The following is a 57671-nucleotide window of genomic DNA, read 5'->3' as shown; positions in this document are numbered from 1 at the left end:
GAAAATAAAGTGGAGTTGACCTCCGGTATTTAGCATCTGGTAGGAAACAAGATGATCGGATTCATCATTGAACTGCTCTTTGGTGATGACATTATTCCATTCAAGGTTACCAGTTTTGTCAAATGAGAAAATAACAATATTTTCTGCCTGGTAACGCTCAGACTGGGTATTACTACTATTCCAAGCTGAACGTGACCAATAATTACCATTATAAGGTGAATTGATAGAATAATAATCAACCTGGGAAGTGTTCCAGGGCGAACGGTAGAGATAATCATACCTGTTCCAGGAATTATACCTGCTGGTGGTGTAGTAGCATTCCGTTCCAATAATAAAACCACCGTCCTTTCTGATCACAGTATTCCTTACAAAATAATCATTGAATGCCGCCCGCCAGTTACTGTTTTTATTAGCCTCCCGTCTTAACTCTTCGCTAAATTCAATTTTATTAAACATTACCTTCTCCCGGGAAGATTTATCCCACACCACGAAACAAAGTCCGTCAATATTTGATCGTTTCTGTGTATAAAAAAATGAAGTAAACAGGTAGCGCTTACTATAATTATCCACCTTTACCTGTATATCATCCAGGAGGATCTTATCAACAGGGATGGTATAATTAGTTAAACTGTCAACATCGCTGTATTTAACGATAAAACTTGCCTCGCTTATATTGTCACTATACTCCCTGTGTATTTTGGTAAATACCACGTCACCATCATTATCTACGTAAAACTCGCCAAGATGATCATTCCGCTCTTCCATTTTCAGCGTCATCCTGTCTTTCCGTTGCAATCCAAGCTGAAGATTAAAAAGTAAAGTAGTGATGGTGTAAAGCTTCCTGTTTCTTGAGTTGATCTTAAAAATAGCGATCTTGGTTTTATCCTCGCTTACAATAGCAGTATATATTTTATTATCGACGGTAAAATTGATGTGTGTTGTATCCAGTTGGATCAGTTCGGAAATTTTTTTTCCCATGCCATCTACTTTTACCGCCATACAATAAACAATATTTTTTTTCTGGTACTGGTAAAGCACATAACAGAAATCAGGGTATGGGAATAGATCCACATTGATCAACTTGTCATTTTCCGGGAGGTAATCCTGTTCAACGTTGGCTATTTCATTCATGTCGTTATCATAAATGGAGATGCTGTTGCTGTTCCGGATATTTTTATAGATCAAAAAATTACCGCCTACCTTACCTGCAATTTCAAAATTCATCCGGCGGGTATCATCTTTTCCCGGGGCGGAATAAATGATCCGTTGTGAGTATCCACAAAGGGCACAGAACAGAAAAAAAATAAATGGAGCAATCGTTTTCATCAAGGACATAGTTTTCATTTTTTTCACTTTCTAAAATTACAATATACGGGCCAAAACTGTTTCAAAAATTTATTGCCGTATGTCAAATAAAAGACAATTGTACAAGAGAGATGCTGTCTTCATTTTTATTACACACAAAAAAAGAATTGAAAAACAACCTTTCCCAATTTTTTTTCCATATAACTTTGTAAGATTGTTACCTGAGAAAATCTGTACCGGTCAACCCCCGGCCCGGAACTTCCTGGAAAATACAAGCTCACAAAGTGAAACACCCGAATAATAAAGCTACACTAGCCGGCCTACTGATTGCACTTGGAATTATTTATGGAGATATCGGTACTTCCCCGCTCTATGTGTTTAATGCCATTATTGACGATAAAATGGTAAGTGAAGAATTAATTCTTGGTACCCTTTCCTGTATCATTTGGACACTTACATTACAAACCACTATTAAATATGTTTTCCTCGTATTGCGTGCAGATAACCGCGGTGAAGGCGGAACATTCGCTTTGTACGCACTGGTGAGGCGAAGAAAAAAATGGCTCGTACTACCAGCTATGATCGGCGGCGCTGCCCTGCTTGCCGATGGTATTATTACACCACCCATTTCAATTACTTCTGCGGTGGAAGGATTAAAAGAACTACCGGCTCTGAATATTCACCAGGGTAGTAATTCAGTGGTTGTAATTGTAATCACAATCCTTGTTTTCTTTTTCTTCATGCAGCAATTTGGTACTGCATCCATTGGTAAAATGTTTGGACCGGTGATGCTTGTCTGGTTTACTATGCTGATGGTATTGGGACTGGTACATGTGTTTGACGATTTAGCAATATTTAAAGCCCTTAGTCCGTATTATGCGATCAATTTTTTAAGAAATTACCCGCAGGGTTATTGGTTACTCGGTGCAGTATTTCTTTGTACAACAGGCGCCGAGGCGCTTTATAGTGACCTTGGACATTGCGGAAAGCAGAATATCCGTACGTCGTGGGTCTATGTAAAAACATGTTTGCTGTTAAATTATTTCGGGCAAGGCGCTTATCTCCTGAAAGAACATGCCGGGGATATAATCACAGATGATTTTAAAGCAAAAAACGGCATCAATGCATTTTATGATCTGATGCCGCAATGGTTTATCATACCCGGTGTCATCATCGCCACATCCGCAGCTATTATCGCCAGCCAGGCTATGGTTTCCGGTGCATTTACTTTAATTAGTGAAGCAATGCGGTTAAACCTCTGGCCCAAACTCAGAATTAAATATCCATCTGAAGCAAAAGGACAATTATTTGTTCCAGCCATTAACATAATTATGTTTCTCGGATGTGCCGGTGTAGTACTTTATTTCCGCGAATCATCCAATATGGAAGCAGCCTATGGTCTCGCCATTATCGTTACCATGCTGATGACGACTTTACTGTTTGCCAATTATCTTGTTTTGCAGCGTGTCAAATCTATCTGGATCTATTTATTTCTTACCGTATATATTGTATTAGAGATCGGTTACCTCATTGCATTGATGGTAAAATTCATGCATGGCGGTTATATTACTTTGATCATTGGGTTTATAATGTTTGGTGTAATGTATGTCTGGTTCCGTGCAAGAAAGATCAAGAACCGCTATGTGGAGTTTGTGAGGCTTGAACATTACATACCAAAGATCCAGGAGTTAAGTAATGACAGATCGGTTCCTAAATACTCAACACACCTTGTTTATCTTACCAGCGCCAATAATCCTAAAGAGATCGAGCATAAGATCATTTATTCTATTTTGAACAAAAAACCTAAACGTGCCGACATTTATTGGCTAGTGCATGTCGATACACTTGATGATCCCTATACATCTGAATATAGAGTTGAACATATTATACCAAATGATATCATCCGCATTGATTTCAGGCTTGGTTTTAGAATAGAGCCAAAGATCAACCTGATGTTCCGTAAAGTGGTGGAAGACCTTGTGGCTAATAAAGAAGTGAATATTACAAGCCGTTATGAAAGTCTTGCCAGCAGTCATACGGTCGGCGACTTCCAGTTTGTAGTAATGGAAAAATATCTGAGCCAGGATAATGAACTGCCATTTTTGGAACGTGTTATCATGAAATTCCATTTCTGGTTGAAGGAGATCAGTTTGTCAGAAGAAAAAGGTTTTGGTCTCGATGTTTCAAATGTTACGGTTGAAAAATTCCCCATGATCGTGGCACCGGTTACAAATCTGAAATTAAAAAGAGTGGAAGATTAGATAATAGTCCATTATACGGGTTATTATTTTGAGTTTTGTATCTTCATCGGGATAGCTTCAATTCTAATTGCCAACTTTCATCTACTATATTGCCGGCAGCATTGTATTGCTTTCTGTGCTTGCCTATTTCCTGCAGGAGAAGTTTATTTTCAAACCTGAAAAACTCAAACAGGATTTTGAATTCAAATATGATATCCCCTTTGAAGAATATTTTTTTGATATTGAACCGGGTGTCCGGATAAACGGACTTCATTTCTCCCGGGAAAAACCCAGCGGACTCATTCTTTATTTTCATGGCAATACAAGAAGTATAAAAGGTTGGGCCAAATATGCCCGTGATTTTTACCGTTATAATTACGATGTGGTACTCGTTGACTATCGTGGTTTTGGCAAAAGCACTGGCAAGCGTAGTGAAAGGGAAATGCTGAATGATATGCAGTTTGTATATGATGAACTCAGAAAAAAATATGCAGAAGACCATTTGATTGTTTATGGTCGTAGCATGGGCAGTGGTTTTGCAACTAAACTTGCGTCGGATAATAATCCGAGATATTTAATTCTTGATGCACCTTATTTCAGTTTCAGAAAAGTAGTTGAGCGATTTTTACCGATACTTCCAGTTCGGATCGTTTTACGGTTTCAATTGCGTACCGACTTGTGGATAGAAAAAGTAAAATGCCACACTTATATACTTCACGGTACAAAAGATTGGTTGATTCCACTTAAACATAGCGAAAGGTTACAAAAGAAGAACTCACGTAAAATAACCCTGATAAGAATACCGGGCGGGCATCATAATGATTTACCCAATTTTCCGGAGTATCATAGTTTTATAAGGGATATTTTAAAATATTAGCAACCCGCCTGATCACAGGGACGATATGAAAATAGAGATTAGAAAAGCTGATCGTATGCTTAGTTACATTACCCGGATATTGACCCCCGTTATCTGCATTATATTTTTGCAATGCAGTTCTCAAAAAAATATTCAACAACCCGAGGACAATAGTTTTGAAAAACAAATAAATAAGCTGCAGAAAAATCCGAGAGATGAAAAAACCATTTCATCTGTTTCAAAGCAATACAAAAGCTTACAACAATCACACCTCGTACGACTAAATGAGGTGCCCCCTGCAACATTGACTAATAAAAATGAAATTATTTATGAGGAATACAAAGCCCTTCAGCAACTATACATAAGTATTCAATCTATACCGGGGCTTGCAATAACAGTCAAACCGGTTGATTATTCGGAGGAATTAAATACAGCTAAAGAAAATCTTGCAAAAACATTGATATCTGAATCAGAAAATCTTTTAAACAATGGAGATAAAGCTTCATGCAGGAAATCCTATTACAACCTGCTTAAACTACAGGAACTCCGACCGGGCGTGCCCTATCTCACTGATAAGTTAAAAGAAAGTCTACAGTGTGCTTTGATCAACATCATCATTCATGAACCTGTTACGGATGCAAAGCATAGCCATTATAATACTGATATACGTGAGTTTTACAAGGCAATACTTCAAAACATGCAGAATCAAAACACTCCAGTTTTTATTAGTATTGGAAGTGAAAGCCCTGATCCGGATGAATCAATAAAACTTGAACTTACACAATTTGATATTGGCATCATCACCAAAGACAATAATAGCCGGGATGCAGTAAATAATCAGCCCTATACGTCCGGTGGAAGAAGAAGTACGACCAGTGGTACCGGCACAACACCTGCATCTGCCACCATTACCACCACCCGTACGCTATCTAATTCGACAGGCACTCTTAAAATGGAAATTATCGGCAGAAATCAAAATGTAATTGACAAACAGGAATTCGCCGCTACTTACGAATGGAATAGTGAAATAAATACTTATACCGGCGACCGGCGGGCTTTAACTGCCAATGACCGATCACAACTTAGAAATCCAGTAAAAAACCCTCCCACTGATAATGAAATCGCATCAATACTCCTAAAACAGTTGAAGGAAAAAATTCTCTCCTATCTCCAAAGCCGCTATGCCGGTTTTTAGTTTTCTTTAAGCCGTTGTTAAGTATTCTCTAAAAGGAAAACCAATGTTGCGACTGGTTTGCTTTTTGAATTATACTTCAAAAGCGGAGGTTATATGAAAACAAAATTTTACACTTTATTTACTTTACTTGCTGTAACATTTTTCGTTAGTTGTAAAACTGCTACCAAGCTTTACAACAAGGGTAATTACGATGAAGCCGTTGAACTGGCGGCAAAGAAACTTCAGAAAAAACCGGATGATGCTGAGTTACAGGGTCTCATTCGTTCAGCTTACCAGTATGCGGTTAATGATCATGAAAGCAATATCCGCTCCCACTCAAATTCCACAAACGAATTGAGATGGGAATGGATGTACAATGAGTATTCAGCTTTACAACGACTCTACGATCTTACAAAAGGGAATGTTACGGTTGCAAGTGTTGTAGATCCCGTTGACTATTCTTCTTATGTTGAAACATATCGTGACAAAGCTGCTGATACAAGAATTGAAAGAGGCAATAATTGGTTTAGCCAGGATAACAGGCAGGCGTATAAAAACGCCTATTATGAATATCGTGTGGCTGATGGCTTCAAACATGGCAGCGATATTTCATTAAAAAACAAATTGACCGATGCCTATGAAATGGCCGTGATAAATGTGGTAGTCCTACAAATGACTGACAACAGATACAGGTATGGTTCTTACAACAGCAATAATTCCATCCGCAATCTTGATGATGAAATTCTGAGACAATTAAGATATAACACTGGAAATGATTTTGTAAGATTTTATTCCGAAGGAGAAGCAAGAAGTAATAATGTAAGACCCGACCAGTTTATTGATATGCGTTTCAGCAACTTCAATATTGGTCGTACAAGAGATGAAAACTCCTACCGGGATGTTACAAAAAGGATCGTTGTGAAAGAAACTGTATATCGTCCTGATTCCATCGTGTATGAATATAAAGATGTGAAAGCAAGAATCACCACGACAAAAAGAACAATGCTATCAGAAGGATTTTTGCAGGTAAATGTAAAAGATCAGGATGGCCGTTGGTTATGGAGTGATGAGCTAAGAGGTGACCATAATTGGTGCAGTGAATTTGCAACTTACACTGGTGACGAAAGAGCACTGAGTGATGCAGATAAACAATTGATAAACCGCCAACGTGAAAATCCTCCTTATGAAAATGATATTATCCGGACTATCGTAAACAATATCGATAACGGTATTGCCGGAAGATTAAGAAACTACTACAGTCGGTTTTAGGTTTCATATTGGTTCGTTTTTTAGAGACAAGCTTTGCTTGTCTTTTTTTATTCCTCCAATGAAACCTCGAACGTATCAACCCTCAGGTCATATTTCACACCAACTTTCAATGCATAATTCTCTTTTTCATGACTAACAGGAAAACCAAAGCAAACAGGATATTTATATTCACTTACTGTGTCACGGATAATTTCATATGCAGATCGACCGAATGGTCTATCTGTATCTTTGTTATCAGTAAAGCCGCCAACGATCAGCCCTGCGAGTTTGGCTAATTTACCGGCACGTTTGAGTTGATACATCATCCTGTCAATATTATACAGGTACTCTCCTATATCTTCCAGGAATAATATCCTGTTCTTGGTCTTAATATCCGATTCAGAACCGACAAGATGGGCAAGCAAAGCAAGATTACCACCAACCAATTCACCGGTTGCTTCCCCCAGCCGGTTAAATTCATGACTGGCGCAATTATAACTTATCGCTTTTCCCTTCAGCACCTTTCTCAAAGATTGAACATATTCGTTTACAGCACCCCCATCATTGAATGCTGCAGACATTGGTGCATGTAATGTTGCAATGTCATAATTGGCGTAAATATGTGAATGCAGAACAGTGATATCACTAAACCCGATCACCCATTTAGGATTTTTTCGGAATTTTTTAAAATTGATCCTATCTATGATCCTTGTCATACCATAACCTCCGCGGCCACATAATACTGCACTCACTTCTTCATCATCCAGCATTTCCTGGAAATCTTTCAGCCGCTCCTCATCAGTACCGGAAAAATAATTTTGCGAAGTACTGCCAAGCGTTTTACCTGTTTTTACTTTATAACCCCATTGTAGTAAAGTATCAATGCATGTCTGCGCATTTTCAAATTGCATATAACCTGCGGGACAAACGATGCCGATCGTGTCGCCGGGTTGCAGGTATGGAGGGATCTGACTCATAGTTAATTCTTATTCCGGCAATTTACTAATATGAACTGATTAAATTTCACGAAGTGTAGCAAATTCAGGGTTAACTATCAACCGGTGATTTGCCCCATGTTTCAATGCAAAATTATTCCGTTGATGGCCAACCGGAAAATCAAAACAAACGGGGTAAGAATAGTTTTTTACTTTCTCCAAAACGATTTCTTCCAGTGTTTTTCCAAAATCCTCGGTGTCTTCGTCTTTTTTTACTTTAAATCCACCAATGATCAATCCCTTTAGTTTTGAAAGTTTTCCGGTTCGCTTCAGGTTCCAGAACATACGGTCAATGCTATACATATACTCGCCGGTATCTTCCACAAACAATATCTTTCCTTCCGTTTTTAAATCGGAAGGAGTACCAGCAAGAGTTTCGATCAGTTTTAAGTTTCCTCCAACCAATACACCTTCTCCTTTTCCGGTTTTATTATTTGTATTCGGAATGGCTTTGTACTCCTGGTGTATTCCCTTTAGCATTTGCTGTATTGATTCAATTGTTTCAATCTGTATTGGTTCTGCTTTACTCCAATCTTCCGGGAAACTGTTAGTCATTTTTGAATGAATGGAAGCAATACCAAAATTTCTGTTGAGGTGTGTATGAAAAACGGTGATATCACTAAAGCCAATGATCCATTTTGGTTTTACTTTGAATTTTGTCCAGTTTAATCCGTCAATGATCCGCACAGCGCCATAGCCACCTCTTGCACACATAATGGCTTTTATTTTCGGATCATCCAGCATCTGTTGAAAATCCTTTCTTCTTTCTTCATCTGTTCCGCCGAATGTAAAATCTTTTTTACCGATCGTATCTCCAATTTTGATTTGAAATCCCCAGCTTTCCATTTGTTTAACTGCAGGCTGCATTTCTTCCAGGGTAATATAACCTGCAGGCGAAGTAATACCGATCGTATCTCCCTCCTTCAGGTATTTCGGTAATATGGGTGAAGTTGCTTCGTCTTCAAAAGAAATTTCAGTTTTGCCAAAAGAAGGGATGGCGAATGCTGACACCAGTGCAGAGCCAAGGAAATTTTTGCGATTCATTTAAATTGATTTTCGATAAAAAGATACGAAGGATTGCTTTTAAATAAGTTTGAATATATTTAAATCTGTAAACTGCAACATATGAAAAAGTTCTTCCTGCCATTAGTTATCTCTTTTTTTCTTTTCTCGTTTATTAATGCCCAACAAAAAGTAATTCAGTTATATGACGGCCCTGCTCCCGGTTCGGAAACATGGAATTGGGAAGAAAAAGAAAATGATAAAAATTCCTGGGGAACAAAGGTTGTGTATAATGTATCGAAACCAACATTAATAGTATTCGCACCCGATGCTGATAAAGCTAACGGAACAGCAATGATCATAGCACCCGGTGGTGGTTTTCATGCCTTATCCATCAACAGCGAGGGATATGATGTGGCAAAATGGCTGGTGCAAAAAGGAGTTACCTGTTTTGTTTTGAAATACCGGCTAATACATTGCTTAACTAATGACCCTACTGAAGAATTCACGAAAAAACTGGGAACGAAAGAATTAGAAGATCAAACAGGCAAACTTATTCCGCTGGCAATAGCCGACGCAAGAAATGCAATTGCTTATGTACGTAAACATGCCACGGAATTTAATATCGCAACGGACAGGATCGGCTTTATCGGCTTTTCTGCCGGAGGCACATTAGCCGGGTCAGTTGCATTTGGTTATTCAAAAGAAAATAAGCCTGATTTTTTTGCACCTATTTATCCTTTCTTTCCTTCTTCGATGCATGGCACTGTTGCTAATGATGCACCACCCTTGTTTACTGTAACAGCTACTGATGATCATTTTGGTTTTGCTCCACACAGTATAGATCTCTATAGTAAATGGATCGCCAATAAAAAGGATGCTGAAATGCATCTGTATGCAAAAGGCAATCACGGGTTTGGTATGCGCAAACAAAATTTACCGACTGATAACTGGATCGAACGTTTCTATGAATGGATGGGAGTGATGGGATTGCTTGCAAAGAAAGCACCAGCACCAGCTAATACGGCTTTCGATATTTACCAGAAAAAAGAATATGTCTATGCGGATGGAAAAACACTTCCTTACCGGGTTTTATATCCCGAGAATTATGATAAAACAAAAAAATATCCTTTGATCTTATTTCTGCATGGCTCAGGAGAAAGAGGGAACGATAATGAAAAACAACTGACACATGGTGCTAAACTTTTTCTGAAGGATGAAAACAGGAAGAACTTCCCTGCTATCGTTGTATTTCCCCAATGCCCGCAGGAATCAGCCTGGGCTGTAATAAAAATTGACAGGAATGTTCAACCTGTTAAAATGGATTTTGATTATACAATGGAAGGCAACTGGCCATTGCTTGCAGCAAACGACCTTGTAAGAAAGCTTTCAAATGAAGAAGGAGTTGACAAATCGAAAATTTATATCTCTGGTTTATCACTTGGTGGTATGGGAACATTTGAATCGGTATATAGAAATCCCGATCTGTATGCTGCTGCATTGCCTATTTGCGGTGGTGGTGATGTGAACCATTATGATAAAAGAATTACAAAAACTGCGTTTTGGATTTTTCATGGTGATGCTGATGCCTCAGTAGATGTAAAACTCTCTAGGGAAATGGTGGACAAACTAAAATCTTTAAAGGCAGAGGTAAAATATTCAGAATATCCCGGCGTAAAACATAATAGCTGGGATAATGCTTTTGCAGAAGCAGAATATTTAAGCTGGATGTTTGGCCACAAAAAGAAAAAGTAAATTTTATGCAGCAACCTTTTCATAACCATGTTGCAGTAGTTACAGGCGCAGGCCAGGGCATTGGTTTTGAAATTGCACACCAGCTTGCATTGCATGGAGCATCAGTTCTATTAAACGACATTGATGAAAGTCTTACCACATCAGCCGTAAATAAAATAACAAAAGAAGGATGCATATGTGATGGCCTTGCCGGCGATGCTTCAAATATTTCATTTATCAACCAAATGGTGGAATCTGCTGTAAGACGTTTTGGGAAACTTACCATTGCAATAGCAAATGCTGGTATTACTTTATATGCAGATTTTTTTGATTATACATCCGATTCATTTGAGAAAGTAATGAAATTGAATCTTGGTGGAAGTTTTTTTCTTGCACAGTCAGCGGCTAAGCAAATGAAAAAACAGGAATCGGGTGGAAGTATTTTATTTATGTCATCAGTTGTAGGACACCAGGCTCATAAAAACCTGGCTGCCTATGCAATTACTAAAGCCGGATTGGAAATGCTGGCAAAAAATTTAGTGATTGAACTATCGCCTTATAAGATTACTGTGAATACTATTGCACCCGGTGCTACATTAACTGAAAGAACAACAGATGATAAGGAATATGAAAAAACGTGGAGTCGAATTACTCCAATTGGAAAACCCGCAACTACAACAGATATTGCAAATGCCGCTTTGTTCCTGGTATCACCCAACGCAGCACATATTACAGGACAGAGTTTGATAATTGATGGAGGATGGACATCAGTGAGTCCATCTCCTTACTAACTCAGTATTATTATTCTTTCTTATCAGGTTCTTTCAACCGCATCGACTGAAATTTTAAATAAGTAAGCGAACGCCATAACCATTCTGCCGGGCCGTAAAGGAAATATTTCATCCAGAAAACACTGAAAATGACTTGTAAGATGAAAATTGAAACGGCAATCAAAACTAAATATTGTGTGTAAAGCTTCCCATCCAACCCAAGTCCATACGGAAACATGAGCAGAGCCATTGCAATGCATTGAGTAAAATAATTGGTAAGGGGTATTCGTCCTGTATCTTTTAGTGCATCAAGTAAAATATTTTTCCGGCCTTTTAATTTTTGATAACCTAATACGAATAAAGAAATGTAAAAAAAGCTTAAAGCAGGGTCGGCTATCTTAATTAAGTAACTGATAGTCTCCCAATCAGGGGTAATTATTTTTTTTAAAGCCAGACCCCAAACGATGAAATGCAAAAGATTGCCCCCAACTCCAATAATGAGCCCTCCCCAAAATATTCTTTTCCAGAAAACAGCATGTTTCTCAATAGAAGTGAACAAACCTTTTCTCCAACTGTATACACCCAATAAAAAAATGCAGAATATAATTGGTAATGACTGGTGCTTAAATGTATATACTGATTCTAATTGACCTGGTAAACTAGCCAATCTTGCTTTTGAAAAACTCAAGAAATCTTTCTTTCTTTCAGCTAACGCCCATGCAGAATCAATAGGCGCTCTTGCCTTTTTAATCAACGCTATTTCCTGAGGGCTCTTCTTTTTGTCTATCAGCAAGCGAAAGGGACGATAAAAAACTGCAAGTATTAAAAATATTAATGCAGCTGTTAATAATGTTTTAGGGCCGGCTTTATAAAATAACAATAAGGGAATACTTAAAATGGAATACCGTATTAAAATATTTCTTTCTTCAATAAATATATAAAAAAAGCAAGCCAACAAAAGTAAAATCAAAGATCTCCATACAAACCTCATCGGCCCTCCATTTTTTTTCATGGATTTATCCATCCAGATTGCAAAGCCAATTCCAAATAAAAAAGCGAATATGGGATAAAAATTTCCTTCGGCAATATCAATAACTATTTGCCTTATCCAACTATTTACTTCATTAAAGTCGGGTGAGGTTTTGGGAACTGAAAAACTATAATCATCCACAATATTTACTAATAAAATTCCGAAAAGAGCAAACCCTCGAAGAATGTCAAGTATATGAATACGTTGTTTCAAAGTTACCGGGCCAACGGTTGCTTGTATCATGGTGTAGTTTTAAATATTTAGAGTTTGTTTTATTTCTGATTCATCTGCACCCTTTAACCGCATCGGCTGAAATTTTAAATAAGTAAGCGAACGCCAGAGCCATTCTGCCGGACCAATGCGGAAATGTTTAAACCACCAATGGCTAAAAATAAGAATCAACACAAACGCAGCGAGTGCAAATAACAATCTCAAAAAAAGGCCTATTTGTCCGGCAAGTGCAAAACCCTGATCTCCTAATATGAAACGGTCTGCTATCATTAACGATAATAAATAACTGGTGAGTCCCATCCGGCCAACAGGTATAAAAAATGAAAGCCGTTTTTTCCATTCTGGCTTTTCAAGTAATAATGTCAGCCATGCTATAATCCCCAATGCCATGAGAATTGCGCCAATATCCCAGCATAAGCGGTACCAGAGAAATAACCTGTAATAGGATTCATAAGGGCTGCCATTTATATACTGAAAAGCATCATACCCGAGTGGAATTATTATTCCCGTCGTTCCAAAAATCAGGCACCACTTTATTGTGTTTTGGAAAAACGATCGGTTTGCAGGAATATCTGAAAATACTTTCCGTCGGCCTGCATAAGTGCCTAAGAAAAACAGAGGCAGTATTCCGCCAAGAAATCCAAGAACAAAATCTTTCCAGGTTATATTTTTCACCCAACCCCAGAAATTTTTTGCATTCCGGGTTATAAACTTCTTATAAGTTATTTTTTGCTGGTCAAATTTCATTGCCTTTCTTTTCTTTAATTGCTCTTTCAACGCAAGCTGCAGGTCCGTGTTTATTTTTTTCCAGGTGGTTTTTCTGCCATCTGCATTAACGTTAACAAACCTATCTACATTTCCTGCGGAGTCTTTCATGAATTTTATTCTGCCATTTGCATCAACCCGGAAGAACTCTGAATCAGAAAAGGGAGCTAATCGGTAATGAATTGTCGGCCCCTCCTCAATTAATTTATTTCCTTTTCTTATTAAAATCACGTTTAATACGGGTGATAACTGGTAAACTCCAACATAGCTATCCAGTTTGGCAGTATCTATTGTAATGTTTTTATTGACTGACGGCATCTTGGGCTGACGGTTAATTGTATCCCGGGTCCAATAAAAAAAGATACAAGCTACCGCAAGCCATGGCAAAAATTTCTTCGGTAGCTTATATAGAATTAAAAGCACCAGGCCTGCCATTGCATATTCATCAAGTACACCACGGCCAGTAATAAATATTTTTATAAATGCACCAAACAGGAAAAGAACTATCAGGCGGCGCATGTAAATAAAAATAAAATTGCTGTCCTTTTCTTTGGCTCTTAGCATTTGAATAGCAAAGCCAAGCCCAAATAGAAAACAAAAAATGTTCATGAATTTATCATCCAGGAAAAATTTGATTGACCAGTAAGCAAGTTGATCAAAAAAACCTGCCCGCCCCTGCATGGGCACCATACCCGGGTTGTCAACCGTCATGTTTACTACCAGGATGCCTAGCAGCGCAATTCCACGAATAATATCAATAGTCTGAATGCGTTCCTGTGGTGCTACAGGCTGGAGTGTTTGCTGTTGCATGTTGGTTCGGTTATATTATGAATCTGATTTATTCCCGAGTAGCTTCTATTTTATCTTCTGTCTTCAATCTCATTGGTTGAAATTTTAAATAAGTAAGCGAACGCCATAACCATTCTACCGGACCAATGCGGAAATGCTTAAACCACCAATGACTGAGGAAGATGAGGCCGGCATAAACTGGTAATGCAAGTAACAATCTATAAAAAGGACCGATCTTTCCGCTGAGGTCAAATCCATAATGGAAAAACACTACATAGGGAATAACATGAAGTAGATAATTGGTCAAACCCATTCTGCCAACAGGTGCAAGAAATGCCAAACGTTTTTTCCAATTATCATTTTGCAGAAGTAATGTTAATGCAGCTGCATAAGCAAAGGTCATGGCCATGACACCAAGGCTCCACGAAAGACTAACAAACAATCTTAGAACTTGAGGATAGGATCTGAATCGTATGTTATGGATATAATTCCATGCTTCTGATCCAAGCAAGATCAGCATTCCGATTGTTCCAATTATAAATCCCCACAATTTTACTTTTTCCAGGAATCGCTTATTGGCCGTTACATCATAAAAAATTCTTCGTCGACCCGCATATAACCCGATCAGAAAATAAGAAAGTATATCAGTGATATCAGATCCCCAAAAGAAATCTTTCCATGACCAGTTCTTAAAACGGTTCCAGAAACCTATTGCATTGTTCACCACAAATTGCGTATAGGACGGTTTGTTTTTTTGTTGATTTGTGGCACTTCTGTTCTCGATTTGCTTTTTCAACGCTTCCTGTAAATCGGCATTGATCCTACGATAGATCAAATTGCTTTGACCAGGGATACTAATAACGTAGCTGCTGATTTCTCCGGTAGAGTCTTTATGAAATGTAAAAGTATGATTAAACTCTCTTCGGATAAACTCAGAATCGGACACGCCGGATAATCGGATTCGCATAGACATACCTTCACCGAATAAAGTATCTTTATCTCTTACAATGATCGCTTTTCTTGTGGTGTCTAGTTGATTTTGATACACTCCAACATATCTGTTCAGCAATGTTGTGTCAATTAGAATCTCTTTGCGTGAATTAACAACGGCTGCGGATTTTTGCTGAATGATAATATCTCTTGCAAAAGGAACCAATACACAAAGCAGTGCCAGTATGGGTAAAAATTTCCCAGGTATTTTATAAAAGATCAAAAGAAGCAAACCCACCATGGCGTATTCATGAGGGATAGTTTCTGCACTAAGGCAAGATGCAATCACACCAATAATAAAAAGAACGATCATCCGGCGAATGAACGTAAATACAAATGGCGCTTTTCTTTCTTCAGCCCTCAGTAACTGAATGGCAAAGCCTAATCCGAAGAGGAAACAATACATGGACATAGCTTTGTCGTCAATAAAAAAACGGATGGGCCAATAAACGAGTTGATCAAAGAACCCTGTTCTTCCTTCTGCAGGAGTTACTCCCTGGTTATCTACAGTAAAGTTGGCAATCACAACTCCTAAAAGAGCAAAAGCTCTAAGAATATCAATAGTCTGGATGCGTTCTTGTTGCCCAACAGGAGTTAAGTTTTGGTGTGGCATGGTGGTTTGTTTCAACTAGTAGAGGTATCCTAAGGTAGGTATAACTATCCGGTATGAGAAATAAAGCCCCAACTAGATGGTTATCTTTCTATCTCTTGCTACATTCTTCCATTCGCCTGTTACTTCACCATTTTCAATTGTATAAACTGAATCATACAAAGCAACTGTCGGGCAAATATGATAAGGAAGGCCATATAGAATATCGCCGGTTTTGTAGTGATGCCCCTCTCCTGCCTCAACAACCAAATGCTCCTCACTTTGACTGACTGCTTTCAAATCTGGTGCATTGAGAAAGTAAACCCGTTTAGTAATTTCATTTTCTGCCGCTACTGATTTATGCCCAAGATCAAGACATATCTTACCAGCAGCAGGTAAAGAAATAACTCTTGTTATCAATACAGCAGCAGTTTGAACTTTTTGTTCGGGGCATAGATCAGTATAACCTTTATCCCAATAAACAAATGTGCCGGGGCTGCATTCTATGTTTTTTCTTTTACAATGGACAGAAAAAGCCGGTGAGCCACCCATGATGATGGTTGGCAGATTTAATTCAGCATTTAAAACTTCGACTATTTTAAATGCTGAATCGCATTTTTCTTTCTTCGCTTCAAAATCAACATCACGGATATGACCATCATAAGCATGAAGGCCAACAACAGATAACCCTTTTAGTGTTTTGCAATGATTGAATAATTCAATTACTTCTTTATCCGGTGAAATACCTGTACGGTTCATCCCGACATTTAAATCGATAAAAACCGAAACACTAAGATTTGCAAAACTGAAAGCAGAAGCTTGTTCATTTGCAGCCGCAATATTATCAGTCAAACAGGAAAATTTTGTAGCCGGGTATTTTTTTATAAGTAAAATAAAGCGATTCAGTTTTGGGCCAAGTGGCTGGTAAGCCAGCAGTACATCCGGCGCATTGCATTGAGCCAGCATTTCGGCTTCTGCAATAGTTGCGCATTTGAATTTTGTAATACCAGCCTGCAGCATCATTTGTGCTACTTCCCGTGATTTATTGGTTTTGATATGCGGCCGCAGGCGGTTTATATCGCCGATCATTTCTATTGCGAGTTGGATATTATGTTTTACTCTATCCGGAAATACAACTAATGCAGGTGAATCCAGTTCATTGATGTTTTTTATTTCGTACCAGTTTGACATAAGAATAATTTTTCTGTCTCAATGTAAATAAAATTGGCCACAGAGTATCACTGAGTAAAACGGAGAACCGCAGAGCGGCTTATTTCTCCATGGCACTCCTTCTTCTCGGTGGCTCTCTTTGGGCTTATAAGCCGTTTGGGCAATGGCCGTTAATCCGGTATTTTTGCAAACTTCCCTGCTGAATAGACCCGATAGCTATCGGGTTACTGAACGTACAAGAGTGCCCTTCGACAAGCTCAGGGTAAACTGGCAAAGGAAGATAAATAGTAGTACTAAAGCTTGGTACATAAAATAAAAATTATTGAGGAGATTGCTTCGTCGCTATGCTCCTCGCAAGTATGACTCAACCTAAACGATACTTAGTTACCAGTGCATTGCCTTATGCAAATGGATTGAAACATGTGGGCCATTTAGCCGGGGCCTATATACCTGCGGATATATATGTACGTTACCTGCGGTCGCAAAAAAGAGATGTAGTATTTGTATGCGGCAGTGATGAACACGGAACGGCGATACCTATACAAGCGACAAAAGAAGGAACAACGCCCCGCGCCATCATCGATAAATATCATGAAGCAATGAAGCAGGATTTTGAAGACCTGGATATGAGCTTCGATATTTATCATCGTACTTCTGATCCGCTACATCATGAAACAGCGCAGGAATTCTTTACATATCTGAATGACCGTGGTGAATTAGAAGTAAAAGAAACGGAACAGTATTATGATGAAGAAGCAAAGTCTTTTTTAGCTGACCGTTATATAAAAGGTATTTGTCCCAACTGCGGCAGTGACCGTGCCTATGGCGATCAATGTGAAACCTGCGGAAGAACATTAAGTCCTGATGAACTGATAAACCCGGTGAGTACATTAAGCGGCCAGACACCCGTGAAGAAAAAAACTTCGCATTGGTATTTGCCATTGGGTAAGCATGAAGATTTTTTACGTAAATGGATATTAGAGCAACATAAAGATGACTGGAGAGGAACTGTTGTAGGGCAATGTAAAAGCTGGATCGAAGGCGGTTTGCTATCAAGAGCTGTAACAAGAGATCTTGATTGGGGAATAAAAGTTCCTGTGGCCGGTGCGGAAGGAAAGGTTTTGTATGTATGGTTTGATGCACCGATCGGTTATATCAGTGCAACCAAACAATGGGGACTTGATAACAATAAAGATTGGTCGCCATACTGGAATGATAAGGATACAAAGCTTGTTCATTTTGTAGGCAAGGATAATATTGTATTTCATTGCATCATTTTTCCGATCATGTTGAAGTTGCATGGAAATATTATACCGGATAATGTTCCGGCGAATGAGTTCCTGAACCTTGAAGGCGATAAGATGAGCACAAGCCGAAACTGGAAGCTTGACATGAGAGATTATATCAATGATTTTGTAAAGAAAGAAAATGGCGGTGGCCAATGTGTGGATATGCTGCGCTACTATCTTACTCAAATTGCTCCTGAAACTAAGGATAGTGAATTTACATGGAAAGGATTCCAGGATGCAGTGAACAGTGAGCTGGTTTCAATTTTTGGAAACTTTGTAAATCGCACCTGGGTGCTGATGCATAAACTCTGCAACGGAAAAGTACCAAAGCTGCATGAAGACGTATTGGATGATGATGACAAGTGGATTATTAAAGAGATTGAAAATGCGAAGCCGAAAATTGAAGCATTCCTTGAAGAATATAAATTCCGTGATGCATTGTTTGAAGTAATTGATCTTTCACGGAGAGGCAATCAATACATGCAGAAGAAACAGCCATGGATCGTTGCTAAAAAATTAGAGTCTTCAAAAGTCTCCCCTGCAGGGGGAGATTTAGAGGGGGCTCAAAAATCGATTGATAACTGTATGCATTTATGTTTGCAGCTTACTGCGAATCTTGCGATTTTCATCAACCCATTTTTACCCAACACGGCAAAAAAGATGCTGAGCCTGATGAAGGTGGTGGACAAAATGCTGGATTGGCAAAATGCCGGTAAAATAAAACTGCTAAGTGTTGGCTATAGTCTGCGGGCACCGGAATTATTGTTCAGAAAAATTGAAGATGATGAGATCAGTTTTCAAATTGAAAAACTAAAAGCAGGATTAGTAAAAACAGAAACTAAGAAAATGGAAGAACCAAAATCCACAACCAGTAAGGCCGAAATCCAGTATGATGATTTTGCTAAACTGGAAATGCGCATCGGAACAGTAACAGCATGTGAAAAAGTACCGAAGGCTGATAAACTTTTAAAATTGTCTGTTGACCTCGGAACAGAAACAAGAACAATTGTCTCAGGCATTGCATTGCACTATACCGCAGAAGAAATGGTGGGTAAACAGGTAGTACTTGTTGTAAATCTTGCTCCGCGAAAAATGAAAGGCATCGAAAGCCAGGGAATGATCCTGACAGCAGAAGATAAGGATGGCAAGCTTCGTTTGTTAAGACCCGAAGAAGCAGTGAGTCCCGGCTCGGCTGTAAGTTAAATAATCAAAGCCGCCTCACCTGGCGGCTTTTTCATTCCCGTAAAATTTGAGTACCTTAAACGCCTATTAACCCAACGATGAATGTGGATCGTACAACTTGAGAAAAGAATTCTGAAAATCTTCTGTATCCTGCTGGGTATTCTCATTCTTCTCGCCGCATCAGTTCATCTTTACATCGCTAATAATGCTGAAAGCCTGATTGAAGATCTGGTACGCAGTAAATCGGGTAATAAAATAAGATTGGATCTGAAAAGGATCAGGTTTAATTATTTCAGCAATAAAATTGTGCTGGAAAATGCAACATTTTATTCTAACGATTCCATTGACAGCGAGATCACCTATCGCATTTCAATTGAGAAAATCAATTTACAGGTGAAGGGAGTATTACCCATTTTTACCAGCAAGGAATTGATCATTGACTCACTGACAATAACCTCACCTGATATCCGGATCACCCAATTGAAAAAAAATACTGATACATCGGTAGGGGAAAAAGTCACTATCTCCGAAGAGATGGGAAGAATTTACAACTCGGTGATCGATGCATTAGCGACATTAAAGGTGAAACGGTTTGAATTGAACGAAGGTAAATTTAGGCTGGAAGATAAAACTGAACCGGGCCAAAAGCCACTTGAAATAACAAACCTGCATTTGCATATTGATAACCTTTCTACTGATACATCCCGGTATGCAGAATTCTTTTCAAGTGACCAGATGGTTTTCAAAACCCATCACCAGTCAATTACCTTTCCCGATGGCAATCACACATTATCGTTCAGCCGGTTCAGGATCAATATCCGTAAACGGTTGATCGAAATAGACAGTTGTACCCTGACCGGAAAAAAAATGGGAACAGACCTCGATAGTTTCTCCGTTTATTTTGATACTGTAAAACTTGTGAAAGCAGATTTCAATGCACTCTACAAAAAAAACCTGATAAAAGCAGATTCACTTTTTTGCCGGAACCCTGTATTTAAAATTGACCTGCAACTACAAAAACAACAGAAGGAAAAAACGAATGTATCCAACCTTGATACGTTGATCCAGGAACTTACCGGTGACCTGTCATTAGAATATATAGGTGTAACTAACGCATCAATAAAAATTAATACTTACCTGGGTAATGCTCCCAGCAGTTTCAATTCTGATCGCAACAATTTTGAAATGCAAGGGCTTTTGATTGATCATAGCAGACCGAAGCCAGTTTCATTAACCGGCTTTTCGATGGCCATTCATAACTATACGAATTACCTGCAGGATAGCAGTTATATCATCCGCTTTGACAGTATTTCGTTACGTGAAAACAAAATTCTATTAAGCCATTTTTCAGTAAATACAGAAGCACATAAAGATAACCGGAATATTAAAGTCAGGCAGTTCGGTTTAAGTGGGCTTTCCTGGGCAGATCTTTTATTTAAAGGAAAAATTATTGCACACGAAGCTACTCTTTACAACCCTGAGATAAACTATACGCAACCTGAATCTGTAAAAAAAATAAGTAAATCTTCAGCTCTTAATGCACTTCGCAGAAATAATTTTATACAGCTTGAAAAAATAAAAGTAGTAGACGGGGAAATTAATATACATGGCCGCAACGAAACATCTTTATTACTGAAGAATACAGACTTTGTTATAAATAGCAGAAACTATGCGATCAACTCTTCCATTACTACTACCGAACAGTTTATTGATTCATTGAGCTTTACTAAAGGGGTTATAAAAGCTAAGGGTTTTATGATAGACTTAAATAACGCAAAGTTTGGAGGTGGGAGAGACAATTTATCGGCCGAAAAAATGACAGTTTCAAGCACGGGCCAGAATTATACATTTTCTGCTACTGATATTTTCTTGAGCTCAGTTCAATTCCAGGACTCGTTGAATATTATTTCTGCAAATGAGGTAAGCTGGAAACAGGGGAAACTTGAAATAAATAAGACAGATGAAAAAAAAGAAAGTAGAAATAATCTCTTGCTTATAAACCTGGGTTCTCTTAAAGCAGCTAACACTGCAATTAATATCAATATTAAAAATAACTCAACTTCTTTTTTTCTGAATGAATTGGAGGCTACTGGGTTTTCTTTTGATGGCAAAGCCGATTTTTCAGATCTAAAAATAACAGCTACTAAGTTCCATCATATTACACCTGAATCGGAATTGAGCGGAGATAGGGTTTCGCTTTCACAGAGCATGCCTTCATCGATATCAAACTTTAATTACAAAAAAACCACTGGGTTAACAACTACGGCTGATGTAAGTATTCCCGGAATTTATTTTACGCCTGATCTAAAAAATATTTTAAATAAGCATTATGATCTGAAAAATGTAAGGATTGACGATCCGAGACTAAAACTTATTTTGACTAAAAAAACAGACTCTGCAGCGATCAAGCTTCCTATAATAAATATCAACAGTTTTGAAATTAACCGACCTGTTATCAGCCTGGAAAATGTGTCAGGAGATCAGCGTTCAGTAGTTTACTGGAACGGGGCCGATCATAATTTCATTAAAGCTGATAATATACAGACGCATACCGTATCCAATGAATTAAGTGCGGAAAGATTAAATAGTAACATTTCTGATCTCACTTTTACTACATCCGCAAATAAATTCATCTCAACTAAGAATAGTCAGCTTACTTTACGGGCAAGCTCATTAGTCCTGAGACCAGAACAAAAATTATACTGGAAGTTTTTCTTAAATGAATTGAAAGGAACCGATATTCAATTTGACAGTGTTGGCAAAAACGCAACTCCACTAAACCTGCACGATGTTACACTCAGAAATTTTTCTTTAAGCAGTGACAACACGGCTTCACCAAAGGACATATTGGCCAATAGTCCTTCATATTCAATAGCTATTCGATCCGGGAGCTTCATAAATGAAAAAATTATTTCTCACTGGAAAAACATATCTATCGATAAAGCAGCCCAATCATTCTCAGTTGATAGCTTTTCCGCTATCCCCGTTTTATCAAGAGATGCTTTTATTAAAGCAAGTCCTTTTCAAACTGATTATATAACATTCAGTGTTGCGAACATTCATTTGAAAGGTTTCGTACCTGACAGTTATTTTACCGACAGCACCATCCGGATCAATTCAATAAATTTTTACAACCCGTATTTTACTTCATACCGGGATAAAAGACATCCGTTTAAAGCAGGAGTTATCAAACCCCTTCCTTCCAAATTGGTTCAGCTTATTCCCTTCAGGTTTTCAGCAGACACCATAAATATTTCTGAAGGCACTGCGGTATATAGCGAGGTAAATGACAAAACAGATGAAACGGGTATCATAACTGTTACACGAATAAGCGGCGATATATTTCCTATTAAAAATTTTGATATTGACGCCACGGACAGCTTGCGGATAAGATTGAACTTCTACCTGCTGGATACCGGTTGGATACGCTTACGTACAAGAGAGTCTTACCTTGATTCACTATCGGGGTTTTTATTTACTGTAAGAATGCGGCCACATTCATTATTATACCTGAACTCCATTCTTTCCCCGTTGGCAGCCATCAAACTACAGTCAGGCTATCTTGACACAATAACTATGAGGGTAATTGCAAGAGATAATTACTCAATAGGCGAAATGAATATGCACTACCATGATCTGAAAGTGCAGTTTTTCAAAAATGATATTGAAACAAAAAAACACCTCTTACAAGGGTTGAAGACTTTTATCGCCAATAGCTTTGTAATAAAAAATGAAAATGATAAAAGAATAGGTATGGTTTATTATACCCGCCAAAGGGAACGTTCCTTTATTAATTATTACATTAAAACATTTATGAGTGGTGTGGCTTCCTCTATTGGTGCAAAAAACACAAGGAAAATGCTAAAGAATTATCAGAAAGAATTAAAGAAACGCAACCTTCCGCCTATTGATTTCGATTAATTAAATTGCAGGCCATTCATTTTAAAACAGGGTCATGAGTAAGAAAAAAATTATCTGGACAATAGTATTGATCATTGTGGTAGCAGGAGGGTTATATGGTTACAAAGAATACACAAGAACAAATAAAAAGCTGGATGGTGTAAAAGCTGATTTTACAACAGCTGCTGATGCATTAATAAGCGAATTTGATGTAAAGGATTCGGCCTCCTATAAAAAATATGATGACAAAATAATTGAGGTTACAGGTATCATGAAAAACTCTAGCCTGGAGAATTTTACCATTTTCTTAGGAGACCCCGGTAAGCTTTCTGCCGTCAAATGCGAGTTAGATACAAGTTTCCGTAATAACACAGTATTCCCGGCTATAGGTTCAGAAGTAAAGGTAAAAGGCCATTTTGTTGGGTTTCAAAAAGATGAAATGATGGGGCTTGGAATGGATATAAGTTTAAATCGTTGTATCATTTTAAACAATGAAAAAAAATAGTTTTATGAGATTTGTATTGATCTGTACCGGCCTATTTATTATCTCCTTTGCTTCTTCCGCACAAGAAAAATATTTTACAAGAAGCGGTAAGATCCAGTTTTTTTCAAAAACAAAAGCTGAAAACATTGACGCCACCAGCCGGAGTGCTGCTGTTGTGTTGGATAGCAAAACCGGGGATTTGCAATTTGCTGTATTAATGAAAGGTTTTGAATTTAAAAAAGCCCTGATGCAAGAGCATTTTAATAAAGAGTATATAGAGAGTGACAAATTTCCTAAAGCAGAATTCAAGGGACAAATAACAAACAATGCAGATATAAAATATACAACCGACGGAACCTATCCTGCAAAAGTGAAAGGCAAGCTTACTATTCACGGGGAAACGAAAGACATTGAAACTACAGGAATAATTACAGTTAAAAGCGGGAAAATAATAACAACTTCAACTTTTAATATTCAATTACCGGATTATAAAATAAAAGTACCTTCTGTAACACGCAGCCAGATCTCAGACGATATAAAAATTACAATTGATTGTTCACTTGAAGTGCTGAAACAGTGATCAGGCATACAGCGGGAAACAAACAGAGAGTGTGCATCCGTTTCCTGGATATGAGTCAATTTTGAATTCACCATTCAGGACGTTTACACGGCTGGCAATATTGGTAAGACCGATACCCCGCATTTTGGATTCATCTACTTTAAAACCAACCCCATCATCACTTATTAAAAGGCAGATACGATCATCTTTACGTGTAAGATTTATTGACACCCTTTCAGCATTTGCGTATTTGCGAATATTATTGCTTTGTTCCTGCACAATGCGGAATATCATTAATTTTTGTTCATCCATTAGCACATCCTCCAATTCGCTATCAAATTCATAATTCACAGGTATATCATTTAACTGCTTAAATGAGTTTACTATTTCCTGGATACTTTTCTTAAGACCCAGCACTTTTACCAGTGATGAATTCAGTTTTTTGGAAAGTTTTCTTATTTCTTCTACAGCCTGCAATTGATACTCTTCCGCCTTCAGCAGCAATTCAGTAGCCATATCAGGTTGCTTGCGGGCCATATTGATATAAAGTTTAGTGCTCATCAGCAATTGATTCACATTATCATGGAGTTCTTTGCTGATATTATCTCTTTCTTCCTCTTGTGCTGCGATGGTTGTTCTGTTGATCAGTTTTTGTTGTTTGATCTTTTCATTGAGCAATTGCTCCTCGAGTTTTTTTCTTTCTGTTATATCCTGTATGGCCCCGATAATGCGGACCGGTTTACCATCTTTATAAATAAAAAATCCTTTATCAAAAAGCGTTTTATATTTTCCATCGGAGCATAAAAACCGGTACTCATCTTCCCAGCTTTGCTTATTTACTTTTAGGTACTCCTGTACTTTACCTCTTACCCTGTCTTTATCATCCGGATGAACCTTGTTAAACCACCAGTCAAGATTTGATTGTATTTCCTGCATGGAATAACCTGAAAGCTTACTGAAATTAGGGCTGCGGTAAATTTCATTTGTTTCCAGGTCCTGGTCCCAGATCGCATCGCTGGTAGCATTGGATATAAGACCAAACCGTTCATTGGTTTTTTTGAGCTCAGCCAAAGTATCCTGGTGGTCCGTAACATCGAATGCCTGGAAACCGATCAGTCTTTTATAAGTTTTTACAGGTATATGAAAACGGTATAAAGCAAATTTTCCTATTGTACCATCTAATCGTTTTGATTCGGCAATTATAAATTTAGGTTCGTTTGATTCCAGGAATTGTTTGTTCTTCTCAAGAAATTTTTCTGCAACTTTTTCAGAAAAAACTTCGCTGATATGTTTATCCTTACCACCATCTGCCAGGTTATATACAGAGGCGAATAATGAGTTCGTATAAACAAGTATTCCATCTTCATCACATATCCATGCATAAGCATTACTGTTATTCATAAATGTTCTGAACAATGCCTCGCTTTCTTTGATCCTGTCATTCGCATGTTTGTTAGCTGTGATATCATTAAAGCTGGCAACCACTGCCACTATTTTTCCTTGCTCAACTATTGCCTGTGAGTTTACAAGCAGCCACACCAGTTTACCATCAGGTCTTTCAATACCCATAGTGATATTTTCCTGGCCCAAACCGGTTTTAAGTGTAACTGTTCCAGGAAATTTATCCAAAGGAAATTCTGAGCCATCTTCGTTTATAGCCTTCCAAACCGGGCTTGTAGTTAGTTTACCTACCAGCTCTTCCTGTGAAAAACCTAATATTTCTGCAGCCCTGTGATTAGATGCCCCGATCGAGCCATCCGTATTGATTATTACTACTCCTTCGAACAAAGTATCAATAACAGTCTGGTACTTTGATTCTGCTAATAATAATTTTTCTTCGTGATGGTCTTTCCCCGAAATGATTTTAGAAACAATAACACATCCCGAAACAACATTTATATCATTGTAAACAAGAATTGCTGAAGTATTCAAACGAAAGACCTGGTTATCGTACCGCTCATAGACTACTTCGCCATTCCAGTAACCGGTTCTTTGAATTTCAATGATCATGTTATTCAGGCTTGAACCCGGAAAACTGATATTAATTATTTCAAACAAGTGCTTTCCTTTTGCTTCTTCTACATTGCGGCCAAATAAAAACTCGGTAGTGGGGTTCCAGCCAGTTACATTGAACTTGCTGTCAGTAAGAATTATCGAATCTGAAACATCTGTAGCAGCATTGGTAAATAAATCCGGAGACTTATAACTTACGGTCAGGTTATCTGATGGAGATTTACGGTTGGCTCTGTGGTGCTTCATGGGTTTTCCCAAGTTCTTTAAATGGTTGACTTATGGAATTTTAAAACGATGCTGAAGATAGTTTTTGTATTCAGGGAGTGGTACTTTAAACAGTTTTTATTCAACATCATATATAATAATGCGATTTCTACGATAGGAAGTTTACTCATTTTTTAAAAATGTTTAACCCTGATCAAGATTTCCTTATTTACTGAACTGTGCTTCCGAAAACAGCAGGGTCCAACTGAAAAACCCTTCTTTACTAAAATCTCTTATCTTCGAATTCGAAATAGTTGTTTAACTAACTAAATTTTATGTCCAGAAGAACAATCAAAAAAGTAGCCGTATTGGGGAGTGGTGTAATGGGTTCAAGGATCGCTTGTCATTTTGCCGGCATAGGTCTACAGGTTTTATTGCTCGATATAGTCCCGAAAGAAGCCGCGGAAAGCACAAAGCCTGCTGAAAGAAATAAATTAGTGAATGATGCATTAACGGCTGCAATAAAAAGCAACCCCTCTCCTGTTTATAATAAAAATATAGTAAAGAAAATCAGTACAGGCAATTTTGATGATGACATGAAAAAAATTGCTGATTGTGATTGGGTGATTGAGGTTGTTGTGGAAAGATTGGATATTAAACAAAAAGTATTTGAGCAAGTTGAAAAATGCAGAAAGCCCGGAACTTTGATTACTTCAAACACTTCAGGTATTCCCATTCATATGATGGCGGAAGGCAGAAGCGATGATTTCAAAAAACATTTCTGCGGTACCCACTTTTTTAACCCTCCCCGTTATTTAAGATTACTGGAAATTATTCCGACTCCTTATACCGATCCGGAGATCATCGATTTCCTGATGAACTATGGCGACTTATACCTTGGCAAAACAACTGTGTTGTGCAAAGACACTCCCGCTTTTATTGCTAACCGTATTGGTGTGTATGGTATCATGTCCTTATTTGGTTTGGTTGATAAAATGGGATTAACGATCGATGAAGTAGATGCATTGACAGGGCCAATCATCGGAAGACCAAAGTCTGCTACGTTCAGAACTGCCGATGTAGTAGGCATTGATACATTGGCAAAAGTGGCAAAAGGTGTTGCAGATAATTGTCCTAATGACGAAGCAAAAGCAGCATTTACTATTCCTGCATGGTTAGATAAAATGGTAACTAATAACTGGCTCGGCGATAAAACAGGCCAGGGATTTTTTAAGAAGACAAAAGGCAGTGGTGGTGAAAAAGAAATTCTGACTTTGAATTTGCAAACAATGGAATATGGCCCGCGGGTAAAACCAAAGTTTGCAACATTAGAAGCCGCAAAACCGATTGATGATTTAAATACAAGATTAAAAATGCTTTATGCCGGGACCGATAAAGCCGGTGAATTCTATCGCCAGTTTCATTATGGTTTGTTTTCCTACATCTCTCACCGTATTCCTGAGATAAGTGATGAACTCTATCGTGTTGATGATGCAATGATGGCCGGCTTTGGCTGGGAGATCGGCGCATTTGAAAGCTGGGATGTATTGGGAGTAGCTAAAACAACTGAAGCAATGAAAGCTGCCGGCTATAAAGTAGCCTCATGGGTAGATGAAATGATCGCGGCTGGAAATAAATCATTTTATAAAGTTGAGGCAGGAAAAAAATATTGCTATGATCCTGCTTCAAAAACTTATAAGGTATTACCCGGTGGCGATGCATTTATAGTAATGAGCAATTACACTGATAAACTGGTTTGGAAAAATGCAAGCTGCAAGTTGTATAACCTGGGTGATGATGTTCTCGGGTTACAATGGTTTACAAAAATGGGAAGCATCGGTGGTGATGTGTTGGCCGGTATTCAAACAGCTATAGATAAAGCTGAGAAAGGGCATAAAGGTTTGGTAATTGCAAATGAAGGCGCCAATTTTTCTGCCGGTGCCAATGTAGGAATGATATTTATGCTGGCGATCGAGCAAGACTATGATGAAATTGATATGGCGATACGTATGTTCCAGAATACGATCATGCGGGTTCGTTATTCATCTATACCTGTTGTGGTAGCACCGCATGGTTTGGCATTAGGTGGTGCATGTGAAATGAGTTTGCATGCTGATAAAGTAGTTCCTGCTGCTGAAACATATACAGGTTTGGTAGAAGTTGGCATTGGTGTAATACCCGGAGGTGCGGGCACCAAAGAATTTATTTTACGTGCAGCAGATGAAATGCATGAAGATGAACCGGAAACAATAACTCTTAAAAATCGTTTCTTATCAATAGCAACTGCGAAAGTTGCTACCTCAGCACATGAAGCATTTGATATTGGTATTTACAGGAAAGGCCTGGATGAAATATCTATGAACCAGGGACGCCGGATCGCTGAAGCAAAAAAATCGGTGATCGAAATTTATGATGCTGGTTATACCATGCCTGTCATCAGAAATGATATAAAAGTACTGGGCCGTTCTGCATTGGGTGCTTTATATGCAGGCATCAATGGAATGTGGCGGGCAAAATATGCAACTGATCATGATGTAACAGTTGCAAAGAAATTGGCATATGTAATGTGTGGTGGAGATTTAAGCGAAGCACAATTAGTGTCTGAACAATACCTGCTTGACCTCGAAAGAGAAGCTTTCCTGAGTTTATGTGGTGAAAAGAAAACACTGGAAAGAATACAAAGTGTACTTAAAAGTGGAAAGCCCGTTAGAAACTAGCCCTTTTGGAGTAGTCACTAATCTTATGGTATAGCGTAACTTTCAAGCTTAAACCAAAACTGAACATGTTAACACGCAGAGTTATACTTTACCGGCTATATCTTGTATTGAATGTTGCAGTCATCTGGGTGTTATTCAGCCTCCTCTTCTTATATAATATCGTTGAAGTAGAAAAAAGTGTGCTGGCAACAAGAAATCTGAGTTTTTTCTCACTTGCATTTGCCATGTTAGGTATCATTATAGCCGGCGCCGAAGCTTTTTTTCTTAAAAACATGTTTCGCAAACTTCCTATCTGGCTTTCGACTATACTAAGGATGACCATTACATTTATTCTCTTTTTAGTTGTATCAGTTATTGTAGTCTTTGCCTACTGGTTTTTTCGTCACGATGGTGGTGAAAGTTTTATTCAGTTTGAAAAACATTTTGTTCAAGATGTTCTTCTTACACCCAGCTTTTTGATGCTGATGGTAGATCTGGGATTCCTGGCTTTTCTCTCTATTCTCGTTTTAGAAATATCTGATAAATACGGACCAGGTGGCCTGAGGAATTTGATAAGAGGTCGTTACAATCATCCAAGAAAAGAGAACCGAATATTTTCATTTCTTGATATGAACAACTCCACTGTGATCGCTGAACATATCGGTCATGAAAAATATTTCAATATGCTAAAAGAATTTTTCAGTGATATCACTGAACCTATTCTGAATAACGGTGGGCATATTTACCAGTATGTAGGTGATGAAATTGTTTTATCCTGGCAGAATGACCAGAAAGGAAAACAGAACTGCCTGAATTTTATAAAAGAGGCTTACATGGTTTTTAAAAAGAAAGCTGAAAAATATAATGATGAGTTTGGTTTTGCTCCTTCGTTCAAAGCCGGTATTCATGCAGGTGATGTTACAGCCGGTTATATTGGCATAATAAAAAAAGATCTTGTGTTTAGCGGGGACACATTAAACACTACTGCCCGTATTCGTAGTAAATGCCATGACCTGGGACATTCATTTGTTGCTTCGGGTGATTTTTTAGCCGATTACAGATCTACCGGCCGTTTTAGTTTTGAAGAGATCGGCGCCATTGAACTGAAAGGAAAACAGGAAAAAGTAAAATTGTATGCTATCCTGTTTCCTGAATTGGTTGAAGTCGTTCATAAGCATAGTAAACCTGTACCTGCATTAAAACTGATTTCCTCCCTGTAGAGGCGAATAGAGAGGCCCGATTATTGAGTTTGCTTATTTATCATACTATATGCTCAGCACTTCAACTATTAAACTACTCAGGATCCCTTTTTCTTTTTTCCTTTCACCTATTTATTTTTTTTCGCTTGCACAGGTAGTTGATATTAACTGGACCAACGCTGCTTTGATATTCCTTATACTTCATTTCCTGATCTATCCTGCCAGCAATGGTTATAATAGTTATATGGACAGGGATACCGACAGTATCGGTGGCCTGGAAAAACCACCGCCACCTTCCCGGCAACTCTACCGGGTCTCAATTATTTTAGACTGCGCTGGCATTTTATTGAGTTTAATGATCGGCCCCCTTTTCACTGTAGTCATACTCTTTTACATCGGTGCATCCAAAGCCTATAGTTTTCGTGGTATTCGCTTAAAAAAGTTTCCATACTTAGGCTATCTTGTTGTTATCATTTTCCAGGGAGCGGTTACGTTTTGGTTAGTGTATTATGGAAGCAGCCGGGAAGCCGGCATTTGGGTACCCTGGCAAGGGATGGTGATATGCTCGTTATTGGTTGGTGGCTTTTACCCGCTAACACAGATCTACCAGCACCGGCAGGACATTGAAGATGGAGTGAGTACTATTAGTTACAAACTGGGATATATAGGTACTTTTATATTCTGCACGATTGTTTACATACTGGCCTGGGTATTCATGGCACAATTTTTTATCCAGTATGGGCAAGGGAATCAATTATTGATGGTTGGCATCTTTTTTATTCCCGTTATCGTTTACTTTATACGATGGTTTGTGCAAGTAAGCAAAGATCACCAGGCAGCTAATTTTAAAAATACAATGAAAATGAACTGGCTGGCGGCAACCTGTACAAATATTTCATTTATCATCCTCTTAATCTGGAAATGTCTTGAGTAAAATTATATCGATAGGAACTGCGGTACCGGAATACCGGCATGAACAAAAAAAGATTTTTGAGTTTATGGACCGGGTATATGCACCCAATGAAACCGAAAGAAGAAAACTTAGATTTCTATACAGGCATTGCGGTATCGAAACACGATATTCAATTTTTCCTGATTACAGCCTTCCTGCAAATGAATGGGAATTCTTTCCTGCTTCTGAAAATCTTGAGCCTCCTCCCTCTCTTGAAAAAAGAATGCAAAGTTTTCGGGAGCATGCTGCCCCCCTTTCTTTAAAGGCTATTAATAATTGCTTAAAAGATTTTCAAGATCAACATATCACTCATCTGATCACGGTAAGCTGTACCGGCATGAGTGCTCCCGGCCTCGATCTTGAATTATTGGAACTATTGAACTTGCCGGTTACAACCTGGAGAACCTCGATCAATTTTATGGGATGCTATGCAGCTATTCATGCTTTAAAACTGGCCGATGCAATTTGCAGGGCCGATACAAAAGCGAATGTGCTGATAGTATGTGTAGAATTTTGTACCCTGCATTTTCAAAACGAATACACACCAGACAATATCTCCAGTAGTTTATTATTTGGTGATGGTGCTGCTGCTGTACTTGTTACCGGTAATAACGATGCAGAAGGGATGAAGATCGATCATTTTTATTCTTCAGTAATATTAAAGAACAAGCAGGATATGGTTTGGGAAATGTCTTCCACTGGCTTCCAGTTAACGCTCAGCAGTTATATTCCCGATCTGATCCAGGAAGATTTTAACCAGCTTGTCAATGAAGCAGTGAACGGAGCCAGTTTACATATAGATGATATTACACATTGGTGCATTCACCCCGGCGGTAAAAAAATTTTAGAAGCAGTACATAATAGCCTGAAATTTACAAACGGACAATTACAACATTGTTATGATGTGCTGAATGATTATGGCAATATGTCTTCTCCGACTGTTCTTTTTGTTCTGGAACATATAAAACAGTCCTTGAATAAAAAACAAGACAATAAAATATTTGGTGCGGCTTTCGGACCCGGACTAACTATAGAAACTTTTATTTTATCAGCATGATCAATCTCCGTCAGCGTAGTTACCAGAAAGAATTAATGGATGGTGATGATATTCCTTTCCAGGCAATGGCTCAAACTTTAAAGGAGTTAAATATTGTCAACACAAGATTAGGAGGGCATGCGATCACAATTGAGGGAGTCAGGCAATTAATAAAAGCTAAAGATCAACTCGTCGTTTGTGAAATTGGTTGCGGCGGTGGCGATAACCTTTTTGCTGTATATAAATACTGTTTAAAAAAAGAAATACCTGTTCGGTTTATTGGTATTGATATGAATCCTGAATGCATTGCATTTGCCAAACAACAATATCCGCAGCTTCCTTGTGAATGGATCTGCAGCGATTATGCTTTAGCAGATCTTTCAGGAAAAGAGCCCGACATTATTTTCTCTTCTCTTTTTTGTCATCATTTCACAGATGCACAATTAGTGCAAATGCTACAGTGGCTGAAGAAAAACAGCCGCTCAGGTTTTTTTATAAATGATCTGCATCGTCACTGGCTTGCTTACTACCTGATCAAATACATAACGATGTTCTTTAGCAGATCTTATCTCGTTAAAAACGATGCTTGTTTATCCGTTGCCCGCAGTTTCAGAAAAAATGAATGGAAAGATCTTTTTCGGCAAGCAGGTGTAGCGCTGCATAATATCCGTTGGAAGTGGGCATTCCGCTGGCTTGTTATAGGTAAAAATTAAAATACTCTTTGGCAGATAAGCTTACATATGATCTTGCAATAGTAGGTGGTGGTTTAGCCGGCCTGGCTTTATCTGTTCAAATAGCCAACGCTGGCTATAATGTTGTTCTTTTTGAAAAAGAGCAATTCCCTTTTCATCGTGTATGTGGTGAATACATAAGTCTTGAGTCATGGGATTTTCTCGAACGTCTTGGGGTAGATCTGTCAGCACTAAATGTATCCCGGATCAATCGCCTTTGTGTATCCGCAGTCAATGGAAACTCTTTTGAGCAGGATCTGCCCCTGGGTGGTTTTGGTATTAGCCGTTATCAGCTGGATCATACATTAGCACAGATCGCAAAAAATGCCGGCGTCAGATTACAAGAACAAGAACGTGTCAATGAGATCAATTTCGCGGATCCGGTCTTTAATATTGAAACTTCAAAAGAAAACTATAAAGCAGGGGTAGTGATCGGAAGCTTTGGCAAAAGAAGCAATCTTGACATTAAATGGAAGCGACCGTTCACAATAGCCAAAAAAAATAAACTCAATAATTATATCGGTATAAAATATCATGTACGTTGTAATTACCCTGCAGATACGATTGCACTTCACAATTTTAAAAAAGGGTATTGTGGCATTGTAAAAGTGGAAGATGACAGGTACTGTTTATGCTATCTTACTACAGCATCCAATTTACAGGATAGTAGCAATGATATAAAAAAGATGGAGCAAACTATTCTTTCGATCAATCCACATTTAAAAAAATTATTGAATGAATGTGAAATGATCTCAGAAGAACCGGTGATCATTTCACAGATCAGTTTTGATAAAAAAGAACTGATCAAAGATCATGTATTGATGATTGGCGATGCAGCGGGTATGATCACACCTCTATGTGGCAATGGAATGAGTATGGCGCTGCATGCAAGTAAGATCGCTGCTGAACAGGTAAGTAAATTCCTGGAAGGAACTATTTCAAGAGAATCAATGGAGCATGGCTACCTGGTGAAATGGGAAAAACTTTTTGCCAGCCGTCTCAGAACAGGTCGTATACTCCAACGGTTATTTAATAGTGAATGGCTCACTAGTTTGATGATCCGTCTCGGTAAATCTTTCCCGGGTTTGATAACAGCTCTGATCAAAAAAACCCACGGGCACCCTTTTTAAACTTTATTGCTTTCCCAGCTTATCATAAATCCCGAAAGAGAGCTTATAATTTGCGACAATAATGCAAAAAAGCTAACTTACGAATACTAACATAACAGAAATTTAATAGCCACGAAAGGTGGAAGCCTTGTACATAAAAACTATTTTATGCCTCAAACAAAAACATTATCTGAAACACAAGAGATCATCCAGGATAACCTGGATTACACCCTGTTCTCATGGAGCAAGCAAAAAGGAATTGCGCCGATCGCTGTTAAATACGGTGAAGGCGTTTATTTATATGACTACGATGGTAAACGTTATCTCGATTTTTCGTCGGGACTGATGAATGTAAATATTGGTCACGGTAATCAACGGGTAACTGAAGCTGTAGTAAAACAAATGCAGGAAGTAAGCTATATAACGCCGAGCTGTGTTACTAAGGTTCGTGGTGAAGTAGGAAAAAAACTGGCAGAGATCTCTCCAAAAGGTTTGACAAAAACTTTATTTACTGTTTGTGGTGCTACTGCAATAGACAATGCGATCAAATTGGCAAGATTGTATACGGGTAGGCATAAAATTTTAACCCGCTATCAATCGTTTCATGGTGCATCATATGGAGCTATGTCTGCTGGTGGTGATCCCCGTAAACTTGCAGCTGATTCACAACAGTCACCGAATTTTGTACACTTTGATATTCCTGTTGCTTATCGCTGGGAATATGGAGAAGATAATTTATTAAAAGAATCGATTAAGAATTTGGAGAGAGTGATCGCATTTGAAGGGCCGCAAAATATTGCTGCCATTTTATTGGAAGGAGAATCAGGATCTTCTGGTTGTTTAAAATATCCTGTTGGTTATTTGAAAAAAGTAAAAAAACTCTGCGAAAAGCATGGCATTTTATTTATTGCTGATGAAGTAATGAGTGGTTTTGGAAGAACGGGTAAATGGTTTGGCATAGATAACCATGACGTAGCACCGGATATGATTGCAACTGCCAAAGGAATCACCTCGGGTTATGTACCGCTTGGCGCATTGATAGTGTCAGATAAAATTGCAGCCCAGTATGATGATAATGTTTTGTGGCTTGGCCTCACCTACTCTGCTCATCCGGTTAGTCTTGCAGCAAGTTTAGAAGTGCTGAAAATTTATGAAGATGATAATTTAATTGAGAATGCGGCAACAATGGGAAAATACATTGATGAAAAAGTTGAAGAATTAAAAAAGAAACATCCTTCAATTGGTGATTGGAGAAATACGGGCTTGCTGGGCTGTATTGAATTAGTAAAAAACAAAACAACAAAAGAACCAATGGCTCCATTTAATGCAAAGCCGGATGAAATGACCGTGATGAATAAAGTAGCAGCAAGAATAAAAGAGTTGGGCATGTACACGTTTGTACGCTGGAATTATATTTTCATTGCTCCACCACTTTGTATTACTAAAGAGCAAATTGATGAAGGATTGGCGATGATCAGTGATGCGATTTCAATAGCAGACCACCATGTCACTTAAACTCCGTAGGAGTTTAATATCTATAAAAATAATCAAAAACATGAACCCGACCCCGTAGGGGTCGAACCCGAAACCAAAACAAAATGCCGAACACATACACACAATTATATATTCAATTTGTTTTTGCCGTTAAACATCGTGAAAGTTTAATTGCTAAAGAGTGGAAGAATGATTTATATAAATACATCACAGGTATTGTCCAAAATAACAAAAGTAAAATGCTCGCAATAAATGGCGTAGCAGATCATATTCATATTTTTATTGGCTATAAGCCAACGATAGCTATTCCCGATTTGGTAAAAGATATCAAACTTGCCAGCGGATTATGGATTAATGAAAAGAAATTGGCACCCGGTAGGTTTAACTGGCAGGAAGGGTATGGCGCATTTTCGTACAGGCTTCGTGATATTGATGAAATATGTCGGTATATTCAAAACCAGGAAGAGCATCATAGGAAAAAATCATTTAAAGAAGAATACACGCAGATGCTGAAAGATTTTGCATTGGAATATGATGAGAAATACCTGTTTGAATTCTTTGATGATCTATATTCAACTCCTCCGGAGTTGATGAAATCGACCTAATATCGATTCTATAAATTTTTGTCTCCTATGGAGACATTAGAAATAATATGCAGAACGAAAATCAATTAAAGAATTCTTCTCTTATTAATGAAGATTTAGCTCCTATTCCCCAGGAAAAAAGAAAATGGGGAACATGGAACTATGTTGCATTATGGGTAAGTATGAGTCTTTGCATTCCCACTTATATGCTTGCCAGCTCATTGATCGGTGGAGGGATGAATTGGTGGCAGGCAATACTTACGATCTTTCTCGGCAATACAATTGTGTTAATACCAATGATATTAAACGGGCATGCCGGGGCAAAATATGGAATTCCATTTCCTGTTTTTGCCAGAGCAAGTTTTGGAACAAAAGGAGCAAATATACCTGCGATGCTTCGTGCAATAGTTGCCTGTGGCTGGTTTGGCATTCAGACATGGATCGGCGGAGCTGCTATATATAATATTGTAAGAGCATGGAACCCTTCTTTGCCGCAAATTGATAGTCATTCATTATTTCCACAAGCAATACCGATGATCTGTTTTCTATTGTTTTGGCTGTTGAATATGTTTATTGTTTATCTCGGTGTTGAAAGCATTAGAAAACTCTTGCTGTTCAAAGCGATCTTTCTTCCTGTTGCAGCATTTGCATTATTATTCTGGGCAATCAGTGCAGCCAATGGATTAGGACCAATACTTGAACAACCTTCCAAACTCCAGGGTGCATCTTTCTGGAATTATTTTTTCCCTGCTTTGACAGGAATGGTTGGTTTCTGGGCAACGCTATCGTTAAACATTCCTGATTTTACCCGCTATGCAAAAAGTCAGAAAGCACAAATAAGAGGACAGGCAATCGGTTTGCCGTCATCAATGACATTGTTTGCTTTTATAGGAGTTGTTGTTACATCTGCAACCGCAATTATATATGGCAGTACTATTTGGGATCCGATTCAACTGGCAGGAAGATTTGAAAACAAAATGATGGTGACATTTGCGATGCTTGCAGTTGCCATTTCAACACTGGCTACAAATATTGCTGCCAATATTGTAAGTCCTGCAAATGATTTTTCAAATCTTGCTCCGAAAAAAATCAATTTCCGGGTTGGCGGATATATTACGGGCATTATTGGCGTTTTGATCTTTCCCTGGAAACTGATCGCCGATCCTACAGGATATATTTTTACATGGCTGATTGCTTATTCAAGTTTATTAGGACCTGTTGGAGGTATCATGATCGCCGATTATTATTTTATTCGCAAACAAAACCTGGATGTTGATGATCTGTATCGTCACAATGGTCAGTACAGTTTTAATAATGGATTTAACAGGATCGCTATTACAGCATTGTTATGTGGCATCCTTCCTAATGTTCCCGGGTTTTTATTACAGATCAAAGTAGTTTCATCAACAGCATTTCCGGGATGGATCTCGCATTTATATAATTATGCCTGGTTCGTAGGATTTTTTGTAAGTGGATTGATTTATTACTCATTAATGCAGAAATTTAAAGTTCAGAATTATGATTTAAAGGTTGCACCTGAAATTCATCATTCATAACTCATCATTCATAACTCATTCTTATGTCCCTACTGATCAAAAATGGAAGAATCATAACTGCTGATGCTGATTGCGTTGCCGATATTTTTATTGAAGGCGAACAAATAAAAACGATCGGTAAAGACTTAGCAGTAAAAGCAGATAAAGAAATTGATGCTTCCGACAAGCTTGTTTTTCCCGGTGGTATTGACCCGCATGTGCATCTTGACATGCCATTCATGGGAACTTTCTCTTCTGACAATTATGAAACAGGAACAAGAGCAGCATTATTTGGCGGCACTACGATGGTAATTGATTTTATTTTACAGAAACAAGGAAATAGTTTACGGGCAGCATTGGAGGAATGGAAAGGAAGAAGTGATGGTAACTGTGTTGGCGATTATAGTTTCCACATGGCAGTTACCGATTTTAATGATAACACTAAAAAAGAAATAAAAGAGTTTATTGAGAAAGAAGGCATCACATCTTTTAAAACTTTCATGGCTTATAAAGGTGCATTGATGATCGATGATCGCCAGATGATCGGTCTGATGGAAGAAGTAAAACAACATGGCGGTTTAATAAATGTACATGCTACGAATGGCGACATGATCGATTACCTGATCGCCAAACACCGGGGGGAAGGAAAGCTTTCTCCTTTGTATCATTATTTATCACAACCTGAAGTAACAGAAGCTGAAGCAGCCGAACGTTTTGTTGATATGTCGCATTATACGGGTTGCCCTGGCTATATCGTTCACCTGACATGTGAAGGAGCATTGAATGCGGTCCGTAATGCAACCAAAAGAAATCAGAAAACATTTGTAGAAACCTGTATTCAATATTTAATACTCGATGCATCCTTGTATGAAAAAGATTTTGAAGGAGCTAAATGGGTAATGAGTCCTCCCCTGCGGGAAAAGAAAGACCAGCAAACTTTGTGGGCAGGTATCAACCAGGGATTGGTACAAGTTGTAGCAACTGATCATTGTCCATTTATGTGGGAACAAAAGAAAATGGGTGAAAAAGATTTTTCAAAAATACCCAATGGCCACCCAGCCATTGAAAACAGGATGGAGTTATTATTCAGCGAAGGCGTCGTGAAAAATAAGATCACTTTAAATAAATATGTAGAAGTTGCTTGTACCAATCCTGCAAAAATATTCGGCATGTTTCCCCGTAAAGGAACAATAGCTGTCGGCAGTGATGCAGATATTGTCATCTTCGACCCGAACGAAAAACATACACTATCAGCTAAAACCCATCACATGAATGTTGATTACAGCGGATATGAAGGCTGGGAATTAACTGGAAAAGTGAAAACCGTTTTGCTTCGAGGACAGGTAGCAATTGAAAACGGAAACTGTTTATTACAAAAAGGATATGGTAAATTTATAAAGAGAAATAAAGTAGATTCGAAAATATAGATTGCACGCAAAGACGCTAAGAAGCAAAGGCGCAAAGATTTCTTGGCGTCTTGTTTTTCTCACTTTGCGTGAAATAAAAAACTAAACTTATGCCAAGAATAATTAAATCAGGACTCATCCAAATGTCTTTGCCTAAAACCGAAGGCGAAGGAACCATTGAAGAAATAAAAGAAGCAATGGTGCAAAAGCATATTGCTTTGATCGAAGAAGCGGGAAAAAAAGGTGTACAGATACTTTGCCTCCAAGAGATTTTTAATACCCCTTACTTCTGCCCCGGCCAGGATGCAAAATGGTATGCAAGTGCCGAGACCATACCCGGCCCTACAGTAGAAAGAATGCAGGCTTATGCAAAAAAATACAATATGGTGATCATCGTGCCGATGTATGAAAAAGAACAGGCAGGTGTTTTATATAATACCGCAGCAGTAATTGATGCTGATGGAAAGTATTTAGGAAAGTACAGGAAGAATCATATTCCGCATACATCTGGTTTCTGGGAAAAATTCTTCTTTAAGCCCGGTAATTTGGGTTACCCGGTTTTTCAAACTAAGTATGCAAAAGTGGGTGTATATATCTGCTATGATCGTCATTTTCCTGATGGTGCAAGAATATTAGGATTAAATGGAGCTGAGATCGTTTATAATCCTTCAGCAACTGTTGCTGGTCTATCTCAATATTTATGGAAACTGGAACAACCTGCACATGCTGCAGCCAATGGATATTTCATGGGCTGTATCAATCGTGTAGGAACAGAAAAACCATGGAATGTTGGAAAATTTTATGGCAGCAGTTATTTTGTTGATCCCCGCGGACAAATCTTTGCACAGGCAAGTGAAGACAAAGATGAATTATTGGTTGCCAATTTTGATCTGGATATGATCGATGAAGTAAGAAGTGTTTGGCAGTTCTTTAGGGATCGTCGTCCTGAGACATACGGAAAACTTGTTGAACTTTAAACCCCCTGTCCCCCTAAAGGGGGAACATAGGTCGGTTAAACATTTGACTATTGGTTCTTTCTTTAACTTTTAAATTATAATAGTTCACTTACAACTATTGGGTTTTGTGAGTGGACTCCTCCCCTTTAGGGGAGGCCGGGAGGGGTTTCTATGGCAATTGATAACAACAGGCTTTCAAACGAACAATACGAAGAAAACTTCGCCGACATTCGTCCGCCGTTTGAAAATAAGACAGCGGCAGTGGTGGAAGCGAACCGCTGTATATTTTGTTATGATGCGCCATGTACAAAAAGTTGCCCGACAAGTATTGATGTTCCAAAATTTATTAAGCAGATCTCTACTGATAATGTAAAAGGCTCCGCACATACTATTCTTTCTTCAAATATTATGGGAGCTGGCTGTAGTAAAGTTTGTCCCGTAGAAAAATTATGTGAAGGTGCATGTGTATATAATTTACTGGAAGAAGAACCCATTCAAATTGCCAGGCTTCAACAATATTCAACCGCTATAGCATTAGAAAATAACTGGCAACTCTTCGAAAGAAAGAAACTTCCTGACTCCCCTTTAGGGGCCGGGGGCAAAAAAGTTGCCATTGTTGGCGCTGGTCCTGCAGGATTAAGTTGTGCTCATGTTTTGTCAAGAGAAGGAATTGATGTAACCATTTTTGAAAAAGAAGCTAAAGGCGGTGGTTTGATGACCTATGGAATTGCAGCCTATAAAGTAACACCACAATTTTGCGAAGATGAAGTAAACTATATCACTGCTCTTGGTGGTATCGAAATAAAATACAACCAGGAACTAGGAAAAGACATTACACTGTCTCAATTGAAAAAAGACTTTGATGCTGTTTATCTCGGCATCGGGGTTGGTGTAGCAAGACAATTGGATATCCCAGGTGAAAAACTCGAAGGAGTGGTTGATGCCATTCAATTCATTTATGATATTCGTGACAAAGGCTATTCAACTGTACCGGTTGGAGATAAAGTAGCAGTGATCGGAATGGGAATGACAGCAATTGATGCTGCTACACAGGCAAAACGATTAGGCGCAAAAGAAGTGACAATGATCTATCGGAGAACACAGGATGAAATGCCTTGTACGGAATTTGAATTGAATATTGCCAAACAGGATGGTTGCAAGATCATCTGGCTTGCCGCACCGAAGAAAGTGAAAGGTGAAAAGGGAAAAGTGAAAACTTTGGTTTGTAGTGTTATGGAACTCGGCGAAGCTGATCCTGGCGGAAGAAGAAGCCCGGTTGATACAGGCGAAACTTTTAAGCTGGATGTTGATATGGTAATAAAAGCAGCGGGACAAGTGCCATTTGAAAAATTAATAAAGAAAAATAAACTGGAAAACAAAAACGGAAAGTTGGTAATCGATAAAAACTGTTCAACAAATATAAAAGGTGTTTTCGCAGGAGGAGATGCAGTGAATGGTGGTAAAGAAGTTGTTGATGCAGTTCAAGATGGAAAACTAGGAGCTGCAGCAATTTTAAAATATTTGGGGCTTGCGTAGGTTTCACGCAAAGACGCCAAGGGGCAAAGGCGCAAAGTATTTCTTGGCGTCTTGGTTTTTCACTTTGCGTCTTTGCGAGAAATAAAAAGGAAGAATGACTGAAAATGAAATAGCTAAAGAAGTAGTAGATCTGTGCTTTAAGATTCATACACAGTATGGACCCGGTTTGTTTGAAAGTGTTTATGAAGAAGTTTTCTGTTATGAATGGGGAAAGAAAAATATTCCTTATTTGAAACAACATCCAATCCCATTGGTTCATGAAACAATAAAAATGGATGCGGGTTTCAGAGCAGATGTGATAATCGATAACAAAGTTGTGGTAGAATTAAAATCAGTTGAATTATTAGCACCAGTTCATTATAAACAAGTACAGACTTACTTGAAATTAACAGGATGTAAGCTTGGTCTTTTAATAAATTTTAATGTAGCTCTTATCAAAGACGGGATTCACAGAATAGTAAATAACTTATAAACTTAGCTCCCTGGTTTCACGCAAAGACGCCAAGGAGCAAAGACGCAAAGGTTTTCTTGGCGTCTTATCTGTATTCTTTGCGCCTTTGCGTGAAATATTTGTTTGCAACAAAAAAGAAAAACATGGCCGACATAACCTCAACATTTTTAGGAATCAAGTCACCCAATCCGTATTGGTTGGCGAGTGCGCCTCCCACCGATAAAAAATATAATGTGCTTCGTGCATTTGAAGCCGGCTGGGGCGGTGTGGTTTGGAAAACACTTGGCAGCCAGGTAAAAAATGTTTCATCAAGATATTCGGCTGTTGATTTTAATGGTGGAAAAATGATGGGCTTTAATAATATAGAACTCATTAGTGATCGTCCGCTTGATCTAAACCTGCAGGAAATTGCTGAATGCATAAAATTATTTCCTGACCGTGCAATGATTGTTTCGCTGATGGCAGACAATGATAAAAAAAGCTGGCATGAACTCATAAAAAAAGTAGAAGACACAGGAGCACATGGACTGGAACTGAATTTTGGTTGCCCGCATGGAATGACAGAACGTGGAATGGGTGCCGCTGTTGGGCAGGACCCCGAGATAGCCTGCATGGTAGTGGAATGGGTAATGGAAGCAGCACATATCCCGGTAATAACCAAACTTACACCCAATGTACACTCGGTGGTACCAACAGGAAGATCAGTAGTAAAAGCAGGCACCAATGCGTTGTCATTGATCAATACCATACAATCTGTAACAGGTGTTGACCTGGATACACTCGTACCCAATCCTTATGTGGCGGGTAAATCTGTCTTTGGTGGTTATTGCGGACCGGCAGTAAAACCTATTGCATTAAAAATGCTAACTACTATTGCGCAGGATGATCTGACAAAGACAGTTCCTATTTCAGGAATTGGTGGTGTAAGCACATGGAAAGATGCGGTAGAGTTTATGTTGCTGGGTGCAAGCAATGTGCAGGTATGCACGGCTGCTATGAAATATGGTTTCCGAATTATTGAAGATATGTGCGAAGGGCTGAACAACTGGATGGATGAAAAAGGATTTAAAACACTCGATGATTTTATTGGCAAGTCTGTATCCACCATTACGCATTGGGAAGATCTGGATATCAACTATCATCATATTGCTAAAATAAACCAGGATAAATGCATACACTGTGGCCTCTGTTATATTGCCTGTGAAGATGCATCACATCAATCTATCAATTTGGCCTATGGCAAACCTTACAACACCTACACTGTAAAAGATGAAGAATGTGTTGGCTGCAATCTCTGCATGCTTGTTTGCCCCGTTGATAATTGTATTACTATGGAAGAGCATCGAGTTGCTCCTGAGTATTTGAACTGGATAGAATTTCAGAAAAGAGGATTGCCGCTGAATGATCATTAAGAGGATTATGTACTAAGCTGCATTGCTACTATTAAGCTTCTGTTGCGTCGCACTCTTGTACGCTTGATTCATTACTCGGCATGATTTAGTGACAATTTTTCCATTTGTATATTTCTAAGTTTCGAAATAAATAAAAAGGACTGCAATTGCAGTCCTTTTTATTTTACATTCCACTGGTTTAATTCAGCCTTTCGAATACACTTTCGGCTTCAGTATAAAATGCAGAACCCTTTCCTATCTTTTGAGGATCGTAATTAACCATCCTTATCAATTCAACATATTGCGATAATTCAAGCTTAGACAAATCAAGATCTACTGGATTTGTCTTCCAGATTACTGCATCATTCACTTCATCATATTTCATTAGGTTTGTTAATCCACATATTAGAGGATAGAAAAATCCCGGAGAGTATTGATAATCGGAGGTTTCATCAGTTGTATGAAATGGGACCTTTCCACTTTTTTTATTATCAACTGAGGATATACGTCCAAATTTTCCAGGTGCTGCTTGATGATATAAGTTCGGAAATTCAATATACAAACGATCGAAAAAGCGAAGTATGTCGCTTGTTAAATCTAACACTGATTTTACCGCTTTTGATCGTAATTGATATTTTCCTTTCTCCTCAACACTAATTTTTTTATTCTTCATGACTTCATTAAAGAAGTCAACACATTTGCCCTTTTGAGAATAAATACTTACTTTATTTAGGCCGTTAATCTCTTCAGGTAAAACGCCTTTCCCCTTTAAGAAAATCAGCCCTAATGTTGACAAACTAATTACATCTTCAGATTTAATTTTCCCTGCATCTCCCGTTTTCCAAATAATCTCAAACTCCTCGTCTAAATTTCCCTTTAAGTAATCGTAAAAGCCTACTTGATTTCCTTTTGCAGTTTCCTTTAATTGAACGTTGTTATTTCTGGCAGAACATATTTCAGAAATAAAATCATAAAACTCATCTACTGCTCCATCTTCCGAATTTGGCGTAATGATCTCTATTGGAATTGAGAACTTAAATTCGTCTTTTCTACTTTCATATCTCGTCAAAATCTCTTCATAATTTTCATTCCAGAATTCTTTGCAGCTGACCCAATCTTTTATTTTGACATCAAAAAGCTGCTCTATTAAATAAATTGCAACCGCAAACGTGTTGTGACCGCCATCCATAATCCCCTCATAATCTAAATTACCGAGAGAAATGCGGACGCGGTTCCGTTCTAATAATTCGCAAGTTTCTGTAGCGAGCAAAATTCCTTTGGATTTAAACCAAAATAACTCTGGACTAAATTCCAATGTCTCAAGTATGCTTTTAGTAATCGGATTAACTGTAGCAATTCTTGGATTAACCTTGTTGTCTGCCTCCTTTAATAGCTTAATGAAGCTGAGTGGAGAGATGCTTGAAACTAATTTCTGAATTTTTAATCCCTCTAATGAAGCCTGAAGGCTATGAGGGTGATCTAATTTTAAGATTAAACTACTCATGATTAATATTTATTTAATCGGAACGAAGAAAATAATTAAATAAATATTATGAAGAAAAGAGATTAGGCTCGTTCCTTTACCAAATGACTTTTCGATCATAATACCTCGCATCTATCCAGACGCTTTTCCATTTTACCAATGGAGCTTATAATCCAATAAGCAGTGCAAACGTATTGATATTTTCTTTACGTCCCAAAATTATTTGTCTTTATACCAATATTTGTGTTGAGTTATCGGCATCTTTCTTCCATAGTTCTTCGAACCAACAACTGAAAAATGGATTAACTTTCGAGTGAAAGTTTCGAGTGAATATTAATACTTAGCGCATGGATGCAAAACCACGAATCGACAAAGACACTTTTATAGAGATTCTGCAGGACAAACCACTTTTGGATGCGGATGATCTTCTAATCTTTCAGACAATTTATTCTTTAGAAAAACAAGAAGCATCTGCAACAGATCTCGCTAGAATTATTGGATGGAAGGATAAAGCTGCTGTTGTTGGAAGAATCGCTGGACTTGGAATGCGTATTTTAAAAAAATATGATATTAAGCAAAGTGTAAGAAGTGATGGCTCCAAAAGATATTGGGACTTCTTTTTTTCTGGCTATTATAAAGGCGATTTTTTTATTTGGAAACTTAAACCTGAATTGAAGGAAGCATTGGAGGAATGTGGTTTAGTTGCCAGCATTAGACCCATCTCATTACAAAGAGCTTTTTTGTTTGCATGGAATCCTGATAATTGGGATTGGAAAGACCTTAATGAGAACATAGAAGAACTATATAAAACGGGAAAAGCGACGCAAAAATGGAGTTGTAAAAGTCATAAAAGTGTTCGACCGGGAGATAGAGCTTTCATTGTTAAACTAGGTACTAATCCTAAAGGTATTTTTGCATCAGGCAAGGTTGTTTCAGAACCTTTTCTTTCTCAACATTGGAGTGGCGAAGACAAACTTGTACCAAGAGTTGTCATTGAATTTGACATACTTCTCAATCCTGAAAAAGATCCAATACTGTTGCTTGACAATCTTAAAGCTGGTAATTTAAAAAATCAAACATGGACACCTCAAGCATCTGGAATTTCAATAAAGCCTGAAGTTCTTGGTGAACTTGAAGAAGAATGGTTTGAATTTTTGAGAAACCAAAATATTTCGCACAACCCGTTTATTGAAAACAAAGACTTGTTGCAAACATATCTTGAGGGTTCAGTAGCTCAAGTTACTCAAACGAGATATGAGAGAAATATTCATGCTAGAACTGAATGCCTCAAACATTTTGGTTATTCTTGTTTAGTGTGTGATTTCAATTTTGAGAAACACTATGGTAACATCGGCTACCAGTTTATTCATGTTCACCATTTAACCCAGATTTCCTCCGTCGGCAAAGAGTATAAAGTAAATCCAATTGATGACCTTAGGCCAGTTTGTCCAAACTGTCATGCAATGCTACATAAACAAAATCCACCTTTATCTATTGAAGAGTTAAAGGACCTTATAAAAAATAAATAGAAGTAGTATACTTGAGCAATGCTTCTGAAAAAATTAACTCCAAATGAGAAAAAAACCTGAATTACAATTTCTCCGAACTATTAAAACTGGTAAGGGCTTAGTCAAACTTGTACATACTCTTAGGAAAATTAGGTGGAAAGCAAATGCAAGTTTTAAAGGAAAAAAGCGATCAGCACTTACAAAGGCACAACGTAAATTAATTCTGGAAAAGACTAATTCAAGATGTCACGTTTGTGGAGTAGAAATTCATTTAAATGGATTTCATGCAGATCATGTAAAAACGCACAGTTCTGGTGGTGAACACAACGAAAATAATTATCTACCAAGTTGCCAGACATGTAATAGTTATAGGTGGCATTTTGCTTCTGAAGAATTACAAATAATATTGAAGCTTGGCGTTTGGGCGAAAGGAAAGATGTTACGTAATTCAGAACTTGGATTACAGATCGCAAATGAGTTCGTTAAACATGAGATGAATGTTAGAAAGCGACGTAAGCCAAATCACAAAAAATAACAATCATCCATTAGATTGTTTTACAAAGAGAATGTTATGTATAATATTACTTTGATCTGTACAAGACATGAAGAACTCGGCAAATGCAATTCATCTGAATTGTATAAAATAATTGAGAGTATAAATCCTGAAATAATATTTGAAGAAATTCCCCCGTCTTACTTTGAAAAATATTACATAACCAAGAGTCATAAAAACTTAGAGTCCGACGTAATAAATAAGTATTTAGAGGTTTATAACGTGAAAATTTTTCCAGTCGATATTGATGTAAGACAAAAATTATCTAAATACCAAGACGAAATTTTTTTTATGTTTCTTACATTCTTTAATTATGAGGATTATAAAAAGTTAGATAATGAGAAAGAGACTTTGATAGCACAGGAAGGTTTTCATTATCTCAATAGTGATAAATTTTTGGACTTTTTAGAGAAAAAGGAGGTTATGGAAAAAAATATTATGGAATCTGAAATCGAGAAGAATAGACTACTTGATATTTACAAATTATTTCACGCAGAACAATACGATAGTCGCGAAAACGCAATGCTTCAGAATATTTACAATTACAGCAAAGGAAACCAATATAATCAAGCAGTGTTTTTAATTGGTGCCGAACATAGAAAGTCAATAATGCAAAAAATACAGGAATACGAAATCAAAGAAGAATTCAAATTGAATTGGAAATTTTACAACGGCTAAGGTTTCCTTCCGCTCGGGTCTTGTCCCACAGCCAGTACAACATAATTGAAGGAAGCTTGCAGCATCTTTCTTCTATAGTTCTTCGCAGCAAAGCCAAAATGAATTAACTTTCTGTACAAGAATTTGCGTAAAGCAGAATGTTGGCCGTAATTTTATAGCCCTTCATCAAACCATCTTCTCAACCTAAACTTTTCATTATGCGACACATTATCTTGTTTGCTTTAGTTGTGACCCTGTTTTCTTGTGGACAAAACAGCACAAAACAAAAAGAATTAGAGCTTAAAGAAAAAGAGCTTGCCTTGAAAGAAAAGGAACTACAGCTTAAAGAGAAAAGCGCAACAAATGACACTTCAAGTTCGATTTCGGCAATTCAAAATAAGAATAATACACAATCGACGACCGCTAACCAAGATACTGCCAAAGCAATACTTCCTGCAGACACGAAAGTTTTGATGCTTAAAAGCCCAACCTTCTATTTTGGTGATGTTGCCCATTTAACATTTAGAGATTCCAAAACGAATAAAGAAGATGAATATGAATGGGTAGGTGAAATTCCTGCCATTAAAGAAATAATGAACAAATGTGAAGGCCATGAAGGCTGCCCTGCATTGAAAGGACAAACTTATAGTGTAACTCTAAAGCACAAACTTATGGATGTTCTTGAATACAACGGAGAAAGTGGTGCAATGGAGAAAACAGGTAAAAAACAAAAACGCTGGATTATTGTTGATGCAAAGAAAATAGCAGCACCGTAACGAAGAAAAAAAACTACATCCAACAGTCACATTTGTTCTCAGCCTTGCGTCGTGTCCGTAACAAAATAAAACGCCCCGATGTCGCCCCACGCATCGGAATGAATATCATAATGGTTATCATAATATCAGTATCCGGTTGAGTCCCTTGCGGAGGCTCATCGCCGAAGAGTTGGTTTGAAATTTAGTGGCACTTAAGGAAGGAAATTTTATCTTAAATTTGAAGATCCTGATTTCAAAAACCTATTTAAAATTAATTCTTATGAAACCGGTAAAATGCATTATTCGCATTGCATGTTTGTTTTTCTTCCCTTATAACGAACTATACAGTCAAAGCCTTTCAAATTTTGTTTCTGTAAATCCTACGGCTCAAACAAGCAATTTTATATTTCCATCTGCTACACACCGGTTTCAAAAAATTATGGAACATGGCGATCCACTTCCTGTTGGCACCATGATGGATAATTTTGATTTTACAGGTTATATGCCAATTGCAGGATCCTCAACAAATGGTTACCTGAGTATTAATCATGAATTAACACCCGGTGGTGTTACAGCCATGAATGTTTCTTTTAATCCAATCACCAAACTCTGGAATAAAAACGGGGCAACAGCATTAAATTTTGCTTCCGTTGCAGGTACGGCCAGGAATTGTTCCGGCGGTTTAACTCCATGGGGGAATATCATAACCTGTGAAGAAGTAATTTCAACTGCTGATGTAAATACAGATGGTTATAATGACCTGGGCTGGCATGTAGAAATTAATCCTTCTACTAAAACAGTTGTAAGAAAACTATGGGCCATGGGATGCGGAGCTAAAGAAAATATTGCCATTCATTCAAACAGGAGAACGGCTTATTTTGGCAATGATGCAAATCCCGGTTACCTGTATAAGTTTGTTGCCACTGCAATGGATGACCTGTCTGCCGGATCATTGTATGTATATACAGGACCCAAAACAGGAAATGGCAATTGGGTGCTGATAAATAATACGACCCAGGCTGACAGGAATAATACAATGACATTGGGTGGTGCTGCAGGTGCTACAGCTTTTAACGGAATAGAAGATGTAGAGATTGGCCCCGACGGAAAAGTATATTTTTCCGTAAAAGGTGAAGACAGGGTATACCGGTTATTGGATGCTGATCCCATTTCCGGAACCACTACTTCTGCAATGGAAACTTTTGTAGGTAATGCATCCTATAATATTACTCATGCAGGTGGAACCGTTCTCACTCCCTGGGGAACCGGAAATGATAACTTAGCATTTGATGAGCAAGGTAATTTATGGGTTCTTCAGGATGGTAGCAATAACTATATCTGGGTAGTGATGAGTAACCATACACAGGCCGCTCCCAATGTAAAATTGTTTGGAATTGCCCCTGCAGGATCGGAACCAACGGGCATTACTTTTTCGCCTGATTATAAGTTCCTGTTTATGTCATTTCAGCATCCGACTGCATCTAATAATTCAGATCTTCAAATTGATGCTGCCGGAAACAGCATTGGCTTTGAAAAAGATATTGCTATCGCAATAGCATTAAACAGTAATCTTGGATGTATTAATGGTGATGGTTGCTTTGTTACAAATAATACTAATAATGTCGGTGTTGGTACAGATAGCCCAAAGGCAAAATTGCAGGTAAGAAATGGTGATGTATCATTAGAAACACTTGGTACAGGAGTTATTCTAAAATCTCCTAATGGTAATTGCTGGAAAATTACAGTTAGCAATACAGGAGTGATCTCTTCTGTGGCTGTACCTTGCCAGGAATAAAACTGATGCTAACGCATTTGAAAAATCATTTTCCGTTGGCCGGGGTCTTGCCCCACAACCAGCACAACCTAAATGAATGAAGAAAGCAGGCCCCGGGAGCTTAGGTATCGTAGCTTTCTTCCATAGTTCTCTGCACCAGGAGCTGGAAAAGTTGAAATGCATTTATTTATTCTGTACAACTTACAATTGGAAATCATTAACTTTCTGTACAAGAACTTTCGCTAAGCAGAGAGTTAGCAGAAAATTATTCGGAATTATGCTTGGGATTTTCAATTAAATTGACTTTCCCTTAAACAATTTTTTATGAAAGAGAAAACAAAAGGATTCGGTCGCAGGAACTTTATTAAAACAACGACATGTTTTACAACTGGACTAACTGGAATAGCATTTTTTCCCCAACTAAACCTGGCCATGGATAAAACTCCAGAGGAAAGCATTTATATAATAGGGCCTAAAGAAGGATTTTCTCCACAGATCGGAACACTTGTTTCTATGATGAATTTGATGCGAATTGTGGTTTTACGTTCAGCTACAAATATGACAAAGGAAGATCTTGATTATTTGCATGACTTAAAGGCAAACACTATTGGTGCCATGCTTTTACACTTAGCTGCAGTAGAGTATTCGTACCAGCAGAATACTTTTGAAGGGCGTAATTTCCAGTTTGATGATAATGAAAAAGCCAAATGGGGTGCCGCTCTTAACCTTGGGGATGAAGGTCGTAAAATAATTAAAGGAAATGATCTTGATTATTACCTTAACATTTTAAAAGAGACTCGTGAAAAAACAATAGCTGAGTTTAAGAAACGTGATGATGAGTGGTTAATGAAAGTAGACCCTCATGGTTTTGCAAACCAGCCTACAAATAATTACTGTAAGTGGTTCCATGTATGCGAACATGAATCGAATCACAATGGACAAATTAAGTGGATAAAAAGCAGACTGCCGGGAGCTAAGGCAGGTAATGATTGAAAATGTATATCTCAGCCTTGGTTCGTGTCCGTAACAAATAAACGCCCTGATGCATGTCCCCACGCATCGGAACGAATTTCATGATGGAAGATCATTTCAATGGCGCAGGTGCATCAGTAAACTTTTTATGTGCACCAGTTAATTTACCAATATAATACGTAGCAGGAATAATTACTTTTCTTACAACAGCAGGTATGTCACCTGTAGCAAATTCAGATCTGTAATACATCGTAAGAAAAGCGATCCTTTTTATTTCAGGACGATCATGTTTTCCTTCATCTAATGCCTTGTAAACCCCTTCCAAAAAATATTCAATATTATTAGCAGGCTTTACCCATCCTTTCACATGTAATTCATCTTCGCCGGCGTTCCAGAATTTATGCCAGGTGCCACGCATAAAAGTTACAGTTTCACCTGGACCATAATAAACGGGTTCCTTTCCAGGTATCAAGATTCCCATTTTACCACTGATAACTGTGAGACTTTCTTCTTGCTTCCAGTGAACATGAATAGGAGGACCTGCCTTTGGTTCGACAAAACCCTCAGTTATTAATTTATCGCCATCAGGTTCTTTTATCCGTTCTACAAAGACCAGCTTCTCTCCAAATTTATTTTCAATCGTGTGTGGGTATTGATACATAAATGGTGGTTTTGGTTAGTTCAAAAGTAAGGAATAACTGCGTTTTGTTCATTGACAGAAGACTCGTCATGAATTATTGAGCTATAATTATATCTGCCGAAAAATGATCCATAAATGAATGAAGAAGGCAGCAGCATTAGTTATCCAAAGTAGAGTGCATTATTGTCCCCCGCTGGCGGGGGAAGTACTTCAATCATAAACCCAGTTACAAATTGGGGTGGACTTTAATCGCCGCATTTAGTCCACCCCAATTTGATAAAGCATGAGAATCGACTATCCGGCCCCCGCCAGCGGGGGACATTATCAGTCTTATTTTAGTAAGGCGTAAAATACAGAAGACAATGCACAGTCTGAATTTCGAATAGCGTTAAAACTACTTACCCAATTTCTTTTCAACCCAATCCTCCAAATAACTATACACAGCATTAATATTCTCCAACACTTCTTCATTAGTAAACCGAAGAACTGTAAAGCCAGCTTCTTCCAATGCCTTCTGTCTTATTTTATCATTCTTAGTAATTTCTTCCAGTTGATGAATACTTCCATCCACTTCAATTATAAGCATTAACTCTTTGCACATGAAATCCGCAATATAAATTAACACTGACCGTTGCCGTCTGAACTGGAAACCTTTCATTTTCCCTGCACGCAAAACATATTTCCATAAACAAGCTTCTGCTTTGGTCATTTCTTTACGTAAGCGATTAGCATACGGTTGAAGATTCTTATTGTAGTAATGATTGCTGTGTCCGTCGGTCATGTATTAAAATTACAATTATGTTGAAGATTTCCATCCGCCCAGGGTCTTGCCCCACAGCCAGTACAACAATGAAGAAATGGCTAAATCAACTTAATTAAGGTAAATGAAAATAAATGTCTGATAAATGGTAAGCTGCATTAGCAAATGATGGCTTATCTGTCCGCCGGGGTCTTGCCCCACAGCCAGTACCCGATTTTTTTTGATAGTTTGTAAATCTTAGAATATGTAAAACTATAGACGAATTTGTACTAATAAATATGTAGCAGTTCCAGTAGTCCAAATGGATCATCCATCGTCTCTAAAAGATCCTTATTGTGTTTTATCATCTTGCTTCGCATATATACACGGAGCCATTGCTTATACATGTATAGTTCGTAACGATTGAGCATTTCCGGAAGAGGCAGATTGCGCTGTCCTATAAGTCCGGCCAGATGTATTGCAGATTCTAAGCCCAGCGAAATCGATTGAAAATAGGGAGAGCCGAGGGCAGCATCGCCAACCACAAATACCGGTGAAGTGTTGAACGGGTGCTCATTGCCCCCTTCAGCAAGCCATTTCCGATTAGTTGCGTTATTAGCTCTATACAGGTTCAATGGAATTCGAACTATATCCAGGTCGCCAATTAATTCTCCATGAGTTTCCTGTTTTATCTTGTCGATAAAGTTGTCCATTGATCGAGCAACCTGGGGGAAGTGTATACGAAGCCACTGACCATCGAATGTTGTCGGCATCGACTCGTAATCTTTGGGCGTTATTTTAACAATGCCAGAAACAAAAGTGATATTACCATCGTAACACACACGATCAACGGCAGGAATAAATTTATAATGTAGGTTTCCTGCATTCTTGTAGTATTTACAGTGCTCGTTACATTGGTATTCCTGGCCGTACAGGAAAGTGATAACAATTGCATATTCAAGTTGAATGTTGAATGTGTTGGCGTCTTTGTTGCCAATAGCCGGACCAGGTGAAAGGTGATCCCTTAGTAGTGACTTACAACCGGAACAGTCGATCAGTATATCTCCCGGCTTAAGCAATGCTATTGCCTGCTCCGCAGTCAGATTCGTTACAATCCGTTCCACATTATTTGAACCGCGGTTGTCGATGAGGTCACTGAGTCCTTGTTCGATAGAATTAAGTGGTGCGAACCCCTTAACCCATTCATGGAGAAGTGACATCAGGTCCTCCGGGATAGTTCGCCTGAATGCAAGTGTTTCCTGAATTTCGGCAATATCAAATACGGCTGCCAGATTCTCGGCATCAATATGATCGGCACAATAGCTATCCACTGAATCAGCAGTAAGGAATGAAGAGAGCTTAACCATCCGCGTACGGGTATAATTCGGTCTCTTTTCGTATAAGCGAACGGAGAACTCTTCCATTGTTTGAAATAAGGCAGTGATCATAAGACCAACCGGTCCTGCGCCAATTACATGAACCCGGCCTCCGGAAGAAACGTTTGACTGGTTTGCGAAACCTGATTCTGTTATTGATTTCACGAGTTGTTATTATTAAGTGTGTTCAATGGGAATGAGTCAGCAAGCAATTTTTATTACAATATAGCACAAATAAAGCCAATGAAACATTGGCTTTATTTGTTTAAAATCAGTTTTAAAGGCATATGATCTTATACTGTTTCAGCCACCAAAACTGGCATTGAAACAGTAATAGGTTCAAGAACCGTGTGTTTTTCTTTTGCGATCTTTTGAATTATATCCGGGTTACTCAAAACAGCTTGCATGGCTTCCACATCAAAAACTTCTGCAATCAAAACAACCGAGTTTGGATCGTTCGTATCCTGTAAAGTTTCAAACCCGGACGCAAATTTTGAGAATATCTCAACCCGATCCTCGTGTCCTTTCAACCATCTATCGATGTTACCTACTTTGTGACGAATTACAATCGTTGTCATTTTTTTCAATTTAGTATTGGTGCTTACTCTAAACAGTTTTCAGCTTCCCTGTTGCCTACTTTATTTTTAAAGTCGTTGTTCGGCACTTTCGACTTTATCGATCAAAACATCATTTCAATTTTTTTTTGGTTAATACATGCAATCTACTTTGAAGCTAGGGGCAGCTCCAATGACATTTAACAAAAAAAAAGCTTGATAAATATCAAGGCCTTATTGGTGAAGCATTTGTTTCCTGATACGACTCAATGTTTCGGGAGAAACACCCAGGTAAGAAGCGATCATATGAAGAGGTACACGATTAATGAATGAATGATATTGGTTGACCAGCCGTTGATATTTTTCCTCTGCGGTTAATCCAATTGTAATTGATACTCTACGTTGCAATGCAACATAGGCATCCTGGAATAGTATCCTGTAATATGTCTCATATTTAGGTATTTCACCTAAAAGTTTGAAATGATCCTGCCGTTCAATAGTGAGCACATCACTATCCTCCAGGGCCTCGATATTCATTTTTGATGGCTCACCGGTTAGAAAACTATACAGGTCACCGATCCACCAGCCTTCAAATGCAAATTGGATCACATGCTGTGTGCCTTTATCATTAATAGTATAAGAATACAACGCACCTTTTTCAATAAAAGTTGATCTATTGCAAACATCACCTTCCTGCAATACATATTGTCTCTTCCTTATTTTTTTGGGAACAAAATTATCCTTGCATTTCTGCAAGTCTTCTTCACTAAAAGATGCTTTAGCCAGAAGTGATCTTGTCAATACTTCATACATGATAGCTAAAAGATAAGAAAATTGATCTAGACTTTAAAATATGTCATTCCCCGTCTGTCCTTAGTGTTCTCATTTGTTTTCAGTATAGTTGTTCGCGGCTATAACCAAAAATCATTATCTTCCTCTCCTAGAAATTGCTTAAGCAAAGATTTTACGATTGAGGCCATAGAAAAGAATATCAGTTTTACATCTTTAAAAAAATAAAAACTATGGCAAAATCAAAAACAATCGTACTCATTCACGGAAATTTTGTGAACAACAGCAGTTGGACAGAATGGAAACACTACTATGAACAAAAAGGATACAATGTTTATACTCCTGCAAACCCCGGGCATGAGGGGAATCCTGCTGAATTAAGAGCAAAAGTTCATCCTGACCTCGTTAAGATGGGTTTCATAGATATTGTAAACAATATCGCTCAATTAATTGATGGCTTACCTGAAAAGCCATTAGTTATTGGTCACTCTATACAAGGATGCAAATAGCCGGGTTGATGTAAAAATATTTGAAGGCAAAAGTCATTTCATTTGCGGGGAGCCAGGTTGGGAAAAGATAGCCGATCATGTTTTAGATTGGTACGAAAAACTCTAATACGTCTGTAAAGCAGAGTGCACATTGTCCCCCGCTGGCGGGGGAAGTACTGCGATTTAAATGAAATTATAAATTAGGGGTGGACAAGACATTCCTCATAATTTGTAATTTCAGTCTGTGAATAGCAAGCACGACAATCATTTTTACAATAAGAATTTGCAGCCTTACGCCAATCGTCTACGTAAAGAGATGATCCCGATAGCTATCGGGACAGAAGCTTGTTTGTGGAAGTATGTTTTACGGGCAGGTAAAATGAAAAATTTTCAATTCAGGCGTCAAAGAACAGTATTGAATTACATCGCGGATTTTATGTGCAAGGAATTAATGTTGATAATTGAAGTAGATGGAATAACTCATCACTCGGAAGAAGCTATTAAAAAAGATGAGACCAGGCAAAAGGCGTTAGAATCGGCTGGCTTTACTGTGCTTCGTTTCAGTGATGAAGAAGTATTGAATCAAATTCGGGCAGTGTATAATTATCTCGAAGATTGGATTGAAAAGAAAATTGATCCGCAAGTTTAGTCCACCCCCATTTGAAAATTTAAAATGATCGTCCATCCGACCCCCGTCCCGATAGCTATCGGGAGGGACATTATACAGTCCTATTTTGTACTACATAGTTCTTCGAAGCAACAACTGTAAATGAATTAACTTCCTGCTCCATCAACATAAAACAAGCACCACCAATTATGGAAGTACATGCCCACACTCACACCGCAAGAAAAAAATGGACACATTATTTCTGGGAATTCTTAATGTTATTCCTTGCTGTGTTCTGTGGCTTCCTGGCAGAAAACTATAGGGAGACAATTATTAATAAAGAAAAAGCACATCACTATATACAAAACCTGGTGGCTGATCTGAAGGCTGATACTGCTGATGTTAATTTTGCCATTTACTATAACCAGTTATGGAGCGATCACCTGGACAGTGCTCTGCAAATACCAATTGACCGTTTAAAAAATATAAACACTCAGGATACTTTTTTTTATCATTTCCTGCCATATTATAGCTGGTTGCAAGTTTTTATCCAAAACGATAATACGATCACACAATTGAAAGCGGGAGGATTTAATTTTATCAGGAATGAGAAAGTAGTTGATTCGATAAACCTGGTTTATAATTTTTACCGGAATATAGTTTTTAATAATGAATATTATAATACCTGCTCTTGGGATATTACTCGCAAAGCACAGGAGTTAATGGATATGCCGACTCCTTCATTAACAATTGAAGAAAATATTCCAAAGCAAGTTCTTCAAAACAAGGAAGTCTTTATTAAATATGATATGCCGGCGATACGTCAGCTTTACAGTATGATAAGAAATGCAAAGGGAGCTATGGCGACTTCTATACTTTTTGAAAAACAATACCGTGAAAAAGCGGTAAGATTGCTAACCTATCTTCAGAAGGAATATCACCTGGATTGAAAAGCTCCGTCCGCCGGGGGGCTTGCCATACAGCCAGTACAACATAAATGAATGATGAGGACAGTTTTTTTCTTCTTTTGTTCTTCGCACAAAAACAAAAAATGAATTAACTTTCTTTACAAAACTTTCGCAAAGCTGCGGGTTAGCGGTAATTTTAAAATCACTAATAAAAATAGAATCATATGAGAAAAATAATTTCATTTATGCACATATCGCTTGATGGTTTTGTAG

General features: G+C 38.1%; 46 protein-coding genes and 1 pseudogene (1 of these 47 running past the window's edge). 33 read left to right on the top strand and 14 right to left on the bottom strand.

The window, feature by feature from the left end:
* Positions 1–1335 carry the 5' portion of a hypothetical protein gene (locus E6H07_11400; protein TMI63384.1) on the bottom strand. Its footprint begins 207 nt before the window's first position, so 1335 of the gene's 1542 nt are visible here — the first part of the coding sequence; its start codon is at positions 1333–1335; its stop codon lies off the left edge, out of view.
* A 254-nt stretch (positions 1336–1589) separates the two neighbouring features.
* Here E6H07_11400 and E6H07_11395 point away from each other — a divergent pair, with 254 nt between their 5' ends.
* From E6H07_11395 to E6H07_11380, 4 genes are all read left to right on the top strand, one after another.
* On the top strand, positions 1590–3566 hold the full coding sequence (locus tag E6H07_11395; protein TMI63383.1) for a potassium transporter Kup: 1977 nt from the start codon (positions 1590–1592) through the stop codon (positions 3564–3566).
* Between the two features lie 67 nt (positions 3567–3633).
* Positions 3634–4422, top strand: coding sequence for a lysophospholipase (locus E6H07_11390; protein TMI63382.1), 789 nt, complete (start codon positions 3634–3636; stop codon positions 4420–4422).
* A gap of 25 nt (positions 4423–4447) precedes the next feature.
* Positions 4448–5596, top strand: coding sequence for a hypothetical protein (locus E6H07_11385; GenBank protein ID TMI63381.1), 1149 nt, complete (start codon positions 4448–4450; stop codon positions 5594–5596).
* Between the two features lie 93 nt (positions 5597–5689).
* Positions 5690–6844 carry a hypothetical protein gene (locus E6H07_11380; GenBank protein TMI63380.1) on the top strand — a complete coding sequence of 385 codons (1155 nt, stop codon included), beginning with the start codon at positions 5690–5692 and terminating at the stop codon, positions 6842–6844.
* 47 nt (positions 6845–6891) lie between these two features.
* Here the strand turns inward: E6H07_11380 and E6H07_11375 are convergent, their stop codons facing one another.
* Together E6H07_11375 and E6H07_11370 are read right to left on the bottom strand one after the other, a co-directional pair.
* Entirely contained in the window at positions 6892–7800 is a 909-nt protein-coding gene (locus tag E6H07_11375; protein TMI63379.1) for an LD-carboxypeptidase, read from the bottom strand.
* A 39-nt stretch (positions 7801–7839) separates the two neighbouring features.
* Positions 7840–8862, bottom strand: a complete 1023-nt coding sequence (locus E6H07_11370) for an LD-carboxypeptidase (GenBank protein ID TMI63378.1) — start codon at positions 8860–8862, stop codon at positions 7840–7842.
* Between the two features lie 81 nt (positions 8863–8943).
* On the opposite strand from E6H07_11370, the gene E6H07_11365 reads away from it, so the two are divergent.
* Together E6H07_11365 and E6H07_11360 are read left to right on the top strand one after the other, a co-directional pair.
* Positions 8944–10575, top strand: coding sequence for a hypothetical protein (locus tag E6H07_11365; GenBank protein TMI63377.1), 1632 nt, complete (start codon positions 8944–8946; stop codon positions 10573–10575).
* Between the two features lie 5 nt (positions 10576–10580).
* Positions 10581–11345, top strand: a complete 765-nt coding sequence (locus E6H07_11360) for an SDR family oxidoreductase (protein ID TMI63376.1) — start codon at positions 10581–10583, stop codon at positions 11343–11345.
* Positions 11346–11355: 10 nt separating this feature from the next.
* Here E6H07_11360 and E6H07_11355 read toward each other — a convergent pair whose 3' ends face one another.
* The 4 genes from E6H07_11355 to E6H07_11340 all read right to left on the bottom strand — a co-directional run bounded on the left by E6H07_11355 (position 11356) and on the right by E6H07_11340 (position 16909).
* Positions 11356–12597 carry a DUF418 domain-containing protein gene (locus E6H07_11355; GenBank protein TMI63375.1) on the bottom strand — a complete coding sequence of 414 codons (1242 nt, stop codon included), beginning with the start codon at positions 12595–12597 and terminating at the stop codon, positions 11356–11358.
* A gap of 9 nt (positions 12598–12606) precedes the next feature.
* The gene (locus E6H07_11350) at positions 12607–14160 is read right to left on the bottom strand and encodes a DUF418 domain-containing protein (protein ID TMI63374.1); all 1554 of its coding nucleotides are present in this window, start codon (positions 14158–14160) and stop codon (positions 12607–12609) included.
* 28 nt (positions 14161–14188) lie between these two features.
* The gene (locus E6H07_11345) at positions 14189–15742 is read right to left on the bottom strand and encodes a DUF418 domain-containing protein (GenBank protein TMI63373.1); all 1554 of its coding nucleotides are present in this window, start codon (positions 15740–15742) and stop codon (positions 14189–14191) included.
* Between the two features lie 72 nt (positions 15743–15814).
* Positions 15815–16909 (bottom strand): D-TA family PLP-dependent enzyme, encoded by a 1095-nt coding sequence (locus E6H07_11340; GenBank protein TMI63372.1) that lies wholly within the window; start codon positions 16907–16909, stop codon positions 15815–15817.
* Positions 16910–17232: 323 nt separating this feature from the next.
* Here E6H07_11340 and metG point away from each other — a divergent pair, with 323 nt between their 5' ends.
* The 4 genes from metG to E6H07_11320 all read left to right on the top strand — a co-directional run bounded on the left by metG (position 17233) and on the right by E6H07_11320 (position 24323).
* Positions 17233–19380, top strand: a complete 2148-nt coding sequence (gene metG, locus E6H07_11335) for a methionine--tRNA ligase (protein ID TMI63371.1) — start codon at positions 17233–17235, stop codon at positions 19378–19380.
* 81 nt (positions 19381–19461) lie between these two features.
* Entirely contained in the window at positions 19462–23280 is a 3819-nt protein-coding gene (locus E6H07_11330; protein TMI63370.1) for a hypothetical protein, read from the top strand.
* Between the two features lie 34 nt (positions 23281–23314).
* Complete coding sequence (locus tag E6H07_11325) at positions 23315–23764, top strand: hypothetical protein (protein ID TMI63369.1); 450 nt, start codon at positions 23315–23317, stop codon at positions 23762–23764.
* Positions 23751–24323: a YceI family protein gene (locus E6H07_11320; GenBank protein TMI63368.1), complete on the top strand. Its 573-nt coding sequence runs from the start codon at positions 23751–23753 to the stop codon at positions 24321–24323. Before E6H07_11325 ends, E6H07_11320 begins: the two co-directional genes overlap by 14 nt.
* Here the strand turns inward: E6H07_11320 and E6H07_11315 are convergent, their stop codons facing one another.
* Positions 24324–26561 (bottom strand): PAS domain S-box protein, encoded by a 2238-nt coding sequence (locus E6H07_11315; protein ID TMI63367.1) that lies wholly within the window; start codon positions 26559–26561, stop codon positions 24324–24326. It lies immediately after the preceding gene.
* Between the two features lie 293 nt (positions 26562–26854).
* Here E6H07_11315 and E6H07_11310 point away from each other — a divergent pair, with 293 nt between their 5' ends.
* The 14 genes from E6H07_11310 (at position 26855) to preA (ending at position 43616) form a co-directional block, all read left to right on the top strand.
* Positions 26855–29236 (top strand): 3-hydroxyacyl-CoA dehydrogenase/enoyl-CoA hydratase family protein, encoded by a 2382-nt coding sequence (locus E6H07_11310; protein TMI63366.1) that lies wholly within the window; start codon positions 26855–26857, stop codon positions 29234–29236.
* A 65-nt stretch (positions 29237–29301) separates the two neighbouring features.
* Complete coding sequence (locus E6H07_11305) at positions 29302–30435, top strand: adenylate/guanylate cyclase domain-containing protein (GenBank protein ID TMI63365.1); 1134 nt, start codon at positions 29302–29304, stop codon at positions 30433–30435.
* A 49-nt stretch (positions 30436–30484) separates the two neighbouring features.
* Positions 30485–31348, top strand: coding sequence for a prenyltransferase (locus E6H07_11300; protein TMI63364.1), 864 nt, complete (start codon positions 30485–30487; stop codon positions 31346–31348).
* Positions 31341–32423 (top strand): type III polyketide synthase, encoded by a 1083-nt coding sequence (locus tag E6H07_11295; protein TMI63363.1) that lies wholly within the window; start codon positions 31341–31343, stop codon positions 32421–32423. The genes E6H07_11300 and E6H07_11295 overlap by 8 nt, the downstream gene beginning before the upstream one ends.
* Positions 32423–33115 (top strand): methyltransferase domain-containing protein, encoded by a 693-nt coding sequence (locus E6H07_11290; protein TMI63751.1) that lies wholly within the window; start codon positions 32423–32425, stop codon positions 33113–33115. Before E6H07_11295 ends, E6H07_11290 begins: the two co-directional genes overlap by 1 nt.
* Before the next feature lie 8 nt (positions 33116–33123).
* Positions 33124–34263, top strand: coding sequence for an NAD(P)/FAD-dependent oxidoreductase (locus tag E6H07_11285; GenBank protein ID TMI63362.1), 1140 nt, complete (start codon positions 33124–33126; stop codon positions 34261–34263).
* A 147-nt stretch (positions 34264–34410) separates the two neighbouring features.
* Positions 34411–35757, top strand: a complete 1347-nt coding sequence (locus tag E6H07_11280) for an aminotransferase class III-fold pyridoxal phosphate-dependent enzyme (GenBank protein TMI63361.1) — start codon at positions 34411–34413, stop codon at positions 35755–35757.
* 83 nt (positions 35758–35840) lie between these two features.
* Positions 35841–36341, top strand: a complete 501-nt coding sequence (gene tnpA, locus E6H07_11275; protein TMI63360.1) for an IS200/IS605 family transposase — start codon at positions 35841–35843, stop codon at positions 36339–36341.
* Between the two features lie 47 nt (positions 36342–36388).
* Positions 36389–37876, top strand: a complete 1488-nt coding sequence (locus E6H07_11270) for an NCS1 family nucleobase:cation symporter-1 (GenBank protein TMI63359.1) — start codon at positions 36389–36391, stop codon at positions 37874–37876.
* 23 nt (positions 37877–37899) lie between these two features.
* Positions 37900–39282, top strand: a complete 1383-nt coding sequence (gene hydA, locus E6H07_11265) for a dihydropyrimidinase (protein TMI63358.1) — start codon at positions 37900–37902, stop codon at positions 39280–39282.
* Between the two features lie 122 nt (positions 39283–39404).
* A complete protein-coding gene (locus E6H07_11260; protein TMI63750.1) occupies positions 39405–40238 on the top strand; it encodes an acyltransferase in 834 nt (277 codons plus the stop codon).
* 150 nt (positions 40239–40388) lie between these two features.
* The gene (locus tag E6H07_11255) at positions 40389–41753 is read left to right on the top strand and encodes an NAD(P)-dependent oxidoreductase (protein ID TMI63357.1); all 1365 of its coding nucleotides are present in this window, start codon (positions 40389–40391) and stop codon (positions 41751–41753) included.
* A 94-nt stretch (positions 41754–41847) separates the two neighbouring features.
* Positions 41848–42225 carry a GxxExxY protein gene (locus E6H07_11250; protein ID TMI63356.1) on the top strand — a complete coding sequence of 126 codons (378 nt, stop codon included), beginning with the start codon at positions 41848–41850 and terminating at the stop codon, positions 42223–42225.
* Between the two features lie 122 nt (positions 42226–42347).
* Positions 42348–43616 carry an NAD-dependent dihydropyrimidine dehydrogenase subunit PreA gene (gene preA, locus E6H07_11245; protein ID TMI63355.1) on the top strand — a complete coding sequence of 423 codons (1269 nt, stop codon included), beginning with the start codon at positions 42348–42350 and terminating at the stop codon, positions 43614–43616.
* Between the two features lie 178 nt (positions 43617–43794).
* Here the strand turns inward: preA and E6H07_11240 are convergent, their stop codons facing one another.
* Positions 43795–45099: a hypothetical protein gene (locus tag E6H07_11240; protein TMI63354.1), complete on the bottom strand. Its 1305-nt coding sequence runs from the start codon at positions 45097–45099 to the stop codon at positions 43795–43797.
* A 524-nt stretch (positions 45100–45623) separates the two neighbouring features.
* Here E6H07_11240 and E6H07_11235 point away from each other — a divergent pair.
* From E6H07_11235 to E6H07_11210, 6 genes are all read left to right on the top strand, one after another.
* A complete protein-coding gene (locus tag E6H07_11235; GenBank protein TMI63749.1) occupies positions 45624–46607 on the top strand; it encodes an EVE domain-containing protein in 984 nt (327 codons plus the stop codon).
* 43 nt (positions 46608–46650) lie between these two features.
* Complete coding sequence (locus E6H07_11230; GenBank protein TMI63353.1) at positions 46651–47121, top strand: HNH endonuclease; 471 nt, start codon at positions 46651–46653, stop codon at positions 47119–47121.
* A 36-nt stretch (positions 47122–47157) separates the two neighbouring features.
* Entirely contained in the window at positions 47158–47817 is a 660-nt protein-coding gene (locus E6H07_11225) for a hypothetical protein (GenBank protein TMI63352.1), read from the top strand.
* 197 nt (positions 47818–48014) lie between these two features.
* On the top strand, positions 48015–48572 hold the full coding sequence (locus tag E6H07_11220; GenBank protein ID TMI63351.1) for a hypothetical protein: 558 nt from the start codon (positions 48015–48017) through the stop codon (positions 48570–48572).
* A 259-nt stretch (positions 48573–48831) separates the two neighbouring features.
* Positions 48832–50346, top strand: coding sequence for a DUF839 domain-containing protein (locus E6H07_11215; GenBank protein ID TMI63350.1), 1515 nt, complete (start codon positions 48832–48834; stop codon positions 50344–50346).
* A gap of 303 nt (positions 50347–50649) precedes the next feature.
* Complete coding sequence (locus tag E6H07_11210) at positions 50650–51318, top strand: DUF664 domain-containing protein (protein TMI63349.1); 669 nt, start codon at positions 50650–50652, stop codon at positions 51316–51318.
* Positions 51319–51409: 91 nt separating this feature from the next.
* Here the strand turns inward: E6H07_11210 and E6H07_11205 are convergent, their stop codons facing one another.
* The 5 genes from E6H07_11205 to E6H07_11185 all read right to left on the bottom strand — a co-directional run bounded on the left by E6H07_11205 (position 51410) and on the right by E6H07_11185 (position 55419).
* Positions 51410–51958 (bottom strand): cupin domain-containing protein, encoded by a 549-nt coding sequence (locus tag E6H07_11205; GenBank protein TMI63348.1) that lies wholly within the window; start codon positions 51956–51958, stop codon positions 51410–51412.
* Positions 51959–52331: 373 nt separating this feature from the next.
* On the bottom strand, positions 52332–52718 hold the full coding sequence (locus E6H07_11200; protein ID TMI63347.1) for a DUF559 domain-containing protein: 387 nt from the start codon (positions 52716–52718) through the stop codon (positions 52332–52334).
* A gap of 248 nt (positions 52719–52966) precedes the next feature.
* On the bottom strand, positions 52967–54217 hold the full coding sequence (locus E6H07_11195) for a hypothetical protein (GenBank protein ID TMI63346.1): 1251 nt from the start codon (positions 54215–54217) through the stop codon (positions 52967–52969).
* A gap of 128 nt (positions 54218–54345) precedes the next feature.
* Positions 54346–54630 carry a hypothetical protein gene (locus E6H07_11190; protein ID TMI63345.1) on the bottom strand — a complete coding sequence of 95 codons (285 nt, stop codon included), beginning with the start codon at positions 54628–54630 and terminating at the stop codon, positions 54346–54348.
* A gap of 210 nt (positions 54631–54840) precedes the next feature.
* Complete coding sequence (locus E6H07_11185; GenBank protein TMI63344.1) at positions 54841–55419, bottom strand: Crp/Fnr family transcriptional regulator; 579 nt, start codon at positions 55417–55419, stop codon at positions 54841–54843.
* 209 nt (positions 55420–55628) lie between these two features.
* On the opposite strand from E6H07_11185, the pseudogene E6H07_11180 reads away from it, so the two are divergent.
* The 3 genes and pseudogenes from E6H07_11180 (at position 55629) to E6H07_11170 (ending at position 57440) form a co-directional block, all read left to right on the top strand.
* Positions 55629–56010, top strand: a pseudogene (locus tag E6H07_11180) (alpha/beta hydrolase).
* A gap of 189 nt (positions 56011–56199) precedes the next feature.
* On the top strand, positions 56200–56532 hold the full coding sequence (locus tag E6H07_11175; GenBank protein TMI63748.1) for a DUF559 domain-containing protein: 333 nt from the start codon (positions 56200–56202) through the stop codon (positions 56530–56532).
* A gap of 167 nt (positions 56533–56699) precedes the next feature.
* Positions 56700–57440 (top strand): hypothetical protein, encoded by a 741-nt coding sequence (locus E6H07_11170; GenBank protein ID TMI63343.1) that lies wholly within the window; start codon positions 56700–56702, stop codon positions 57438–57440.
* The last annotated feature ends 231 nt before the right edge of the window (positions 57441–57671 follow it).

The organism is Bacteroidota bacterium, from assembly GCA_005882315.1.
In the GTDB taxonomy this organism is placed as follows: domain Bacteria; phylum Bacteroidota; class Bacteroidia; order Chitinophagales; family Chitinophagaceae; genus VBAR01.
This window is presented reverse-complemented; position numbering and strand designations above follow the sequence as displayed.

Coding starts and splice junctions, on each gene's coding strand:
- E6H07_11205 (TMI63348.1), bottom strand. CDS start 51,958: ATGTATCAATACCCACACACGATTGAAAATAAATTTGGAGAGAAGCTG.
- E6H07_11260 (TMI63750.1), top strand. CDS start 39,405: ATGTCTTTGCCTAAAACCGAAGGCGAAGGAACCATTGAAGAAATAAAA.
- E6H07_11280 (TMI63361.1), top strand. CDS start 34,411: ATGCCTCAAACAAAAACATTATCTGAAACACAAGAGATCATCCAGGAT.
- E6H07_11355 (TMI63375.1), bottom strand. CDS start 12,597: ATGATACAAGCAACCGTTGGCCCGGTAACTTTGAAACAACGTATTCAT.
- E6H07_11210 (TMI63349.1), top strand. CDS start 50,650: ATGAAAGAGAAAACAAAAGGATTCGGTCGCAGGAACTTTATTAAAACA.
- tnpA (TMI63360.1), top strand. CDS start 35,841: ATGCCGAACACATACACACAATTATATATTCAATTTGTTTTTGCCGTT.
- metG (TMI63371.1), top strand. CDS start 17,233: ATGCTCCTCGCAAGTATGACTCAACCTAAACGATACTTAGTTACCAGT.
- E6H07_11170 (TMI63343.1), top strand. CDS start 56,700: ATGGAAGTACATGCCCACACTCACACCGCAAGAAAAAAATGGACACAT.
- E6H07_11185 (TMI63344.1), bottom strand. CDS start 55,419: ATGTATGAAGTATTGACAAGATCACTTCTGGCTAAAGCATCTTTTAGT.
- E6H07_11310 (TMI63366.1), top strand. CDS start 26,855: ATGTCCAGAAGAACAATCAAAAAAGTAGCCGTATTGGGGAGTGGTGTA.
- E6H07_11320 (TMI63368.1), top strand. CDS start 23,751: ATGAAAAAAAATAGTTTTATGAGATTTGTATTGATCTGTACCGGCCTA.
- E6H07_11175 (TMI63748.1), top strand. CDS start 56,200: ATGATCCCGATAGCTATCGGGACAGAAGCTTGTTTGTGGAAGTATGTT.
- E6H07_11200 (TMI63347.1), bottom strand. CDS start 52,718: ATGACCGACGGACACAGCAATCATTACTACAATAAGAATCTTCAACCG.
- E6H07_11375 (TMI63379.1), bottom strand. CDS start 7,800: ATGAGTCAGATCCCTCCATACCTGCAACCCGGCGACACGATCGGCATC.
- E6H07_11250 (TMI63356.1), top strand. CDS start 41,848: ATGACTGAAAATGAAATAGCTAAAGAAGTAGTAGATCTGTGCTTTAAG.
- E6H07_11350 (TMI63374.1), bottom strand. CDS start 14,160: ATGCAACAGCAAACACTCCAGCCTGTAGCACCACAGGAACGCATTCAG.
- E6H07_11270 (TMI63359.1), top strand. CDS start 36,389: ATGCAGAACGAAAATCAATTAAAGAATTCTTCTCTTATTAATGAAGAT.
- E6H07_11340 (TMI63372.1), bottom strand. CDS start 16,909: ATGTCAAACTGGTACGAAATAAAAAACATCAATGAACTGGATTCACCT.
- E6H07_11235 (TMI63749.1), top strand. CDS start 45,624: ATGCGTATTTTAAAAAAATATGATATTAAGCAAAGTGTAAGAAGTGAT.
- E6H07_11255 (TMI63357.1), top strand. CDS start 40,389: ATGGCAATTGATAACAACAGGCTTTCAAACGAACAATACGAAGAAAAC.
- E6H07_11380 (TMI63380.1), top strand. CDS start 5,690: ATGAAAACAAAATTTTACACTTTATTTACTTTACTTGCTGTAACATTT.
- E6H07_11345 (TMI63373.1), bottom strand. CDS start 15,742: ATGCCACACCAAAACTTAACTCCTGTTGGGCAACAAGAACGCATCCAG.
- E6H07_11230 (TMI63353.1), top strand. CDS start 46,651: ATGAGAAAAAAACCTGAATTACAATTTCTCCGAACTATTAAAACTGGT.
- E6H07_11385 (TMI63381.1), top strand. CDS start 4,448: ATGAAAATAGAGATTAGAAAAGCTGATCGTATGCTTAGTTACATTACC.
- E6H07_11220 (TMI63351.1), top strand. CDS start 48,015: ATGCGACACATTATCTTGTTTGCTTTAGTTGTGACCCTGTTTTCTTGT.
- E6H07_11240 (TMI63354.1), bottom strand. CDS start 45,099: ATGAGTAGTTTAATCTTAAAATTAGATCACCCTCATAGCCTTCAGGCT.
- E6H07_11360 (TMI63376.1), top strand. CDS start 10,581: ATGCAGCAACCTTTTCATAACCATGTTGCAGTAGTTACAGGCGCAGGC.
- E6H07_11315 (TMI63367.1), bottom strand. CDS start 26,561: ATGAAGCACCACAGAGCCAACCGTAAATCTCCATCAGATAACCTGACC.
- E6H07_11225 (TMI63352.1), top strand. CDS start 47,158: ATGTATAATATTACTTTGATCTGTACAAGACATGAAGAACTCGGCAAA.
- E6H07_11365 (TMI63377.1), top strand. CDS start 8,944: ATGAAAAAGTTCTTCCTGCCATTAGTTATCTCTTTTTTTCTTTTCTCG.
- E6H07_11215 (TMI63350.1), top strand. CDS start 48,832: ATGAAACCGGTAAAATGCATTATTCGCATTGCATGTTTGTTTTTCTTC.
- E6H07_11305 (TMI63365.1), top strand. CDS start 29,302: ATGTTAACACGCAGAGTTATACTTTACCGGCTATATCTTGTATTGAAT.
- E6H07_11325 (TMI63369.1), top strand. CDS start 23,315: ATGAGTAAGAAAAAAATTATCTGGACAATAGTATTGATCATTGTGGTA.
- preA (TMI63355.1), top strand. CDS start 42,348: ATGGCCGACATAACCTCAACATTTTTAGGAATCAAGTCACCCAATCCG.
- E6H07_11190 (TMI63345.1), bottom strand. CDS start 54,630: ATGACAACGATTGTAATTCGTCACAAAGTAGGTAACATCGATAGATGG.
- E6H07_11370 (TMI63378.1), bottom strand. CDS start 8,862: ATGAATCGCAAAAATTTCCTTGGCTCTGCACTGGTGTCAGCATTCGCC.
- E6H07_11330 (TMI63370.1), top strand. CDS start 19,462: ATGTGGATCGTACAACTTGAGAAAAGAATTCTGAAAATCTTCTGTATC.
- E6H07_11300 (TMI63364.1), top strand. CDS start 30,485: ATGCTCAGCACTTCAACTATTAAACTACTCAGGATCCCTTTTTCTTTT.
- hydA (TMI63358.1), top strand. CDS start 37,900: ATGTCCCTACTGATCAAAAATGGAAGAATCATAACTGCTGATGCTGAT.